The following is a 57,671-nucleotide window of genomic DNA, read 5'->3' as shown; positions in this document are numbered from 1 at the left end:
CCGGATCATGCTCTAGCTAGAACGCCGTGCCTGCACGGCGCGGCCGCGTCTCCTCGGTTTCGCCGCGCGGCACCGGTACGATGCGCAGCGCAGTGATGCGATTGCGCTCCCGGCGCAGCACGCGAAACCGGAAGCCGTGGAACGTGAAGCTCTGGCCGCGCTCGGGGATCGAACGCGCCTCGTGAATGACGAGACCGGCAACTGTCGTTGCTTCCTCATCGGGCAGCGTCCAGTCCATCGCGCGATTGAGATCGCGGATCGGCACTGAGCCATCGACGACGACGGATCCGTCCGGCTGCACGCGCACACCCGCGACCTGCACATCCTGCTCGTCGGAGATGTCGCCGACGATCTCCTCCAGAATATCCTCCAGCGTGACGATGCCTTCGACCTCGCCATACTCGTCGACCACGAGCGCGAAATGCGTCTTGCGCCGGCGGAACGCCTTCAGCTGTTCCGACACGGACCGCATCTCGGGTACGAACCACGGCGGCAGCGCCAGTGAAGCAACGTCGATGTGCGACACGTCGCCCTCGGCGGCGCGGATCGCACGCAGCAGGTCCTTCGCATGCAGCACGCCGATGATGTTCTCCGGCGTGCCGCGCCACAGCGGGATGCGTGTGTATTCGGTGGCGAGCACCTCGCGCACCAGTTCTTCCTGCGGCAGGTCCGCATTCACCATCACCATCTCGGTGCGGTGGACCATGACGTCGGACACCTGCAATTCGCGCAGATCGAGCAGGCCGCCGAGCATGTCGCGATCCTGCTTCTCGACCTTGCCTTCATGATGCAACAGATCGACGGCGCCGCGCAGGCGTTCGGTCGGCGACAGGATCGGCTGATTGGCCCCGACCTTGAAGCCGATCAGCCGCATCAGCCCGCGCACGATCGCTTCGATCACGGCAAGCACCGGACCGAGCACGATCACCGCCGCCCGCATCGGCCTGGCGACCGCGAGCGAGACGCGATCCGGCGCGTTGATCGCGATCGTCTTCGGCAGCACCTCGGCAAAGATCACGACCAGCGCGGTCATCACGCCGGTCGCGTAGAGCACGCCGACCTCACCGAACCAGGCGGTGAAAATACCGGTCGCCAGCGCGGAGGCGCCGATATTGGCGATGTTGTTGCCGAGCAGCAGCGCGCCGATCAGCCGTTCGCGCGTGTCGAACAGGCTCGACACCACGTCGGCATCGCGATTGCCCTGCTTCGACAGCCGCAGCATCGAGGCGCGAGAGGCGCCGGTCAGCGCGGTCTCGCTCAGCGCAAAGAAGGCGGAGGCGGCGAGGAGGAGAATGACGACGGAGAGTGTGAACCAGTCCATGACGCCGATGTCGCTCTGGAGGGAGGCAGCCGATGATCCGTTGGCACTGCTCAATACGGCGTAAAGCCCGGGATCAGCTTCTGCTGCGCAATTTGGCCTGGAGAAAGTCGCGGACCCGCGCCGGATCGACGTCGTTCGCGATGACGGCGCGGCCGATGGCTTCCATCAGGATGAAGGTCAACTTGCCGCGCTTGACCTTCTTGTCCTGCGCCATCAAGGCCAAGAGCCGGTCGGCGTCGCCGATCCCCTCCTGGGCAAAGCCGGCGATGTCCTGCAGGTGGGTCGGCAGACCGGCCGCGGCAAGGTGACGCTCGATGCGCACGACGTCGTCCGGCGGCAGCATCCCGAGCTCGGCCGAGAACTGCGCCGCCAGCACCATGCCGACGGCGACGCCCTCGCCGTGGAACAGGCGATCGGAGAACCCGGTGACGGCCTCCAGCGCATGGCCGAAGGTGTGGCCGAGATTGAGCAGCGCGCGGTCGCCAGTCTCGCGCTCGTCGCGGGCCACGATCGCCGCCTTGGCGCGGCACGAGGTCGCGACCGCGTGCTCGCGCGCGGCGCCGCCTCTGACGATGTCGGCGTGATTGGCCTCGAGCCAGGCGAAGAAGCTGGCATCGCCGAGCAGGCCGTATTTGGCGACCTCGGCATAGCCGGCGCGGAACTGGCGCGGCGACAGGGTATCGAGCACGGCGGTGTCGGCGATCACCAGCACCGGCTGATGGAAGGCGCCGAGCAGGTTCTTGCCTTGCGGCGAATTGATGCCGGTCTTGCCGCCGACGGAGCTGTCGACCTGCGCCAGCAGCGAGGTCGGCACCTGCACGAAATCGACGCCGCGGCGCAGGATGGCGGCCGCGAAGCCGGCGAGATCGCCGACCACGCCGCCACCGAGCGCGACGACCAGATCGTTGCGTTCGATCCTGGCAGCGATCAGCGCCTCGCTGACCTTCTCCAGGCCGGCATAGGTCTTGGAGCCCTCGCCCTCATCGACCACGATCGTGGACGCCGGGATGCCCGCCTCCGCCAGGATCGCCTCGGTCGGCTTCAGCCAATGCGCGGCCACGGTACGGTCGGTGACGATGGCCGTGCGCACGCCCGGCCGCAGCGCCGCGATGCGCTGGCCGAGCGAAGCCAGCACGCCGCGGGCGATGACGATGTCATAGGCGCGCTCGCCGAGCGCGACGTCGACGATGATCGGATCGGAATGCTTCAGAGGTGCTGTCATCGGAGCGCGCCCATCGCGTGCGGAGGATCGGGTTGAACTGGATCGGGTTGCGGTCCGGCCGGCCCCGCCTCGGTCTCCGGTGGCGAGAAGAACGCCTGCAGCGCCTCAATGCAGTCCTCGACAACGCGATCATGCGGCACATCGCGCGAGCAGATCGTGAGATCGGCAAGCTGGTAGACCGGCTCGCGCTCGACGAGCAGGCGAGCGACCGTGCCTTCGGGATCGGCGGTCTGCAGCAGCGGCCGGTCGGCCCGCCGCCGGACGCGGCGCATGATCACGTCGGCATCGGCCTTCAGCCAAACAGAGACCGCCTTCTCATGGATGCGCCGCCGCGTCTCCTCGCGCATGAAGGCGCCGCCACCGGTTGCCAGCACACCGGGCCCGTTTTCGAGCAGCCGGGCGATCACCCGGGCCTCGCCGTTGCGGAAATAGTCCTCGCCGCGCGATTCGAAGATTTCCGGTATGGTCATGCCGGCCGCGGTCTCGATCTCGGTGTCCGCATCGACGAAGGGCAGCCGCAACCGCGCCGCGAGCCGCCGGCCCACGGTCGACTTGCCGACACCCATCATGCCGACCAGCACGATCAGCCGCTTGCCGAGGCCTGCGAGAATAGCGGTCTCCGGAGCGGCTGGGCTTGCAGCGGGTTGGGACGTGTCGGTCATATGAAGGCTTCTAACCCAGCCCCTGCTGCTTTCAAAGGCATCCTGTTCCGCGACACGCAACCGGTTCTCCCCGCGGACGTCGTTCCGGGGCGCGCGCAGCGCGAGCCCGGAACCCATACCCACAGGATGCTGTGTGAGGCAGGCTGGCTGTTGGCATCTCGCCGACGACGTCGTCCCGCGGTGATGGATTCCGGGCTCGCCGCGCTGCGCGCGCCGCCCCGGAATGAGGGAGCAAGCAGAACCGACCTCCGGACGAACGGTGGAGAGCGCCGGACTTGCCAGCCGGGTGCGAACATGTTGGATGAAACTATTCCTTCCCTGGTGGCCCGCGCGACCCCGATGCCCAGCCTGTTCCGCTTCCTGACCGTGATCGCCGTCATCGTCGGCGTGGTCTATGGCGCGATCTACGCGCTGGCGAATTTCGTCAGTCCCAAATCGCGGGAGATGACGGTGACGATCCCGCCGGACAAGTTCCAGAAGAAATGATCCGGCACGCGAGCGCGAACTCAAAAGCCACACGGCATTGATTAAGCATTTTGCGCTTCTCTGAGGTGGCCGGGCGCCGCGATATCGGCCAGATTTGCAGTCACCGCTCGATGTGCCCCGGCGAATACCTCGTAGTGATTCGATCGCCTCGGACGCAGCGGATTTCACGACATGAAGGTCAAGGCCTCCGACGCCAGGCTGATGAGCCTGTTCCTCGACATGATGGCCGCCGAGCAGGGCGCCGGTCAGAACACGCTGGACGCCTATCGCCGCGACCTCACCGATCTCTCCGAATTTCTCGGCGGCAAGGCCAACAGCTTCGCCACGGCCGACACCCAGGCGTTGCGCGACTATCTCGCCGACCTCGATACCAGGGGCTTCAAGTCCTCCAGCGTGGCGCGGCGGCTGTCGGCGATGCGGCACCTGTTCCGCTTCCTGCTGAGCGAGCGCATCCGCAGCGACGATCCCGCCGCCATCCTGTCCGGCCCGAAACGCGGCCGTTCCTTGCCCAAGGTGCTGTCGATCGGCGATGTCGACCGGATGCTGACCAGGGCCAAGGAGCTCTCCGAGGTCGGCGAGGCCTCGCCGGCGCAGCGGCTGCGCGCGCTGCGGCTGTATTGCCTGCTCGAGGTGCTGTACGCGACCGGCCTGCGCGTCTCCGAGCTGGTGGCGCTGCCGCGCACCGCGGCCCGCAACGACGCCCGCATGATCGTGGTGCGCGGCAAGGGCAACAAGGAGCGGCTGGTGCCGCTGAACCAGGCCTCGCGCCAGGCGATGGCCGACTATCTCGCCGCCCTGGATGCGCTGAAGCCTGAGAAGAAGGCCAGTGCGACATTCGGCAAATGGCTGTTTCCCTCGTTCGGCGAGAGCGGCCACCTCACCCGCCAGCACTTCGCCCGCGACCTCAAGGAACTCGCGGTGGCTAGCGGCCTGCCCGCCCGGCTGGTGTCGCCGCACGTGTTGCGCCACGCCTTCGCCAGCCATCTGCTGCACAACGGTGCCGACCTGCGCATCGTGCAGACCCTGCTCGGCCACACCGACATCTCGACCACCCAGATCTACACCCACGTGGTCGAGGAGCGCCTCAAGAGCCTGGTCCGCGACCTGCACCCGCTGGCCGAGACCTGACCTCGCTTCACACCTTCCCGAAACCAAATCCGCCGGCGTGACGCCCGGCCGGCTTGACTTCGCGCCCGTCTGCCCCGAAAGAGCGCCATCCTGCCCGCGATCCCGGCGCGATGCCTGGAGGCTGGGCACCGATCGTACCCTAAGCTCCTGAAGTCGTTCGGCTTCAGGTCCGAAGGCCGAACCGATTTCGTCTCCCAGCGCTCTTCCTTCAGCTCTTCCATGCCGGATCCCATGCGCAGCTACCTCGATTTCGAAAAGCCTGTTGCCGAGCTCGATTCCAAGGTCGACGAACTCCGGGCGATGGCCGCCTCCGGCACCGATATCGGCGAGGAGGTCAGCCGGATCGAGGAGAAGGCCGGCCAGGCGCTGGCCGAGCTCTACGCCACGCTCACGCCGTGGCAGAAGACCATGGTGGCCCGCCATCCGCAGCGGCCGCACTTCACCGACTTCGTGGGCGGGCTGATCACCGAGTTCACCCCGCTCGCCGGCGACCGCAAGTTCGGCGAGGACGCCGCTCTGCTCGGCGGCTTCGGCCGCTTCCGCGGCGAGCCGATCTGCGTGATGGGCCAGGAAAAGGGCGCCACCACCGAGTCCCGGCTCAAACACAATTTCGGCATGGCCCGTCCCGAAGGCTACCGCAAGGCGGTCCGGCTGATGGAGATGGCCGAGCGCTTCGGCATCCCCGTGCTGTCGCTGGTCGATTCCGCCGGCGCCTATCCCGGCATCGGCGCCGAGGAGCGCGGCCAGGCCGAAGCGATCGCGCGCTCGACCGACGCCTGCCTGGCGCTCGGCGTCCCGAACATCGCGATCATCACCGGCGAAGGCATGTCGGGCGGCGCGATCGCGCTGACCACCGCCAACCGGGTGCTGATGCTGGAGCACGCGATCTACAGCGTGATCTCGCCGGAAGCCGCCTCCTCGATCCTCTGGCGCGACGGCACCAAGGCGCAGGAAGCCGCCAACAGCATGAAGATCACCGCCCAGGACATGCTCCGCTTCGGCGTGGTCGACACCATTCTCAAGGAGCCGGTCGGCGGCGCCCACCGCGATCCCGCAGCAATGATCGCGGCGACCGGCGAGGCGATCGCCCAGGCGCTCGACGAGCTGAAGGGCCTCGACGCCGACGCCATCCGCAAGCAGCGCCGGCAGAAGTTCATCGAGATCGGCCGCAAGCTCGGCTGACCGGGCTTGCGCCCGGGCCTCGGCGCTCGCGGTTTTGTGAGTCTTTCCAGCCGTTTGGCCGCATTTCGGCCCCGCCGACGGGGTCTGCTGTTTAGAAGTTGTTGACCAAGGCGGCCGGGGCCAGGTGGCATCGCCGGAGCGCGGGTTGCGAGGCCTGGGGTCAAAGGCTACAATTTTAATCAATGGTTTGACGGCATGACGCAGGGTCGACCCGTGATTTATCCAGCTTTCGGGCCGATCGGGTGAGATGAGACTGGGGTGTTGCGGCATGCGGGGTTTGCGGGGAGCTTTGCTTTGATCAACCGCGCTTTCGTCCGGGTTCTCCTGACCTCGGCGGCGTTGGCCGCCGGTGCGCTGCTGACCGGCTGCAACAGCGATCAGGTCGGACTCGCCACCAACGCCAAGGCCAACCAGCCGGTACCGCCGAAGCTCGTCGCGACGATGGGCGAGAAGGATATGGATCTGCAGTCGCCGATCCTGGTCCGCGTCTTCAAGCAGGAGGCCGAGCTCGAGGTCTGGAAGCAGGACCGCTCGGGCAAGTTCGCGCTGCTCAAGACCTATCCGATCTGCCGCTGGTCGGGCGATCTTGGACCCAAAGTGCGCGAGGGCGACCGCCAGGCGCCGGAGGGCTTCTACTCGATCAATCCGAGCCAGATGAACCCGCAATCGGCCTACTATCTGTCGTTCAACACCGGCTATCCGAACGCGTTCGACAAGGCGCTCGGCCGCACCGGCTCGCAGCTGATGGTGCATGGCGACTGCTCCTCGCGCGGCTGCTTCGCGATGACCGACGAGCAGATCGCCGAGATCTATGCGCTCGGGCGCGAGTCGTTCTTCGGCGGCCAGCGCGCCTTCCAGTTCCAGGCCTATCCGTTCCGGATGACGCCGGTGAACATGGCGAGGCACCGCAACAATCCGAACATGCCGTTCTGGCGCATGATCAAGGAAGGCTATGACGCCTTCGAGGTCACGCGGCAGGAGCCGAAGGTCGACTTCTGCGAGAAGAAATACGTCTTCAACGCCCAGAAGCCGCCGGGCGCGACGCATGATCCGGTGTTCGACGCCTCTGCCAAGTGCCCGGCCTATGTCGTGCCCGACGAGATCACCGCCGCCGTGCGCGACAAGCAGCAGGCCGACGAGGCGGAATATGCCAAGCTCGTCGCCAAGGGCACGCCGGTCGCCAAGCTCAACACCGGCATCGACGGCGGCATGAATCCGATCTTCGCCAGCCGCGTGCCCGGAGCCTCCACCGGCCTGTCCGACGCCGGCGAGGCGCCGGGCCTGTCGCTCGCCAACTTCCAGGCCGCGCCAGGCACGATCCCCGGTCACGTCAACCCGCCGCGCGCGCCCGGCGCCGACGAGGTCGCGATGCCGGCCAGTGCAGCGGAGGCGCCGGTGAGCGCGCCGTCGACCCGCGTGGCGGCCGTCAGCGCGCCCGAGAAGCCGAGCTTCATGTCGAGCCTCGCCCGCAAGGTCGGGATCGGCGGCAATGCGGCGGCTGAGAGCACGGCGACAGCCAAGCCCGCGCCGAGCAAGACCGCAGAGGCGAAGCCCGCCGAGACCAAGCCAGCGCCGAAGCCGGTCGCGGCCAAGCCCGCCGAGACCCGGCAGGCTGCCGCGCGGCCGCCGTTCAAGCCCGCGACCAGCGAGGCGCCGGCCACCACCGCCTCGGCTCCCGCCCAGACCCAGACCGCGCTGGTCTCCGGCGCCGTCCCGGTGCTGCAGTCGAACTCGTTCGACAGCCGGTTTTCGGGATTCAAGTAGGTAGGACGTCGGCGCCGCCGGCTCGGAAGAGCCGATCCGAACGCATGACGCCACCCTCCCCTGGAGGGGAAGCACCGCGTTCGTGGTGCCGTCGTGGTCAACGATCTCAAACTGCATCTGGGGATGCGCGTCTCTGTTCTCGCGGCGCATTCGGCGTCCGAGCGATGCATCGATCTCACCCTCTTCAAGACCGAGGGTGCAGGGAAGGCCGGACCTCGACTGAGGCCCGTGGCCCGCCTGCGAAAAAAATGCAGGCGGCAGGAACCACAGGTCCAGCCGGACGATCCGGCCCTCCCTGCGCGACGGTTTGAACGGCTGCTTCGCGATCTCCCTGGGGACCGGGCTGTCTTGCCCCCATCACCGGCGGGATGCACGAGGCATCATCAGCCGGCTTGACCTCAGCGTCGGGAGGCCAGGACCACGCGACTTGACCGTACGGACCGGTGTTGTTCGTCGGCGCGATCAAGTCACGCTGCAAACCGGCCCGCCCATCACATCCCGCACTCCACGCTTCGTGACGACCGCGCAGCGCCCCTCGTCGATGAGGCGGGATGGAATGAATAGATCACGAATTTCCGAAATTGCGAAGCGGAATATTTTTGCTCACGGGACTGGACAGCCCAAATCAGCCTGAACGCGCAGGCGAAATCCGGTTTTCCGCGCCAGAGACTTTGCGGCGGATCGGGGGAATGAACGCGCCCGCATTCGCGACGAGCCGCAGGACCGAGTCGCCCGACGGGCAGACACGACAGCATCGCCCAAGGCCGCACGAAGGCAGGCCGGTTGACGTTCCGGGCATCATGTCATATTAAAAGTTACATGAGACCCAACAGCCAGTTGTCCGGCATCCTCCATGTCCTGCTCCACATGGCGGAGCACGACGGTCCGGTCACCTCCGAGGCGCTCGCAGCGATGATGCAGACCAACCCGGTCGTGATCCGCAGAATCATGGCGGGGCTCCGGGACAGCGGCTATGTGCGCTCCGAGAAAGGCCATGGCGGCGGCTGGACGCTCGCCTGCGATCTGGCGGCCGTCACCCTGCGCGACGTCTACGATTCGCTCGGACGTCCGTCGCTGTTCGCGATCGGCCATCGGAGCGACAATCCCAACTGTCTCGTCGAGCAGGCGGTCAATGCCGCGCTCGACACCTCCATCCGGGCCGCCGAGACGTTGCTGCTGTCCCGTCTCGGTGCCATCACGCTGGCGGCGCTGAGCGCTGATTTCCACGACCGCCTCGAACGACGCAAGCGACCTCGCAAGGGAGACATTTGTCATGCCGGCTGACATTGCCGACGGCGCTCAGCAGTTCATCCGCGCGTTTTCCGATCCCGAATTCGTCGCGCGCTACACCGATGGTCCACGGCGCTTCGTGCCCGGTCTCGACGGGCTGCACCGCATGACGGCGGTTCTGCTGGCCGAGCGGGCGCCCGACCATGCGCGGGTGCTCGTGCTGGGCGCGGGCGGCGGGCTCGAGCTCGATGCGTTGGCCGAAGCGCACCCATCGTGGACCTTCGTCGGGGTCGATCCGGCGCCGCAGATGCTGCGACTCGCCGAACGCACGCTCGGCGCGCGGATCAGCCGGGTCGAACTGATCGAGGGCACCATCGACGCTGCGCCGGCCGGCCCGTTTGACGCGGCGACATGCCTGCTGACGCTGCATTTTCTGGCAACGCCGGAGCGTTTGCAGACAGTCCGCGCCGTGCACGACCGGCTCCGCCCTGGCGCGCCGTTCGTGGTCGCCCATAGCTGCCTGCCGAAGGAGCCGACTGAGCGGGCCCTGTGGCTGGATCGCTACGCGGCCTATGCCGTTGCGTCGGGCACGGACCCCGAGCAGGCAAGGACGATGCGCGCGACCGTCGATGCCAGCGTCAACATGCTGAGCCCCGAGGAGGATGAAGCGATCTTGTGCGACGGCGGCTTTCGCGATGCCCGTCGCTTCTTTGCCGCGCTGACCTGGCATGGCTGGATCGGCCACGCCTGAACCGCGGCTGAGCATCACACCGATGCCCCCCTGAACGATCGCGATCAGGGCCTGCTAATGAGTTGCCCGGCCTAAGCGGGCATCCACGTATTCCCTCCCTGCGGCCACTGAAGAGGTGGATGGCCTGGCCTTGCGGACAGGCCTCGCGCCCGAGCCCTGCCACCTCTCAGCTTGCGTGACGTCGCGCACGGAGCGCGGGGACGCGATCTGCGACAAACGGCGCGTCACCCGAGGCGAGGTGACGCAACCGAGAGGAGCAGGTCATGAGCTTTTGGGATGATATCGGAGATGCCGTCAGTTCCGCAGTCGATGACGTGAAGGACGTCGCGAAGGATGTGGCGGGTGCAGTCGGCGGCGCGGCGGGTGCCGTGGTCAACACGGTCGAGCACGTCGCCGGCGATGCCGCGCATGCCGTGGGCAGCGTGGTGCACGGGATCGGCGCGCTCGGCGGCGAGGCCATCCATACCGTGGGCGGCGTGCTCGGCGCGATCGGGCATGGCGCCGAGGCGATCGGCGGCGGCCTGCTTCACACCGTCGGCGACGTCGCGTCGACCGTGGTCCATGTCGGCGGCGACGTCCTCCATACCGGCGTCAACGTCGTGAGCGACGTCGCGTCCGGCGTCGGCCACCTGGTGCATGGCGACCTCGACGGCGTCATCAACGACGTCAAGCATATCGGTGGCGACATCGTCGATGGCGGGCTCAAGGTCGGTGGCGACGTGGCGCATGGCGCCCTGGACGTCGCCGGCGACCTGGCGCACACTGCGGTCGGCCTCGGCGAGGCCGGGCTGGAGGCGGCCGGCGCAGTCGGCCACGGCGCGCTCGGCATGGCCGGCACCATCGTCGGAACGGCCGGCGAGGTCGGCATGGACGCGCTGGACGCCGCAGGCGCGGTGGTGAAGGGCGGCTTCGACGCCGGCGTGGCGGTGGCCGACGGCGCCATCGGCGTGGTCACCGACACGGCCTCCGCGGCCGGCCACCTGATCGGCGGACCGATCGGCGAGGCGATCTCCGGCATCGCCCACGGCGCCGATGCGGTCGGCACCGGCATTGTCGATGGCGTCGGCCACTTCGTCGGCGAAGGCCTCAACGGTCTGGCACAGACCGCCGGCGATTTGAGCCACTCGCTGGGGCAGCAGCTCGACGCGATCGGCCACGACTTGGGCTCGCTGGTCAACGACCTCAGCCATGGCGATCTCGGCGCCGCGATCGGCGATATCTTCAAGCTGGCGCAGGACGGCTTGCGCAGTGACGGCATCGCGGTCGCCCATGGCGGGTCCGAGGGCGGCAGCCACGGCGGGTTCTGGGACTCGATCGCCTCGGCGATCCAGCACGCGGGCGACAACGCCCAGGGTGGCGAAGGCTCGGGGTTGGGCTCCGGATTCGGCTCCGGTCCGCTGCACGGCGAAGGCTCGTCGCACAACCCGATCATCGTCGACAATTTCGGCGACCATGGCCACGCCGGCAACACCGGCATCGTGCCGCCGAATTTCGACCACGCGCCGGTGGCCGTCCACGACGCGCCGCACGCCGACTACAGCCACATCGTCCAGATGGACGATTCGCATCACTTCGCGATGCACGGCTGAGGCAAGCAGGACATCCCGCCGTGACCGTCACGGCGGGGTGTCGCGTCAGGACCGATCGGCGCTCTGCTGGACGATGGCCGGTGGCGCGCCGGTCGCCTGCGCGCGATCCCGCGGCAGGTGATCATTCATCGCCGAGAGCGCGCACAGCGCCAGCGACCCCCAGACGGCAGCGCTGAAATACAGCGACATCCAGGCGATCTCTTCCCTCCAGTGCTCGAACTCGTGGGTCACGGTCCAGCGCGTGGCGGAGTCGCGCAGGCCGGCGAGCGGATGCAGCAGCGGCGTGCCGGCGGCGCGCTCGATTCGCCAGCGCTTCACATACATCGGCACATCGATCACGACGAGGAAGGCGAGGTAGCAGGCGATGCCGACGAGGCCCGCGATCAGCAGGCCGCGCACCACGCCATCGAACTCCGGCAGCAGCCGGCCGAGCCCGATGCCGACGAACAGGAAGGCCACCGCCCACAGCGAGTTCTCGATCGCGTTGTAGAGGAAATTCCGGGTGACGACGGCGTACCAGGAACAGATCTCGGCGATGACGATCAGCGGCACGATGATACGGGCCATGTTCACCGCGGTCTCGGCATCGGCGATCGCGCCGAGCTGCGCGAGGATGATGGCCCATTGTGCCGCGAAGGCGATCTCGGCGATGGTCGCCACGGTGCGGCCGACGAACACGCTCGACAGCCAACTGTCGACCAGGCAGATGCGCTGCACGTCGGCGCGCGGCAGCACCGAGCGGAAGGCGCAGCCGAACACATAGGCCGCCGACAGCGCCAGCATCGAACCGGTCTGGGACGCCTGCCCCGCCGAACTGCTGCCGCCGTTGAGCTGGCGGTACAGGATGAACCAGAACACGATGTTGGCGAGGCTGACGAGCGTCAGCATCGCCCACCACAGGGCGACCGGGTTCGACAGGGCTCGCGACTGCGCACGCATCCGGGCACTCCAATTTTCATGTGACTGACATGGGATCGTATTAATTCCGTCACGGAGCGGCAACCCGGTCCGGCCACGGAAGGCGCGCAAAAGGCCGTGTGCCGGGAGGGAGGTCGGCGACCGCGCGGCGGCCCCATCCCGTGCCCTGCACGGCCAGGAACTTCCGCCCTTCCTCGCCGTTCATGACGCGGCTGCGGCGTCGCGCCGCGGCCTGTCATCATCAGCCTGGAGCCGCGCAATGGCCGCAGCCCGCCATCTGCAGCGCGCGCCGCTGCTCACCTTCACCGCGATCGTTGTCGGCCTGATGGGCCTCGCGCTGCTCGCCGGCGGGGCGTGGCTCGCCGCGATCGGCGGCTCACCGTATTACCTGGTCGCAGGCCTCGCGCTGCTGGTCGTCGCGGTGCTGCTGTGGCGGCGGCATGCGGCGGCGCTGTGGATCTATGCGGCGCTGCTGCTGGGCACGATGATCTGGGCGATCTGGGAGGTCGGGCTGGATTTCTGGTCGCTGGCGCCGCGCGGCGACGTGCTGGTGCCGCTCGGCGTCTGGCTGCTGCTGCCATTCATCACGGCGCATCTGGTGGGCGACATGCGCGCGGCGCGCTGGGGGCTCGTGGCCGTGCTTGCGGTGGCCGTGGTCGTGCTCGGCGCCTCCCTGCGCGGCGATCGTTTCGGCGCCGATGGCGCGCTGCCGCAGGCCGCGGCGGCGACGGCCGGCACCGATACCGCGCCCGCCGAGGCGCAGGCGGACTGGATCGCCTATGGCGCGACCAATTTCGGCACGCGCTTCTCGAGCCTGAAGCAGATCACACCCGACAATGTGAAGACTCTCAAGCTCGCGTGGGAATTCCGCACCGGCGACCGCAAAGGGCCCGACGATCCCGACGAGTTCACCAACGAGGTCACGCCGCTGAAGATCGGCGATCTGCTCTACACCTGCTCGCCGCATCAGATCGTGTTCGCGCTCGATGCCGCCACCGGCAAGCAGCGCTGGAAGTTTGATCCACAGATCGAACATCACAAGAATTTCCAGCACATGACCTGCCGCGGCGTGGCCTATCACGAGACCAAGCCGGGCGCGGTCGACGTGTCAGGCGCGGCGGCCCCGACGGAATGCGCCAGGCGCATCTTCCTGCCGACCAATGACGGAAGGCTGTTTGCGCTCGACGCCGACAGCGGCAAGCCATGCGAGGGCTTTGGCGAGCACGGCCAGATCGATCTCAAGGCCGGCAACGAGATCACCACGCTCGGCTTCTACGAAGGCACCTCGCCGCCGGTCGTCACCGACAAGGTCGTGATCATGGCCGGCGCCGTGATCGACAACTACTCCAACAAGGTGCCGTCGGGCGCGATCCGCGGCTTCGACGTCTACACGGGCAAGCTGCTGTGGGCGTTCGATCCCGGCAATCCCGATCCCAACGAGATGCCGTCGGCCACGCATCACTTCACGCCGGGCTCGCCGAACGGCTGGAGCGTCGGCGCGGCCGACGAGGCGCTCGGCCTGGTCTACATCCCGCTCGGCTCGAGTTCGCCGGACATCTGGGGCGGCAACCGCTCGGCCGACAACGAGCGCTATGATTCGGCGCTGGTGGCGCTCGACATCGCCACGGGAAAATTGCGCTGGTCGTTCCAGAATGTGCATCATGATCTGTGGGACATGGACATGCCGTCGCAGCCGAGCCTGGTCGACATGCCCGGCAAGGACGGCGTGGTGCCGGCGATCTACGTGCCGGCCAAGACCGGCAACATCTTCGTGCTCGATCGCCGCGACGGGCATCTGCTGGTCCCCGCGCCGGAGAAGCCGGTGCCGCAGGGCGCTGCGCCCGGCGACCGGCTGTCGCCGACGCAGCCGTTCTCCGAACTGAGCTTCCGGCCGCGAAAGGAGCTCTCGGGCGCGCAGACGTGGGGCGCGACGATGTTCGATCAGTTGGCGTGCCGCATCATGTTCAAGCGGCTGCGCTACGAAGGGCCGTTCACGCCACCCTCCGAGCAGGGCACGCTGGTCTATCCCGGCGATTTCGGCATGTTCGAATGGGGCGGCATCGCCATCGATCCCGTGAAGAAGATCGCGATCGCCAATCCGCAGTCGATCCCGTTCGTGTCGCGGCTGGTGCCGCGCGGCAAGGACAATCCGGCCGAACCCAACGCCGCGCATCCGCCGGGCACCGAGCTCGGCGTGCAGCCGATGTACGGCACGCCCTACGGCGTCTCGCTCGGCATCTTCCTGTCGCCGCTCGGCATCCCCTGCATGGCGCCGCCCTGGGGCAGTCTCGCCGCCATCGACCTCAAGACCAACGCGATCGTCTGGCAGCACCGCGTCGGTACCATCCGCGACCAGGCGCCGCTGCCGCTGCCGTTCAAGCTGGGCGTACCGATGCTCGGCGGCCCGATGGTCACTGCGGGCGGCGTCGCCTTCCTGACCGGCACCATGGACGACTACATCCGCGCCTTCGACGTCAAGGACGGCCGCCTGCTGTGGCAGGACAGGCTGCCGGCCGGCGGCCAGTCGACGCCGATGACCTACGAGGCCGGCGGCAAGCAGTATGTCGTCACCGTCGATGGCGGCCACGGCTCGTTCGGCACCAAGCTCGGCGACTATGTGCGGGCCTACGCGCTGCCCGGCAACGTCGCCAGCAAATAGTCCTGCTTGTTCCAGCTCCGCAAAGAGTCGTGCATGGCGTTGGCAGTTTCGTCACGATGTCCCAGGTTCCATGGCGAAACCCAGCGCCGGCGGCCGGCGGCTTAATCATCGGCTGTCCAACCTCGTGCATGACTCAACGCGGGCAGAGGTGCTGCCCGCGTTGACGCTTCGCTAACCGCGATTCCGCGCGCGCCAAAACCCGTCCCGCCGCGGAGCGTAGCTGGCTGCGTGAGGTAAATTGCCGATGTTGACGATTCTGTCCTGCCTGCCCGCCGATCATGATCTGCGCTACGTCGCCGCCGCGCTGCTGGTCTGCGTGCTCGGCTCCCTGCTGTCGATGCGGCTGCTGGCGCGCGTCCGCCGCAACACCGGCCTGCGACGCTTCCATCTGCTGTTCCTGGCCGGGCTGGTCGCCGGCGGCACGGTCTGGACGACGCATTTTGCCGCCATCCTCGGCTATGACGCATCCGGCAACCGTTCGTTCGAGGCGGGACTCACGTTCGCTTCGCTCGGCCTCGCCGTGGTGTTTTCCTGGCTGGGCTTCTTCATCACCACGCGAACGCAGCGCGGCCCGCTGATCGAGGCCGGCGGCGCCGTGTTCGGGCTGGGCATCGCCGCGATGCATTACACCGGCATGGGCGCGCTCAATCTCGACGGCATCCGAACCTGGCACGCGCCGGCGATCTGGCTCTCGGTCGCGCTGGCGACGGGCTTCGGCGCCGTCGCCGCCAACCGCATCGCCCGTCCCGTCACGCGGTTCTGCAAATATGGCAGCTCGCTGGCGATGGTGCTCGCGATCCTGAGCCTGCATTTCACCGGCATGGCTGCGCTGACCTTGGCGCCGATGGCCGGCATCGACGCGCCCGTGCAATCGCTGTCCGACAGCGTGATGCTGATCAGCATCGTCACCGGCATCGGCCTGATCATGGCGATGGCCGCCTCGGCCTATATGATCGATCTGCAGGCGGCGCAGGAGGCTGTCGAAGGCTATCGGCAGCTCGCGTTGCAGGATCCGCTGACCGGCCTGCCCAACCGCAACGGCCTCGGCCATCGGCTGGCGCCGCTGCTGACCGACGGCGACGAGACGGCGCACCTGGTGGTGCTCGCGATCGACCTCGACCGCTTCAAGGACATCAACGACGCGCACGGCCATGCCGCGGGCGATGCCGTGCTGACGATGATCGCTCAGCGTATTGCATCGACGCTGCAGCCCGGCGAGTTCCTGGCGCGGATCGGCGGCGACGAGTTCGTCGCGGTCAAGAGCGAGATCTTCGCGCGCACCGAGGCGGCGAAGTTCGCCGAGCGGATGCGCACGCTGGTGCTGGCGCCTGTCGAGTGGGAGGAACGCAGCCTCTCGGTCGGCTGCAGCATCGGCATCGCGCTGCATCCCGACCACGGCCTCACCGCCGACGAGCTTCTCACCCGCGCCGACCTCGCGATGTACCGCGCCAAGAGTCTCGGCCAGGGCAAGATCTGCACCTATGAGCCGTCGATGGACGAGGCCAGCCGGCGCCGCGCCGAGCTCGCCATCGACCTCAAGCGCGCGCTGGTGCGCAACGAGTTCGAGCTGCACTACCAGGTGCAGAACGACACGCAGAGCGGCGGCATCATCGGCTTCGAGGCGCTGCTGCGCTGGAATCACCCGGTGAAGGGCCGCGTGCCGCCGAACGATTTCATTCCGATGGCCGAACAAACCGGGCTGATCGTCGACATCGGCGACTGGGTGCTGCGCACCGCCTGCGCCACCGCCGCGAGCTGGAGCCAGCCGTTCAAGGTCGCCGTCAACGTCGCGCCGATGCAGCTCAACCACGACCTGCCGAAGCGCGTCGCCGAGGTGCTGCGCGAGACCGGATTGGCGCCGGAGCGGCTGGAGATCGAGCTGACAGAAACGGGCATCATCGCCGACCGCCAGCACGCGCTACAGGTAATGCAGGCGCTGAAGGCTATCGGCGTCACGGTGGCGATGGACGATTTCGGCACCGGCTACTCGTCGCTGTCGACCTTGCAGGTGTTTCCGTTCGACAAGATCAAGGTCGACAAGAGCTTCATCCAGTCGGTCGAGACCAGCGTGCACGCCGCGGCGATCGTCAAGGCGACCCTGCTGCTCGGGCGCAGCCTCAACATCCCCGTGCTGGCCGAGGGCGTCGAGACCGAGCAGCACCTCGCCTTCCTGCGCGAGGAGGGCTGCAGCAGCGTGCAGGGCTTCCTGTTCGGCAAGCCGATGCCGCAGGAGGCGATCAGCCGGATGATCCGCGACGTGCCGACAGCGCCGGCGCGCGCGCCCGCCAAGAGCGCTGCGGCTGCCTGAGCAGGCGGACGTCTCAGAACGTTCGGATGATCTTGAAATCGAGCCCGTCGGCCGCGGCGAGATGCATCGCCATGCCGGCGCGGCCCTGCCGGATCGTCACCTCGCCGCGCGCGCCGGAATAGACGATGTTGCGGCCGGCGGCAGCGAGCGGTCGCAGGGACAGCGAGCCGGCGCGCTCGGCGGCGGCCTTCAGGAAGCGCAGGCCCTCGTAGTTCGACTGGCCGACCGATCCGACCGGCGGCGCTTGGGCGCCAAACATGGCGGTGTAGCGGCTCATGAACGCGTCATTGGCCTTGGAGCCGATGCAGCTGAAATAGCCGGAAGAGGTATACAGGTTCTCGGTGTTGTCGGCGCCGATGCCGAGCAGCACCGTTTCGTCCACCGCGCCGGCGAGACGCAGGGTGGTCGCGGCGAGGCCCGACTCGCCGAAGGCGCGATTGAAGGTGATGCTGTCGGTGCCGATCAGCGAGACCAGCACGACGTCCGGCTTGGCAGCCCGGATACGCGCCAGATGCGCCTCGTGATCATCCTCGCCGACCGGCACGAACTCCTCGCCGACGACATGCCCGCCGGCCTCGGCAATGTAGGTCTTGGTGGAACGGTGCGACTGCCACGGCCAGACATAGTCGCTGCCGATCAGGTACCAGCGCCTGGCGCCCTTGTTCTCCGCCAGCCAGTGAATGGCGGGACGCGTCTGGCTGTGCGGCGTCTCGCCGATCGCCATCACGCCGGGCGTGCGCTCGCCGCCTTCATAGACCGGCGTATACACATACGGGATGCGGCCGCGGGTGAGCCGGCGCAGCGCCAGCCTCACGGCGCTGATATGCGAGCCCATGACGACGTCGATGCCGTCGAATTCGAGCGCGTCCCTGGCGCGCTCGGCCACCTCGTCCGCCGGCCCGCCGGAATCGTAGAACGACAACTCGATCTCGCGGCCGAGAATGCCGCCGCGGCGGTTGATCTCGGACACCGCGAGCAGCGCGCTGTTGGTCGCAGCCGGCCCCCAGATGCCGGGCGAGCCGGAGAAGGTGAGGAAGTTGCCGATGCGCAGCCTGCTCCGGGAGCCGCGCCGCTGCAGACGGTCGGGATCGAAGGGGGCCAGTGCGGGAAGGCCGGCCCGCCGCGGCGGGCTCCTGAACAGCAGGGACGGCGGCAGACCGAGACGCCCGGCCGTGACAGATCCTGTCGAGAGCACACCCACTCCTTGGCCGCAACCGTGTCTGGTCCATTGTGGACCGGCGGTCATACGCCGTCAAAATCAGCACGCGTTCGGCAAATATCCTATTCGAAAATGTTGAATGTTCAAGAATTGGGATGCATATAGATCGGGCAGCAACTGCCGGACATTCATTCAAGTCGGGACCGCAAGCGAAGTTCATCGTGGCCAAACCGCCCCATCCCAACACCCCCCTCACCGAACACCTCGCCTACCTGCTCGCGCAGGCCAACCGCGAGATCAACCGGCAGCTGGAGACGCGCCTGAGCACCGAGGGCGTGCCCGTCGAGCAGTGGCGCATCCTCAAGGTGCTCTCCGACGGCGAGGGGCACTCGATGGGCGATCTCGCCGATGCCGTGCTGCTGAACCACCCGACCCTGACCAAGATGATCGACCGCATGGTGTCGGACTCGCTGGTCTACCGTCGCCAAGACGCCCACGACCGCCGCAAGGTCCTGATGTTCATCAGCGACCATGGCAAGGCGCTGTGCAAGCGGCTGAACTCGCTGGCGGCCAGCCAGGAAGCGCACATCCTGGAGAATTACGGCGACAAGGCCACCGGCGAGCTGAAGCGGCTGCTCGAGAATTTGATCGACGCGGCGAGCTGAGGAGGCGCTGCTTGAACGATCGATTCGCGGTGCGCGTTAATGCGCCACCTCCCCTTGTGGGAGAGGGCGCTGTATCGCACAGCGCATGGCGGGGCTCGATCCGGGTGAGCGACAGCGCGCTTCTCCCCAACTAACGCTGCAGCGCAGCGTTGCTGCGACAATTCTCCCGGAGTCCCCATCATACCGGGATAGACGCAAGACGAATCCTCGCTCATCCTGTCCTCTCGCGATCGCGACGAACGGGCCGCAGAGCCCGCGCGCGATCACCGGCCGCATCGGCCGGACGAGGACACGACACCGGGAGGACAGGCCATGGGCATTCATCTGCTCGATCGCGCCATCGGCAGCGACTATCCGACATTCGCCAGCACCGCTGACATCCGCGCCTTCGAGCAGACGCCTTATGATGAACGCATCGCCGCGCGGAGCACCTATGAGGCGCTGAAATGCGGCGCGTCTGCCAATCCGGACGCGCCGGCGATCCAGTTTCTGCAGAATGCCGATCCCGCCGATACGCCGGTCGTGATCTCCTATCGCGACTTCGTCGCCAGGGTGACGCAGGCCGCGAACATGTTTCATGCGCTCGGCGTCGGCCCTGACGACGTCGTCAGCTTCATGCTGCCTCTGGTGCCGGACGCGTTCGTCACGCTGTTCGGCGCCGAGGCGGCCGGCATCGCCAACCCGGTCAATCCGCTGCTCGAGCCGCACCAGATCGCCGAGATTCTCGATGCCGCCAAGACCAAGGTGCTGGTGGCGCTCGGTCCCCTGCCCGGCACCGACATCTGGCAGAAGGTGGAGAAGGTGCGCGGCAGCCTCAAGCACCTCAAGGCGATCGTGCAGGTGCATGGCGGCGGCGGTGATCCTGCCAACGGCATTCATGCCTTCAACGATTTGATCGGGCCGCAGCCGAGCGATCATCTGGTCAGCGGCCGGCAGATCAAGGCGAGCGACACCGCCGCCTATTTCCACACCGGCGGCACCACCGGCACGCCGAAGCTGGTGCGCCACAGCCATGGCAATCAGGTCTATCAGGCCTGGGGCGTCAACCTGATCCTGAAGGCCAGGCCCGGCGGCACGCTGCTGTTCGGCATGCCGCTGTTTCATGTCGGGGGATCGCTGACCCAGGCGCTGCAGACGCTGTCGGCGGGCGGCTGCCTCGTCGTGCTCTCTGGCGCCGGCTGGCGCAATCCGAACGCGGTGCGCAACATCTGGGGCCTGGTCGAGCGCTTCAAGCCGGAGACGCTGTCGAGCGTGCCGACCGTGCTGGCGGCGACGCTCGCGGTGCCGCAGGGCGATGCCGACATCTCCAGCCTGCGCTACGCCGCAGGCGGCGGCTCGGCGATTCCGGTCGCGGTCGGACAGGCGATCATGGACAAGCTCAAGCTGCCGGTGATCGAAGTCTACGGCATGACCGAGACCGCGAGCGTGCACACCATGGCCTATCCGGACCAGCCGATCCGGCTCGGCTCGGTCGGCCTGCCCCTGCCTTACGCCAAGGTGCGGATCGTCAAGCTCGACGCCGATGGCCGTTACGAGCGCGATTGCGCACCGGATGAGATCGGAGTCGTCATCATGGCCGGGCCCGGCGTGTTCTCCGGCTATCTCGACGACGTCCACAACAAGGGCGCCTTCGTCCAGGGACATTGGGTGAACTCCGGCGATCTCGGCCGGCTCGATGCCGACGGCTTCCTGTGGATCACCGGCCGCGCCAAGGATCTCGTGATCCGCGGCGGCCACAACATCGATCCGGCGCCGATCGAGGAGATCCTGTTCCAGCATCCCGCCGTCGGCTTCGCCGCGGTGGTCGGCCAGCCCGACGCTTACGCGGGTGAACTGCCGATCGGCTATGTCCAGCTCAAGCCGGGCGCGAGCGTGCAGCCGGGCGAGCTGGAGGACTGGGTGCGCGCCCGCACGCCGGAGCGTGCCGCGGTGCCGGTGCAGATCATCCCGATCGATCCGATGCCGGTCACGGGTGTGGGCAAGGTGTTCAAGCCGCAGCTGCGCTGGGACGCCGCGACGCGGGTGTTCACAGGCGTACTGAAGCAGCTCACGGATCGCGGCGTCGATTGCAGCGTGAAGGTCGGCCCGCATGGCAGCCACGGCAGCATCGCGATGGTGACCTTGCGCAACGTGCCGGCGGAGAGCCGCGAGGCGATCGCGAACGAGGTGCACACGCTGCTGGCGCCGTTCGTGATCCGGCATGAGGTGGTGATGGGTTGAGCTGAGCGGCTCAATCTCGCCGACCGCCCGCAGTCGCGCCGAATCCGGAATGACGAGATGGTCTTCGCGTTCTCAGCTCACGATTCCGGATTCGAGTCCTCCCGGCAAAGCGCTCCGCGATTGCCAAGAGGACTTGCCGCGGAATGCCCCTGCAAGGTCGTTGGCCACGATCACTTGGCTGGCGGCTTCGGTTCGGAGGAGTGCAGATGCAGCATACCACGCAGCTTCACCAGACCTTTTTGCATGGCGACGGAACGCAACAGATCCGGACGATCTGAAATGATGCCGTCGACACCGCCATCGATGAGCCGCGCCATGTCCTCGGGCTTGTTAACGGTCCACACCACGACGCTCAGCCCAAGCGCATGCGCTTCGCCGATCAGCTCCGGCGTGATGTCGGCGAAGTAGGGCGACCACACCTTGCCACCCGCCGCGTGAATCGTCCGCGGCAGCGAGCCGCCGTGATCGGCGGGGTCAAAGCCTGCGGTCCAGCGCGTCGCCTGGGTCAGCGACACGTTCGGCGCCTTGCCGTGCTGTATCGTCAGATACACGGTTGGAATGGCGGGCGCGCGCTGCTGCACCAGCTGCAGGGTGCGCCAGTCGAACGACTGGATCATGACCCGGCCCGAGAACTGCTCTGCATCGATCAGATCGAGCAGCAAAGTCACGAACCGCTGCGGGTCCGGCGCCTCCGCAGGAAAAGCAGGATCGAGCTTGGTCTCGATGTTGAGACGCACATGCTCGTTGCCTGCTCGCCGCACGAGGTCGATGACCTCCTTCAACGTCGGAATTCGCCGTACCGAAGGATTCGTGCCGGACGGGGCCTGCTGCTCCGGAAACTGCTTGGCGTAGTCGCTGCCGGGACGGATCTGACTGACATCGTAGGACTGCACATCGGCCAACGGCAACTCGATCAAGAGCGGTCCGGGCGGCGCGACGTAGTTGCCGGCCGCGTCACGCGCGAGGTCGGGATGGAGCCGCCGCTCGTGCGACACCACGAGGACGCCGTCGCGGGTGACGCCGACGTCGAGCTCGAGCGTATCGACACGCCAGAGCAGTGATGCTGCAAAGGCCTGCAGCGTGTTCTCCGGAAAAAGGCCGCGCCCGCCGCGGTGAGCCTCGATATCGAAGGCCAGCGCCGGGCTCGCGACGCCGGCCAGCAGGAGAGCCGCCCAAAGGCAGAAAAAAAATGAGTGTCGCATGGCACCAGCCTACCACGGCGGCGCGGATTGCCCATTCCCCTTGTCTCCGCCGGCCTTCTGAACTAGGCCTTTTCCCTTCAGACCGGCAGACAATGCCGGCCGTGGATCGAGGGGAGGCGATCCGCGCGCGCTGCAGTGCCGCGCCCGCGTCCCCTTGGCCGTTCTTCGAACCTTGTTTCCCGAGTTCACGCGCGACGGACCATGCCCAGGACCATGCCCATGACCGATCTTCCTGTCATCATCGCCGGCGGCGGCATCGGCGGCCTGGCGACGGCGCTGACCCTGCAGCAGATCGGCGTGCCCTGCATCGTCTATGAGAGCGTGCGCGAGATGCGGCCGCTCGGCGTCGGCATCAATTTGCAGCCCAACGCGGTGCGCGAGCTGTATGATCTGGGCATCGGCGCTGACGATCTCGATCAGGTCGGCGTGCCCGCGCAAGAATGGGCGCTGGTCGGGCTGAACGGCAACGACATCTACTCCGAGCCGCGCGGGCTGCTCGCCGGGTACAACTGGCCGCAATATGCGGTGCATCGCGGCAAGCTGCACATGTTGCTGTACAGCCGGCTGGTGCAGCGGGCTGGCGCTGATTGCGTACGGCTCGGCAGCCGCGTCAGCGGCTATGAGAAGCATGCGGACGGCTCCGTGACCGCACGCATCGAGTATGCCGATGGGTCGCGCTCAGAGCAGCACGGGCGGCTCCTGATCGGCGCCGACGGCATTCATTCGGCGGTGCGCGCGCAGATGCACCCCACGCAGCCACCGATCCATTGGGGCGGCGCGGTAATGTGGCGTGGCGTCACCTGGGCGAAGCCGATGCGCACCGGCTCGTCCTTCGTCGGGCTGGGTACTCACCGCCATCGCGTCGTGGTCTATCCGATCTCGCATCCCGATCCGAAGACCGGACTGGCGCTGATCAACTGGATCGCGGAAGTGACGATGGACAACACCGAGGGCTGGAAGCAGACCGGCTGGTTCCGGCAGGTGCCGGTAGCTGAGTTCGCGCATCATTTCGCCGGCTGGACCTATGACTGGCTCGACGTGCCCGCGCTGATCGCCGGCGCCGATGGCGCCTATGAGAACCCGATGATCGACCGCGATCCGGTCTCGACCTGGGTCGACGGCCCCGTGGCGCTGATGGGCGACGCCGCGCATGCGATGTATCCGACCGGCTCCAATGGCGCGAGCCAGGCGATCGTGGACGCGCGCGTGCTCGGCGCCTGCCTGCTGCTGCATGGCGTGACGCCCGCCGCGCTCGCGGCCTATGACGAGAAACTGTGCGGCCCGATTTCGCAGGTCATCCTGCGCAACCGCGGCGCCGGACCGTTCGGCCTGCTCAATCTGGTGGACGAGCGTTGTGGCGGGACGTTCACCGATATCGATGACGTGATCCCGCCGGCCGAACGCGACGCGTTCATGGCCGGCTACAAGAAGGCGGCCGGCTTTGCGATCGAGCAGCTGAACGCGGCGCCGCGGACGATTGCGGAAGGGGCAAGGGTCGGCGGTCTGGCGACGATCTGAGTCCTGCGGTCAGCGACGTGATCTGAACCGGTGAACCTGAGTCGCCGAAACAGCCGCCAAGCGGGGATCGCCATGCTCCGACGATTTGGTCGACGGTCCCTGGCGGCCGCATTCCTGACGCTGACGGGTCAGACCGGCCTTGCTGCCGACTGCAGCAAGAGACCGGCAACCGCGCAACTGGTCGGCCCGATGATCATGGCCGGTTTCTTCGGGACCAAGACATCGGATCCGGGATTTCAGCAAGTCCTGTCCGATCTCGAGGAGGGGCTGATCGGCGGCGTCGTCATCCTCGGCCGCAACGTCGGAACATCGGACGATCTCACCGCGATGATCGACCGGATCCGATCATGCAAATGCGCGTCTCCTCCGTTCATCGCCATCGACGATGAAGGAGGTACGGTCGAGCGGCTCGGATCGAATGTCGGCCTTGCGGAAACACCGTCGGCCGCAGAGGTCGCTCGCGGCTCCATCACGGCGGCGCGAAGCGCTTACACCGCGCTCGCCGAGAAGCTCGCGACGCTGCACATCAACATAAATCTCGCGCCGGTGGTGGACCTCAACACCAACCCGTCGAACCCGGTCATCGGGCAGCGGCAACGCAGCTATGGCGCCGACTCCGACGCCGTCGTGCGCTATGCGGCGGCGTTCATCCAGGCGCACCGAAAAAAAGGCATCCTGACGGTGCTCAAGCATTTTCCCGGGCATGGATCATCGACCGCCGACAGCCACGCCGGCATTGCCGACGTCACAACCACCTGGTCACCGGCAGAGTTGAAGCCGTACCGGCGGCTGATGAGGCGAGGGCTCGCCGGGGCGATCATGGTCGGACATCTGGCGAATTCCCGGCGATGGGGCGGCGTTGCCACCCAGAGCGACGGACATGCGATCGATCGCCTGCTGCGCCGCGACCTCGGCTACGACGGCGTGGTGATGACGGACGATCTCGCCATGAAAGCCATCCTCGATGCCAAGCCGCCGGCCGCCGCCGCCATCGACGCGGTCAAGGCGGGCGCGGATATCATCATGTTCACCAAATTGAGCGACGCGGATCAGACCTCCGACGTCGGCCGCGAGATCAATCGCGCGCTGACCGCCGCCGTCTGCTCCGGCGAGCTCAAGGCCGGCAACCTGCAACGCTCCGCCGCGCGCATCCGAAAGTGGACGTCGGGCTGGACGCAGCACGGCCGCTCGTAAGCACAGCATCACGCGCGCGTCGCCGTGCGCTGATCTCAGTCCCATGCTGCCAGCAGGTGTGAGGCGGCATGCTGGAGCAAGCAGTGTGCCCAAGCACGCCGGCCTGCGGTTATGGATCCCGGCGTTCGCCGGGATGACGGCGGTGGGTTCGGCGCACAGCTCGATCGACAGCGTCATTGCGAGCGCTGCGAAGCAATCCAGAGTCGCGGACGGGACTCTGGATTGCTTCGCTTCGCTCGCAACGACAATGGAGAGACTGCCGCGCGCAGACCCGCGCCTACGCGTACTTTCCGTGGCAGTGCTTGTACTTCTTGCCCGAGCCGCACGGGCAATCCTCGTTGCGGCCGATCTTGCCCCAGGTGGCGGGGTCGTTCGGGTTGCGCGCTTCGGCCGGGACCGGGGCTGCACCTGACGACGGCACGAGCGACACGTTGGCGAAGGCCATCTCGTCCTCGCCGGTGTTGGGATCCGCGTGGTGCGCCTGCATCGGCGGCAGCACCTGCTGCTGCTCCTCCGGCGGCACGATCTCGACCCGCATCAGCTGCGCGGTGACGGCCTCGCGCAGATGCGCGATCATGGCCTCGAACAGCGTGAAGGCTTCCGACTTGTACTCCTGCAACGGATCGCGCTGGCCGTAGCCGCGCAAGCCGATGACCTGGCGCAGATGATCGAGCATCACCAGGTGCTCGCGCCAGAGATGGTCCAGCGTCTGCAAGAGGATCGTCTTCTCGACGTAGCGCATCACGTCGGGGCCCCATTGCGCAACCTTGGCGGCCATGCGCTCGTCGGCGTGGGTCTCGATGCGCTTGAGCAGCTCCTCGTCGGCGATGCCCTCTTCCTTCGCCCATTCGTCGACCGGCAGGTCGAGGTCGAGCACGCGCGTCAGCTCCTCCTTCAGGCCGGCCACGTCCCACTGCTCTGCATAGGCATGCTCGGGCACGTGCTTGCTGACGAGATCGTCGATGAAGGCATGGCGCATGTCGGTGATCGTTTCGACGACGCTCTCGTCCTGCATCAGCTCGACGCGCTGGTCGAAGATCACCTTGCGCTGGTCGTTCTGGACGTTGTCGAACTTCAGGAGGTTCTTGCGGATGTCGAAGTTGCGCGCCTCGACCTTCTGCTGCGCCTTCTCCAGCGCCTTGTTGATCCAGGGATGGATGATGGCTTCGCCTTCCTTCAGGCCGAGCCGGGTCAGCATGCTGTCGAGCCGGTCGGACCCGAAGATCCGCATCAAATCGTCTTCCAGCGACAGGAAGAACTTGGAGCGGCCGGGGTCGCCCTGGCGGCCTGAACGGCCGCGCAACTGGTTGTCGATGCGGCGGGATTCGTGCCGCTCGGAACCGATGATGTAGAGGCCGCCCGGCTTGGTCACGGTCTTGGCAGGCTTCGAGCCCTTGGCCGGCTCGATCTCGACCGTCTCCTCGGCCTTCAACACGATCTCGCGGAAGCGGGCGATGTCGGCCTTGATCTGCTCGATCTTGGCGGCCTTCTCGGCCTCATCAGTAATGCCACCGGTCTCCTGCTGGATGCGCATCTCCAAGGAGCCACCGAGCTTGATGTCGGTGCCGCGGCCGGCCATGTTGGTCGCGATCGTGATCGCGCCGGGCACGCCGGCTTCCGCCACGATATAGGCTTCCTGCTCGTGGAAGCGCGCGTTCAGCACTGCGAACAGCTTGGCCGGCTTGCCGGCGCGGGCCGCCGCATAGAGCTTGTCGAGCGCGCGCTCGCTGCCGAAATCGATCTGCTTGTAGCCGTGCTGCTTGAGATAGGCGGCCAGCACCTCGGACTTCTCGATCGAGGCGGTGCCGACCAGCACCGGCTGCAGGCGCGAATTCGCGCGCTCGATCTCGGCGAGGATCGCGGCGTATTTCTCCTGCTGGGTGCGATAGACCTCGTCATCCTCGTCGAGACGCGCGACCGGCAGGTTGGTCGGGATCTCCAGCACCTCGAGCTTGTAGATGTCGAACAGCTCGTCGGCCTCGGTGGCGGCCGTGCCGGTCATGCCGGCGAGCTTGGCGTACATGCGGAAGTAGTTCTGGAAGGTGATCGAGGCCAGCGTCTGGTTCTCGGGCTGTACCGGCTGGTGCTCCTTGGCCTCGAGCGCCTGGTGCAGGCCCTCCGAATAGCGCCGGCCCGGCATCATGCGGCCGGTGAATTCGTCGATGATCACGACCTCGCCGTCGCGGACGATGTAGTCCTTGTCGCGGGTGAACAGCGTGTGTGCGCGCAGCGCCTGGTTGATGTGATGGACGACGGAGACGTTCTCGACGTCGTAGAGCGAGTCGCCCTTGAGCTGGCCGGCGTCACGCAGCAGGGTCTCGATCTTCTCCATGCCGGCTTCGGTGAGCGTCACCGTGCGCTGCTTCTCGTCGACCTCGTAGTCGGTCTTGTCGAGCTTCGGCACGAAGGTGTCGATGGTGTTGTAGAACTCCGAGCGATCGTCGAGCGGGCCGGAGATGATCAGCGGCGTGCGCGCCTCGTCGATCAGGATCGAGTCGACCTCGTCGACGATGGCGAAGAAGTGCCCGCGCTGGACCATGTCCTCCAGCCGGTACTTCATGTTGTCGCGCAGGTAGTCGAAGCCGTATTCGTTGTTGGTGCCGTAGGTGATGTCGCAGGCATAGGCCGCCTTGCGCTCGGCATCGTCGAGGCCGTGCACGATGACGCCGGTGGTCAGGCCGAGGAAGCCGTAGATCTGGCTCATCCAGCCGGCGTCGCGGCGGGCGAGGTAGTCGTTCACCGTCACGACGTGGACGCCCTTGCCGGCCAGCGCGTTGAGGTAGACGGCCAGTGTCGCCACCAGCGTCTTGCCTTCGCCGGTCTTCATCTCGGCGATGTCGCCCTCGTGCAGCACCATGCCGCCGATCAGCTGGACGTCGAAATGGCGCTGGCCGAGGGTGCGCTTGGAGGCCTCGCGGACGGTGGCGAAGGCCGGGACCAGGATATCGTCGAGGGTCTTGCCGTCGGCGATCTGCGTCTTGAACTCCTCGGTGCGCGCCTTGAGCTGCTCGTCGGTCAGCTTGGCGAGCTCCGGCTCCAGCGCGTTGATGGCGTTGACACGGGACTGGTAGCCCTTGACGCGACGGTCGTTGGCGGAGCCGAATAGCTTGCGGGCGAGCGCGCCGATCATTGCTGAAATCCTGCCTCTATGGGGTCTGCGTAGCAGCCGTAACTCGTGGTTTGGGTTTGCTGTTCCCGACGTGATGCACCGCAGCACCCGCGCCAGCCTCGACCTTCGGCGCCGGGCGGCGTCCGCCAGATGAGTGGGAGACAGGCAAACCAGGGTTCAACGGCCAAAAACGCAGCAAAATAAGCGCTATCGCCCTTGAAGCGACCGGGGAGAGATATGGCTGGGGGGGAACGTTGTCAACGGCGCCCGACGGCGGGCCGTCGCCGCCAACATGTCGCCGATTTCACGAAATTGACAGACTTTTCGCGTTGCCAAGGCCCGGCGATTGGGCGAGTGTCCCGGCCGCCCTGAGGCCTCCCCCTCGAGCCCCCTCTTCTCAACAAGGATTTTCCATGACCACGTCGTTCCCGGTTACGAAAACCGGCCTGCGCCTCGGCCTTGCCACCGCTCTCGCCGGAAGTCTCGCGTTGTCCCTGCTTGCCGCGCCCGCACGCGCCGCCGACGATGCCAACCCGGTGCTGGCCAAGGTGAACGGCGCCGAGATCCGCAAGAGCGACGTGACGCTCGCCGAGGAGGAGCTCGGACAGAGCCTCGCGCAGATGGATCCGGCGACCAAGGACGAGAACGTGCTGTCGTTCCTGATCGACATGAAGCTGGTCGCCAAGGCGGCCGAGGACAAGAAGGTCGCCGACACCGAGGAGTTCAAGAAGCGCCTCGCCTTCACCCGCAACCGGCTGCTGATGGACAGCCTGCTCGCCACCGAGGGCAAGGCCGCGACCACGCCGGACGCGATGAAGAAGGTCTATGAGGAAGCCGCCAAGCAGATCGGCGGCGAACAGGAGGTCCACGCCCGCCACATTCTGGTGGAGACCGAGGACGAGGCCAAGGCCGTCAAGGCCGAGCTCGCCAAGGGTGCCGATTTCGCCGAGCTCGCCAAGAAGAAGTCCAAGGATCCCGGCGCCTCGGACGGCGGCGACCTCGGCTTCTTCACCAAGGAGCAGATGGTGCCGGAATTCGCCAACGTCGCCTTCTCGCTGGAGCCGGGCAAGATCTCCGATCCGGTGAAGACCCAGTTCGGCTGGCACGTCATCAAGGTCGAGGAAAAGCGCAGCCGCAAGCCGCCGGAGTTCGACCAGGTCAAGGGCCAGATCGAGACCTACGTCACCCGCAAGGCGCAGGCCGACTACGTCGGCAAGCTGCGCGAGGCCGCCAAGATCGAGCGTCTGGACAAGCCGGCCGCCGACGCCGCCAAGCCGGCGGACGCGAAGCCGGCAGATGCAAAGCCGGCCGAGCCTGCGAAGAAGTAAGCGGCATCGTCGCTTGGCTTGAGACGCGACGGCGCCATCTCAAAAGAGAGCCGTCACCGTCGCGTCACAAAAGGTGTCGTCCCGGCGAACGCCGGGACCCCTACCGCGTGATCTGTGGAACAGGCACGTGGCCAGTACCGAGCCTTACAACAACGCCCTGTGGTTATGGATCCCCGCGTTCGCGGGGATGACAGCGGAGTATTGGGAGCGCATCTACTCCCACAACGCCGACTGAGATGATACAGAGCGCTTCCCGCTCATCCCTGCCGGAAGCCTCTCCGATGTCCTCAGCCGTCTCCCCGCTCGCCCCCACCGATGTCCCCGACATGCCGGCGCTCGCCGGCGTCAAGCTCGCGACTGCGGCGGCCGGCATCCGCTACAAGAACCGCACCGACGTGCTGCTGGCGCTGCTCGATCCCGGCACCACGGTGGCGGGCGTGTTCACGCTGTCGAAATGCCCGTCCGCTCCGGTCGAATGGTGCCGCGCCAAGCTGAAGGGCGGCAAGGCGCGCGCGCTGGTGGTCAACTCCGGCAACGCCAACGCCTTCACCGGCAAGACCGGCAAGCAGTCGACGGCGCTGACGGCGGCAATCGCCGCCAAGGCGGTCGGCTGCAAGCAGGACGAGATCTTCCTGGCCTCGACCGGCGTGATCGGCGAGCCGCTGGATGCGACCAAATTCGACGGCGTGCTCGAAGGGTTGGCCGGCACCGCGGCGCCTGAGGACTGGATGGGCGCGGCGCGCGCCATCATGACCACCGACACCTTCCCGAAGGTGGCGACCGCCACCGTGAAGCTCGGCAAGGCCAGGGTGACGATCAACGGCATGGCCAAGGGCGCCGGCATGATCGCGCCAGACATGGCGACAATGCTGTCGTTCATCTTCACCGATGCGCCGATCACGGCCCCTGCACTGCAGGCGCTGCTCAAGGCGGGCGTCGAGGACACCTTCAACGCGGTGACGATCGACGGCGATACCTCGACCTCCGACACCTTGCTCGCCTTCGCCACCGGCGCCGCCGCGGCGAAGGGCGCGCCGAAGATCAGCCGCGCCAGCGACCCGCGCGCCAAGGCGTTCGTCAAGGCGTTCAACGCCGTGCTGGCCGACCTCGCCGAGCAGGTCGCGCGCGACGGCGAGGGCGCCCGCAAGCTGGTCGAGATCATCGTCGAGGGCGCCAAGAGCAAGCCGTCGGCGCGCAAGATCGCCATGTCGATCGCCAACTCGCCGCTGGTGAAGACCGCGATCGCCGGCGAGGACGCCAATTGGGGCCGCGTCGTGATGGCGGTCGGCAAGGCCGGCGAGCCGGCCGACCGCGACAAGCTCACGATCTCGTTCAACGGCATCCGCGTCGCATCGAAGGGCGCGCGCGATCCGTCCTATGACGAGGCGGAAGTCTCCGAGGCCATGAAGGCGCAGAAGGTGCAGATCAAGGTCGCGCTCGGCCTCGGCAAGGGCCGCGACCGCGTGCTGACCTGCGACCTGACCAAGGAGTATGTCGCGATCAACGGCGACTACCGGTCCTGATTCCGCAACCGACCGCAATGGAGAAGCGCGCCGGGCCGGCGCGCTTCCGGGACAAGGCCGATCAGCTCGCGATCCGCGCGTCGGCGACCGCCTTCTGGAACAGCGCCTTCATCGCCTCCGCGATGCCCTGCGTCGGCGACACCTCGAAATAGAATCCGTCCGAGGCGCAGGCCTGCATCTTCTGCGCGATCTCGCTGTTCGGCGACGGACCGAACGGTCCCTTGTTGAAGGGATCGATCCAGCTCATGTACCAGCTGTTGGTCGGCAGCTGCAGATAGGTCGTGTAGAGCACCGCGATCTTGATGCCGCGGTTCTTGAGCGTGGTGCAGAGCGCCGGATTGATCGGCGACTGGCAGCGATTGCCGCTGGCCTTGGGCTTCAGGCAGGACGCGTTGCTTTCGTCCGCGACGCCGTCGGAGACGAAGAACAGGTATTTCAGCGGCGAGCCGGTGGTGCCGTCGCCGGGCGTGGCGATCTCGTTGTTGATGGCCGGGAATACCGCGGTGAACGGCGTATCCTTGTCGGCGGTGTAGGCGTCATTGTTGCCGTAGACGCCCATCAGGTCGATGTTGCCCGCGGCGCTCTTGGCGCTGGACAGGCTCGACGACAGCGAAAACAGCGCCCGCAATCCGATCGTCTTCGACGCCGCGCCGAAATCGTAGATCGCCATGCGGAACTGGTTCGTATAGGTCTGCGTCTGCTGCGCCGTATCCATCAGCTGCTGGGTGGCGTTGCGCAGCACGTCGATCCGGGTGGTGACGTTGAGCGTCTTGGCGAGATTATAGTAGTTGTTGGCGTCGTTGTAGTCGTGGCAGGCGAAGGCGCATTTGTCGGAGGTCGCATTGACCATCTTGGTCACGTCCGCCGGCGTCGCCGCCACGCCCATCGACGGCGAATTGTCGAGCAGCAGATAAAAATCGATGTATCGCGGCATCGAGGCCTTGGCCGTCGACGAGCCCTGCAGGGTCATGGTCTTGAACCCGACGATGTTCATGAACATCATCGGCACGGTGGCCGAGAACGACACGGTGGCGGTCAGCACCGAGCCGGCCTTCTTCACGTCCGGGGTCAGGCTGGTCAGCGTGTAGCCTGATGTGCCGGACATGTTGCCGTTGAAGATCTTCGCCGCGTCGTCGTTGCCGGCGGCAATCACGCCGTCGGAGGTCATCGTGCCCGCGGCGATGAAGGCCGGCGCGGTCCGCGACACTGCGCCGACCGAGGCAGCGTCGACCGCCGCCTGCAGCTTGGCGCGCATCTGGTTGGCGCGGCTGTAGTCGACGCCGCAGCCGACCGCGGTGATCAGCGGAACGCAGACGATCGCGAACGTCACCGCGACGTTGCCGCTGACGTCGCCGCGCAAGCGGCCGAGCAGGCTGGATAAAATTCGCATGAATGATGCCTAACAAACCATGAGGAGGCCACGGCGTTCACCCGTGAAAATACGCGGCCGGCCATTAAGGTTGGCTTATTTCAACCGTGGAAACGGGGCGCGAAACGGCCTAGGTTAAAAATCCCTCAACAGACGCGCGCTGGTCCTCGGACCGGCGCATCCCTCTCGCAACCGATCGGATCATGCCCGACCTGAAACTCACGCTCGTGGTCGCCTGCGCGCTCGTCGACACCGACAATCGTGTGCTGCTGGCGCAGCGGCCGCCCGGCAAGACGCTCGCGGGACTCTGGGAGTTTCCCGGCGGCAAGCTCGAGCCGGGTGAGCGCCCCGAAGCGAGCCTGATCCGCGAGCTCGACGAGGAGCTCGGCATCACCGTGCGCGAGGCCTGCCTCGCGCCGCTGACCTTTGCCAGCCACGCCTATGAGACGTTCCATCTGTTGATGCCGCTCTACATCTGCCGGCGCTGGGAAGGCCTGGTGACCGCGCGCGAGGGCCAGCAGCTGGCCTGGGTGCGGCCGAACAAGCTGCGCGACTACCCGATGCCGCCCGCGGACATTCCGCTGCTGCCGCATCTGATTGATTTATTGATGTAGCTGGGACGGCGCCCAACCTCACTCGTCATGCGCGGACTTGATCCGCGCATCCATCCTCTTCCGAAGACTCTCGAAGAGGATGGATCGCCGGGTCAAGCCCGGCGATGACGAGTCTGCTTACTCGCGATCACCGGCTCCCTGGCTCCGCTTCACCGCGGCCTCCAGGCTCGCTGTCGCCGAGCCCGGCTTCAGCGGCTTCTGCTGGCTTTCGTGCGGCGCCCAGCCGGAGATCCAGATGATGTCGAAAGTGGCGCGGATGCGGCCGTCGGGATCGGCGAAGCGCTCGGCATAGATTTCGGCCATTCGCAGCAAGGTCGCACGACGCAGCGGCGTGCGGCGGCGCTCGACCAGACTGTTGGTCGCGCCCATGCGGCGGAGATCCTGCATCAGGCCGAACGCACTGGCATAGCGCACCACGACCCGGTCGACGTCGGTGACCGGCAGCGCGAAGCCGGCACGCTGCAACAGCCCGCCGACATCGCGCAGATCGGCGAACGGGACGACACGCGGCGACACACCGCCCTCGCATTCGGCCTCGGCGGCCGCGAAGGATTGCCGGAGCTCGGTCAGCGTATCGCCGCCGATCATCGCCGCAAGCAGCAGACCATCTGGGCGCAAGGCCCGGCGAACCTGCACCAGCAGGCCGGGCAGGTCATTGACGAATTGGAACGCCAGCGCCGACAGCGCCAGATCGAGCGATTGCGGCGCCAGCGGCAGCGTCTCATCCGCCGTGGCGGGCGCCGCCAGATGGGCCAGTTGCGCAACACCGCCTGTGAGATGTGGCGCCAAACCGGCGCCGGGCGTCCAGATATCGGCGGCCGCATCGAACGACCGGTTCACCGCGGCGAGGCGGTCCGCGATGTCCTCGGCGACGCGCTCCAGCAGGAACGTCTCGGGCGCGCCCGCAGCCCGCCGCTGCCGCTGCGCAAGCAGGGGACGGTCGAACAGAATGGGAGCTGTCGCGGGCTGGGTCATCGGGGCTGGTTACGCCGATCCTGGTGGCCGGGCAATGCGCCGCTTGAGCGGCGCGGGTTGCGACGCTAGCCTCAACACATGGGCGTGACGTTTGCTCCAATCAGCGTCGGACGACTTCGTGCAGCCGTAGGCGCGCTGCACGGCGGTCTCGCGCATGTCGCGAAGCTCGCACTCGACGTCGCGCTCCCCACACTGTGCATCGCCTGCCGCGCGCCGGTCGACGGCGAGGGCGTGTGCGCCGCCTGCTGGGGCAAATTATCGTTCATCGAGCGGCCGTATTGCCCGAAGCTCGGCATCCCCTTCGTCTACGATCCCGGCCCCGAGCTGCTGTCGATGGAAGCGATCGCGGCGCCGCCGGCTTACGCCCGCGCCCGCGCGGCGGTGCGCTATGACGAGGTCGCACGCACCCTGGTGCATCAGCTGAAATATCAGGATCGCACCGATCTGGCGCCGATCATGGGACGCTGGATGGCCCGCGCCGGCCGTGAGCTGCTGGCCGAAGCCGACCTCGTGGTCCCCGTGCCCCTGCATTGGCGGCGCGGCTTTTCCCGCCGCTATAACCAGTCCGGCGCCCTTGCCCGGGTGGTCGCCCGCTGTAGCCGCGTCCGAATGAGCGGCGATACGCTGCGCCGTGTCCGCGCCACCGAGCAGCAGGTCGGCTTGTCGCGCGCCCAGCGCGCCAGCAATGTGCAGGGCGCATTCCAGGTATCTTCAGACCGCCTGCATGAGGTGCAGGGGCGCCGCATCGTGATCGTCGACGACGTGCTGACCACCGGCGCGACGGTGGATGCCTGCGCCCGCGCTCTGCTGCGCGCCAAGGCGGCCGAGGTCAGCGTGCTGGTCTTCGCCCGGGTTGTCGATGCCCCCCGCGCCCCCATATAATCTGTCGTTCCGAAACAGCTGAGCGCGACATGACCGCTGCGATCGAAATCTATACCCGTCCGGGGTGCGGCTACTGCACGGCCGCCAAATCGCTCCTGACCCGCAAGAACGTTGCCTTTACCGAACACGACGCGGGCAAGGATCCGACGGTTCGGCAGAAGATGTATGATCGTGTCGGCCCGGGCTCGACCTTTCCGCAGATCTTCATCGGCCAGACCCATGTCGGCGGCTGCGACGATCTCTATGCGCTCGATCGCGAGGGCAGGCTCGACGCCATGCTGGCGGGAGACAAGGCGACATCATGAGCAACGACCGCAGCTTTACCGCCGCCATGGTGCAGATGCGCACCTCGCTCCTGCCCGAGCCGAGCCTCGAGCAGGGCACAAGGCTGATCCGGGAAGCGGTGGCGCAGGGCGCGGAGTACGTCCAGACGCCGGAAGTGAGCAACATGATGCAGCTCAACCGGACGGCGCTGTTCGAGCAGCTCAAGAGCGAGGCGGACGATCCCTCTCTCAAGGCCTATCAGGCGCTCGCGAAGGAGCTGGGCATCCATCTGCACATCGGATCGCTGGCGCTGCGTTTCTCGGCAGACAAGGCCGTGAACCGCTCGTTCCTGATCGGGCCCGACGGCAACGTGCTGGCGAGCTACGACAAGATCCACATGTTCGACATCGACCTGCCGGGCGGCGAGAGCTATCGCGAGTCCGCCAATTATCAGCCGGGCGAGACGGCCGTGATCTCGGATCTGCCCTGGGGCCGTCTGGGGCTGACGATCTGCTACGACGTGCGCTTCCCGGCGCTGTATCGCGCGCTGGCCGAGAGCGGCGCCTCGTTCATCAGCGTGCCCTCAGCGTTCACCCGCAAGACCGGCGAGGCGCACTGGCACACGCTGCTGCGCGCCCGGGCCATCGAGACCGGCTGCTTCGTGTTCGCCGCCGCCCAATGCGGCGTGCACGAGAACAAGCGCGAGACCTTCGGGCATTCGCTGATCATCGATCCCTGGGGCGAGATCCTCGCGGAGGGCGGCGTCGAGCCCGGCGTCATCATGGCGCGGATCGATCCCGCGCGGGTCGAGAGCGTGCGCCAGACCATTCCTTCGCTGCAGCACGGCCGCCGGTTCGGCATCGCCGACCCCAACGCGGGTCCGGACTATCTGCACCTGGTGCGGGGCTCGGCATGATTCGCTACGCGCTGCGCTGCGAGCGTGACCACACGTTCGAAAGCTGGTTCCAGAGTTCCTCGGCCTACGATTCGCAGGTGAAGCGCAAGCTGGTGGAATGCCCGGCCTGCGGCTCGACCAAGATCGAGAAGGCGATCATGGCGCCGCGCATCGTCAGCAAGAAGGGCCGCGACGCGGCGCCCGTGCCTGCCGCGCCTGCTCCGGTACCGACGCCCGCCCAGGAGGTCATTCCGCCCGGATCGACGTCGCTGATGATGGCGCAGGAGCGCGAGCTGCGCGCCAAGCTCAAGGAGCTGCGCGACCACATCGTCAAGAACGCCGACGATGTCGGCGAGCGTTTCCCGACGGAGGCGCGCAAGATGCATTACGGCGAGACCGAGCACCGGCCGATCTATGGCGAGGCTTCGCTCGACGAGGCCCGCGAGCTGATCGAGGAAGGCATCGAGGTCGCGCCGATCCCGGTGCTGCCGGACGATCGGAATTGACGGGCGGGGCTCGTCACTCGGCGGCAGCCGGCAGTGATGCGCGCACGATCTCGGCAATCTTTCCGGCATTGCGAGCGCCGCGAAGCAATGACGGTTGAAATGTCTCGACCTCAACTGCGACCTTCCTCCGAGAGATGAGATGTTCCCCCTCTCCTCCTCCTGGCAGCTCTGGGCCCTCCTCTCGGCTCTGTTCGCGGCCCTCACCGCCATCTTCGCCAAGGTTGGCGTCGAGGGTCTCAACTCCGATCTCGCCACGCTGATCCGCACCGCGATCGTGCTGGTGACGCTGGCGCTGATCCTGTTCACGACCGGCCAGCTGACGAGCCCCGGCCCGATCTCGATGAAGAGCTGGCTCTTCCTGACGCTGTCGGCGCTCGGCACCGGCGCCTCGTGGCTGTGCTATTTCCGCGCCCTGAAGCTCGGGCCGGCGACGCTGGTCGCGCCGATCGACAAGCTCAGCGTCGTGCTGGTCGCCTTGTTCGGGGCCGTGTTTCTCGGCGAGCGACCGAGTCCCCAGGGCTGGATCGGCATCGCGCTGATCGCGGCCGGTGCCGTGCTGATCGCGCTCAAGGGTTGACTACACCGCGATCAGCAGCGCCACCCCGGCGACGATCAGCGCGATGCCGCCGATCTCGCGCAGCGAAACCGGCTGCTTGAACGAGTAGTACGACACGCCTTGCGCGAACAGCACCTCGATCAGCGCCAGCGTGCGGACATTGGCGGCCGCGGTCAGCGCAAACGCCAGGAACCAGAATTGCGACGCGAAGGCGCCGACGAAGCCGGCCATCATCGACGGCCGCCACAGCGACAGGATCCCGCGCAGGATGCCGGGGGCGCGCGCCAGCAGATAGACGGTGAGGAGCGCCGTCTGCACGAACAGGCCCCAGACCAGCGTGTAGGACGCCGCCGTGACGAAGGAGACGCCGTCGACGGTGATGATGGCACCGCGGAAGCCGACGGCCGACAAGGCGAACGCGGCGGCTGCGACCAGTCCGGTCACCGTCGGCTTCAACTCTGCGAAGCCCTTCTCGCCACCGGGACGCAGCGCGGTGATAACGACGCCGATGGTGGCGATCAGGATGGCGACCAGCTTCGGCAGCGAGAGCGGATCACCGAGGAAGATGAAGCCGAAGATCGCGGTCTGGATCGCCTCGGTCTTCAGATAGGCGGTGGTGACGACGAACGAGCGATCGGTCATCGCCAGCAGCATCAGCCCGGTGGCGATGATCTGGCTGAGCGCGCCGAGCAGCAGCCACGGCCAGAACACAGCAGGCGGCCATGGCAGATGGTCGCCGGTGGCCAGCAGCACCACGGTCAGGAACACCAGCGAGAACGGAAAGCCGAACAGGAAGCGGATATTGGTCGCACCCCAGGTGCCGAGCTTCGCCGTCAGCGACCGCTGCATCGCGTTGCGCGCGACCTGGCCGGCGGCGGCGACCAGGGTGAAGGGAATCCAGAGGGAGGCGATGGAGAGCATGGGGCACGGAGCGGCTATGAGGGCCGGCCACCGTGACCAGCGCGGAGCGCCCGGTCAACAGCGCACGTGGCGATTCAGCCGCATGTCAGGCTTGCAGCTCTCGCTGGATGGGCGGGCATTTTCGGCGCTTTGTGGTACGCTCGCGCCACAACAACGGTGTCGTCCCTGCGTTCGCAGGGACGACACCGGAATTTGGAGCGGCTACCTGTTGTTCTTCGCGCGCCATGCCGCGAAGTCGGCGGGCGTCTGCGGGTCGGTTGCCGGATAGAGGCCGAGGATCGAGCGGCCCTTGGCAACTTCCTCGGCAACGAAATCCTCGAACGCGGTCATCTCGAACGTCTCGTCCGCGATCTCGTCGGCGAGATGGGCTGGGATGACGATGACGCCGTCGGAATCGCCGAGGATGACGTCGCCGGGAAACACCGGGGCGTCGCCGCAGGCGATCGGGCCATTGATCTCGATGGCATGATGCAAGGTGAGATTGGTCGGCGCGCTCGGGCGCTGGTGGAAGGCGGGGATGCCGAGTCTCGCGATGTCGGCGGCATCACGGAAGCCGCCGTCGGTGACGACGCCGGCGACGCCGCGCTGCTGCAGCCGGCTGACCAGGATCGCGCCGGCCGAAGCAGCGCGCGCGTCCTTGCGGCTGTCCATCACCAGCACGGCGCCGGGCGGACAATCCTCGACGGCCTTGCGCTGCGGATGGCCGCGGTCGCGAAACACCTCGATCGTGTTGAGATCCTCGCGCGCCGGGATGTAGCGCAGCGTGAAGGCCTCGCCGACCATGGTCGGCTGCGCCGAGCTGAGCGGATGGACGTTCTGGATGCACTGGATGCGCAGGCCGCGCTTGAACAGCGCGGTGGCGACGGTCGCGGTCGAGACGGTCTTGAGCTTGTTGCGGGTGGCGGTGCTGAGTCTGGTCATGTCTTGGTCTTGCTCGCTGCGCTCCCTCCCCCTTACGGGGAGGGGTTGGGGGTGGGGGTCCACATCAATGGTGTCGCTTGGGGCTACCCCCTCCCCAGCCCTCCTCCACAAGGGGGGAGGGAGCGCGCCTTTGTTGCGGTGATAGCTCGAATCCCAATCTCGAAGTTCCAGACTCAGGCTTCGCCTGCCTAGGAACGACAATCGCTAACTAATAAATAGCCGGCTCGCCCACCGGCGCGCCGAAGCCGGTTTCCAGGAAGTCGAAGTCGCAGCCATCATTGGCCTGCCTGATGTGGCGGGCGAACATCCAGCCATAGCCGCGCTCGAAGCGCGGCGTGGGCGGCTGCCATTCGGCACGGCGGCGGGCCAGCTCGTCCTCGGGAACGTCGAGATTGATGGTGCGGGCGGCGACGTCGAGCGTGATGAGATCGCCGTTGCGCACCAGCGCCAGGGGACCGCCGATATAGGACTCTGGCGATACGTGCAGGATGCAGGCGCCGTAGCTGGTGCCGCTCATGCGAGCGTCCGACAGGCGCACCATGTCGCGGACGCCCTGCTTCACCAGCTTGGTCGGGATCGGCAGCATGCCCCATTCCGGCATGCCCGGGCCGCCCTGCGGCCCGGCATTGCGCAGGATCAGCACATGATCAGCGGTAACATCGAGATCGGGATCGTCGATCGCCTTCTTCATCGACGGATAGTCGTCGAACACCAGCGCCGGGCCGGTATGCTTGAGGAAGCGTGGCTCGCAAGCCGAAGGCTTGATGACGCAGCCGTCCGGCGCAAGATTGCCCTTGAGCACGGCGAGTGCGCCCTCGCGGTAGATCGGGTTGGACTGCGAACGGATGACATCGTCGTTGTAGACGCCGGCACCAGCGATGTTGTCACCGAGCGTACGGCCGTTGACGGTGAGGCAGTCGAGATGGAGGTGCTCCGTCATCCGGTTCATCAGCCCCGGCAAGCCGCCGGCGTAGTAGAAGTCCTCCATCAGATAGGTGTCGCCGCTCGGCCGCACATTGGCGAGCACCGGCACCTTGCGGCTCGCGGCCTCGAAATCATCGAGGCCAATGTCTGCACCCGCGCGGCGCGCCTGCGCGATCACATGGATGATGGCGTTGGTCGAGCAACCCATTGCCATCGCCACCGCGATCGCGTTCTCGAACGCGGCCTTGGTCTGGATCTTCGACGGCGTCAGGTCCTCCCACACCATCTCGACGATGCGGCGGCCGCATTCCGAGCTCATCCGGATGTGCTCGGCATCGGCGGCGGGGATCGACGAGGCGCCTGGGAGGGTCATGCCGATCGCTTCCGCGATCGCAGTCATGGTCGACGCCGTGCCCATGGTCATGCAGGTGCCGTGGCTGCGGGCGATACCCGCCTCCATCGCATTCCAGTCGGCGTCCGACAGCTTGCCGGCGCGGCGCTCGTCCCAGTATTTCCAGGCGTCGGAGCCGGAGCCGAGCGTCTTGCCTTTCCAATTGCCGCGCAGCATCGGCCCCGCGGGAAGATAGATCGCCGGCAGGTTCATGCTGGTGGCGCCGAGCAGCAACGCCGGCGTGGTCTTGTCGCAGCCGCCCATCAGTACCACGCCATCGACGGGATGGCTGCGCAAGAGCTCCTCGACATCCATCGCCAGCATGTTGCGATAGAGCATCGTGGTCGGCTTCAACAGCGACTCCGACAGCGACAGCGCCGGCAGCTCGATCGGGAAGCCGCCGGCCATCAGCACGCCGCGCTTGACGTCGTCGACGCGGCTCTTGAAGTGCATGTGACAGGGCTGCGCGTCGGACCAGGTGTTGACGATGGCGATGACCGGACGGCCCTTCCATTCCTCCTGGGCGTAGCCCATCTGCATCACGCGCGAGCGATGGCCGAAGGAGCGGAGATCGTCGGGCGCGAACCAGCGCGCGCTGCGCAGCTGATCGGGTTGCTTGCGGTCGGTCATGATTGGGTGCCCCAGGTCAGCACGGTCTTGCGCTCGATGGTCCGGAAGATCAGGTTCTCGACCACGAGACCGATCAGGATCACGGTCAGGAGGCCGGCGAACACCGCCGGGATTTCGAGCAGGTTGCGGTTCTCGAAGATGAACCAGCCGAGACCGCCCTGGCCAGAGGAGACACCGAAGACCAGCTCCGCGGCAATCAGGGTGCGCCAGGCAAAGGCCCAGCCGATCTTCAGGCCGGTGAGGATGGCCCCGAACGCCGCCGGGATCAGGATGCGGATCACGTAGGAGAAGCCGGTGAGGCCATAGTTGCGGCCGACCATGCGCAGCGTGTTCGACACGCTCTTGAAGCCCGAATGGGTGTTGAGCGCGACCGGCCACAGCACCGAATGGATCAGCACGAACACGAGACTGCCGCTGCCGAGCCCGAACCAGATCAGGGCCAGCGGCAACAGCGCGATCGCCGGCAAGGGATTGAACATCGCCGTGATCGTCTCGAGGAAATCGGTGCCGATGCGGGTCGAGATCGCGAGCACAGTCAGGATCGCCGCGAGAACGATGCCGGCGGCATAGCCCATGAACAGCACCTTCAGCGAGGTCCAGACACGCATCGGAATGGTGCCGTCGCGGACCTTCTCCCACAGCGCCGCGATGGTGTCGGAGAAGGTCGGGAACAGCAGGGGATTGTCGAGATAGCTGCCATAGGCCTGCCAGATCGCGGCGAGCAGGACAATGATCAGGGTCTTGCGCACGAAGCCGTCGTTCCACAGCAGCTCGAGCACGCCGAGCTTGCGCGCGACATCTGCAGGCGCGGCGCTCGCGGCCGACGTATCACGCAGGATGATCTTGGCTTCAGCCATGGGCGCCGTCCTCAATGCGTCGTTGCGGGTTCGGAGAACAAGAGATCATGGATCTGCTTCTCCAGGCGTGCCGCGCTGCCGTCCTCGGCCGAGACCTTGTCGACATCGATCACCTCGGCCTTGACCCGGCCGGGATGCGGCGACAGCAGCAGGATGCGGTTGCCGATCTTGATCGCCTCCGCGATCGAATGCGTCACGAACAGCACCGTGAACTTGGTCTCATTCCAGAGCTGCAGCAGCTCGTCCTGGCAGGTCCGCCGCGTCAGCGCATCGAGCGCCGCGAACGGCTCGTCCATCAGCAGGATGTCCGGCTCCATCGCCATGCCCCTGGCAATTGCGACGCGCTGCTTCATGCCGCCCGACAGCGTGTGCGGATAGGCATCGACGACGCGCGTCAGCCCGACCTTTTCGATGTAGGCGCGGGCGCGGCTCTCGGCCTCCTTGCGCGGCATGCGTCGCGCCGTCAGCAGTGGAAACATGACGTTGGCGAGCACGGTCTTCCAGGGCAGCAGCTGGTCGAACTCCTGGAAGATCATCATGCGGTCGGCGCCGGGCCCGGTGATCTCGCGGCCGTTGATGCGCATCCGGCCTTCGCTCGGCTTGATGTAGCCGCCGACCGCCTTCAGCAAGGTCGACTTGCCGCATCCCGACGGCCCCAGCAGCACGAAGCGGTCGGAGCGGTCGACGGAGAAGCCGACCCGCTCCGTCGCGGTGATCACCGCGCTGGAGGTCTTGTAGCGGAGGGTGACGCCATCGACGTCGAGCAGCGCGGACATCAGTTGCCCTTCAGATCATGCGCGACCGGCAGATAATAGTCGGTCCAGGCCTTTGGCTGGGTCTTGATGGTGCCGATCTTGGCGAGATGGGCGGCGAACTTCATCGTGCCCTGCGGCTCCAGATTCCATTCCATCATGCCGGGCTCCTTGAGCCAGGCAAGCAGGTCCTCGACCGAGGTCTTGTCGCCGGTGATCTCCTTGTAGATCTCGACCGCGGTCCGGGTGTCGCTGCGGATCAGGTCCTGCGCTTCCTTGGTGGCGTCGCGCACCGCCTGGATGATCTTCGGATTGGCGTCGGCGAACTTCGTCGTGGTGAAGAACTGCGCCTGGCTGAGCGGCCCGCCCATCACGTCGGGCGAATTCAGCACGACATGCGCGCCGGGCACGTTCTTCAATTCGAGGAACGTGTAGGGCGGGATCGAGAAATGATTGTGCACCTCGTGCTGCGGATTCGATAGCGCCGTATAGGCGTCGGGGTGACCGAGCTGCACGGTGTTGGCGTCGAGCTTGTTCCACTGATCGGCGCCGAACGCCTCGGCGGCCGCGATCTGCAGCACGATGGCTTGGGTCGAGACCTTCACGGTCGGCACCGCGATCTTGTCGCTGGGGCCAAAATCCTTGATCGACTTGATGTTGGGATCGCGGCTGATCAGGGTCATCGGCTGCGCCGAGGTCGCGACGATGCCCTTCACGCCACCGCGGGTGCGATCCCACAGCAGCAGCAGATTGCCGGTGCCGGTGTTGAGGATGTCGACGCTGCCGGACAGCAGCGCATCGGTCTGCGCGCCGCCGCCGGAGAAGGTCAGCCATTTGGTGGTGACGCCGGGCACGCCGAGCGCGGCGGCATGCTTCTCGATCAGCTTGTTCTTCTCGATGATGTGGCTCGGCATGTAGAAGATGCCGGGCTGGCGCGACAGCGAGATTTCGGTCTTCTGCTGGGCCTGCGCGGCGTCATTCCAGGCCGGCGCGACCAGCAGCGCGGCCAGCAGGCCGGCGGCTCGTGCGGCCGAGCGCGCGAACTTCTCGAACATGGGACATCCCTCCTCGCGTGCCGACTCCTTCTTGACGGCCGGCGGAGAGATGCACTAATGCATTAGTGCATCTCTGACAAGGACTGTTCTCCCCCTGCGACATTCGAGCCGGACGTCCGACCCCATGGCGTTGCCTGTGACGCCTGCTGCGGTTCTCCCGCCCGAACGGCTCGATCCGAGCCGGCGCGCGGCACCGCAGGTCTTCGAGCGGTTGCGCGACCAGATCATCGCCCTGGCGCTGCCACCGGGAGCACCATTGTCGCGGCCGGCGCTGCAGGCCGAGTTCGGCCTCAGCTCGACGCCGATCCGCGACGCGCTGATGCGCCTCGCCGAGGAAGGCCTCGTCGACGTGTTCCCGCAGCACGCGACCCTGGTCAGCCGCATCGATGTTGGTCGGGCGCAGCAGGCGCAGTTCCTGCGCCAGGCGCTGGAGCTCGAGATCGTGCGCCTGCTCGCGCTGCGGCCTGCGACGGCCCCGATCGACGAGCTGAACGCGCTGATCGCCCAGCAGCGGCGCTTCGCCAGGGACGGCGACTTCGCGTCATTCACGGTGGTCGACAACGCATTCCACGAGAGGCTCTACACCGCCGCGGACAAGCACGAGCTGTGGACCCTGGTGCGGAGCCGCAGCGGTCACATCGACCGGCTGCGCCGGCTGCATCTGCCGTCCCCCGGCAAGGCGCAGACGATCCTGCGCCACCACAAGCAGATCGTCGACGCGATCGCCGCGGGCCGCCCGGACGACGCGCAGACGCATCTGCGCGAGCACCTGACCGGCACGCTGAGCGACCTCGCGACCATTCGGGGCCGCTGGCCGGACTATCTCAGCGGCTAGTGGCACGCCCATACGAGCAAAACAGGAGCCCTGGCAAATCGTCCATCACCCAGATTAATCGAATGTGAAGCGTTCAGCCCTACAACCACGGCGCGAATGCCTCAAATGCAGGCAAGAACGCCGTTCGAGCACACGCCTCGCTCCCGCAACGCAAGGCGCCCGGATTGTCTCCCGATTGGCGCGTCCGGAACAGCGGTGTCTGCCCGCGTCCCATCCTGCATGTGACTTGCCCGGCGAAACGCTTGCGGCGCGGCGCGAATTGGGCAAAACCTTACAACTGACCGTTGGTCTTGCTGCCAGCCAATCGGGAGATGCGGAGCGTGGCGAAGATTCTGGTCGTGGACGACGATCCGCTCATGCAGCTGACAATTCAGCGCGTGCTCGAACGGGCCGGTCACGCCGTCGGCATCGCCGGCGACGGCCAGAAGGCGCTCGTCCGCTTCAAGAGCGAGAGCTTTGACCTGGTGATCCTGGACATCTTCATGCCGGGCATGGACGGGCTGGAGGCGATGCGCATGATCCTCAGGCACACGCCGGGTGTTCCGATCATCATGACCTCGGGACGTTCCCACACCCCGGCCTCGATGTCTGAGCCCGACTATCTTACCATGGCCACCAAGCTCGGAGCAGTTTCCGCGTTGCCCAAGCCGTTCAAACCGGCAGCCCTCCTGACGATGGTTTCCGAATGCCTGGCATCGGCAGGCGATCGGGCTACTCGACCCCGGCCAGGCCAAGATGCTGTTCCGAAATCCTGACGGCCGAACCGAAGGGCTGCTGCTCAGCAGCGCGCAGCGCGCGAGCGAGGCTCCGCAGTTCGGCGGGCGCCTCACGCTGACGACGCGGCTGGCGATCGCGATGATCCTGCTGGTCGCGATCGCGGTGTTCGCCGTCGGCTGGCTCGGCTATCGCAGCCTCGAGCGGGCGCTGTTGCCGCGCGCGCTCGATCGAATCGAGTCGCATTCGCGCCTGATGGCGACCGAGCTCGAAAACTATGTCGCCAGCGCCCGCAACGACATCAACGGCTATCGCGCCTCGCCGAATCTGGCGACGTTGATACGCACGCTGAAGACGGGGGCTCCCGATCCCCGCGAAGGGCTGCCGGCGCAGTCGTGGCGCGAGCGCGTCGCAACGCGCTACTTCGCCGAGCTGCAGGCCAAGCCGACCTACGCGATGATCCGCCTGGTCGGGATCGAGAACGATTATCGCGAGCTGATCCGGGTCGACCGGCTCGGGCCGGGCAACACGGTGCGGATCGTTCCGGAGAACGAGCTGATCACGCGCGGCGAGCGCAACTACATCAAGGAGACGCTGAGCCTGCCGCCCGGCGGCATCCGGCTGTCGCCGATCATTCTCGACGGCAACACGACCGACCCCAAGACAGGCGTGCCGATGCTGTGCGTCGGCACGCCTGTCTTGGGGGCGGACGGCAAGCCGTTCGCGATCCTGATGATCGATGTCGACATGCGCCCGGTGTTCGCGCATCTGCGCACGGCGGCCCGCCCGGGCGCACAGCTCTATGTCGTGAACGCCCGCGGCGACTATCTCTTCCATCCCGAATCAGACCGGGAATTCGCCTCGAAACGCGGCCGATCGACGCGATGGCAGGACGATTTTCCGACGCTCGCAGGCGCAACCGGCAGCGCCGAGGGTTTCGCGCAGATCCTGCACGACGAGGCCGATCGTCCCGGCGGCGTCGCCTTCGCGCCGGCGCTGCTCGCGGGACAGGAATGGGTGGCGGTGATCGAGACGATCCCGAACACCGCCTTCATGGCGCCCGCCCTCGCCATCCGCAAGACGGCGATCGAGGTCGGCCTGATCGCGATGCTGTGCGCGGCCGCGCTCGCCTTCGTGGTCGCGCGCTCGCTGACGCGGCCGATCAACCAGCTGACCCAGGCCGTCGAGGGTGTGGGGCGCGGCGAGGCGGTGAACATCCCGCTCGAGGCGGTCGGCGAGACCGGCGTGCTGGCGCGCGCTTTCGCCCGCGTGCTGGACGAGGTTCGCACCAAGACCGCCGAGCTCGAGCGCGAGGTCCAGGAGCATTACCTGACCGAAGCGGCGCGCGACCATTTCGCCGCCCGCGAACGGCTCTACAGTGCCGCGGTGGAATCGTCGAACGACGCGATCGTGACGCTGTCGCTGGACGGCACCATCACCGCCTGGAATCCGGCAGCCGAGGCCATGCTGGGCTACTCCGCCGAGGAGGCCGTGGGCCGCCTTGCCGATTTCCTCGTGCCGCCCGAGCGCATGCCCGAGGCCCAGGACTTCCTCGTGCGCGTGGCGCGCGGCGAGCGGATCCAGCATTTCGAGACGGTGCGGATCCGCAAGGACGGTGAGCTGGTCCAGGTCTCGCTCAGCGTCTCGCCGATCAAATCACCGACGGGCCAGATCATCGGCGCCTCCAAGATCGCACGCGACGTCACCGAGAGCCGTCGGACCGAGCTGGCGCTGCGCCAGCAGACCGAGGAGCGGCGGCGCATCTTCGAGACGTCGCAGGACCTGATCCTCATCACCGACCGCAATGGCATCCTGGTTCAGGTCTCACCGAGCGTGGAGGCGATTCTCGGCTATGCGCCGGCCGAGATGATCGGCCGCAGCGGTGCGGATTTCATCCACTCGGACGATCTGCTCAAAGCACGCGAGGAGCTCCGCGCCTCGCGCCTCGGCCTTCGGGCGCGCACCTCCGACTGCCGCTACGTCCACAAGGACGGCCGCGTGGTGACGCTGTCCTGGACCTCGAACTGGTCGGAGCCGGTGCAGCGCCACTTCTTCATTGGCCGCGACATGACCGAGAGCCGGCTGGCGCAGGAGACGCTGCGGGAGAGCGAGCAGCTCGCCCGCAACATCGTCGAGACCGCGCTCGATGCCTTCGTCCAGGTCGACGACAACGGCGCCATTCTCAACTGGAACTCCCAGGCCGAGAAGATCTTCGGCTGGTCGCGCGCCGAGATCATCGGCAAGGACGTCTTCGACGTGATCACGGTCGGGGATGTCGGCGAGGAGCTGCGCGCCGCGCTCGGCCGTATCCTGATGACCGGACAAGCGAGCGCACTCGGGGGCGGCCGCCGACGCGAGGTCATGGTGAAGCGGCGCGACGGCCGCGAGTTCAAGGCCGAGCTCAGCGTGACCGCGCTGAGGACCCGCAACGGTGTCGTGCTGAACGGCTTCTTCCGCGACCTCACCGACAAGATCGCGACCGAGGAGCGGATCCGCCAGTCCGAGAAGATGGAGGCGATCGGCCAGCTCACCGGCGGCATCGCACACGACTTCAACAACATCCTCACCGTGATCACCGGCACGATCGAGATTCTCGCCGCGGCCGTGGCCAAGGAGCCGCAGCTCGCCGCGATCACCAGGATGATCGACGAGGCCGCCGCGCGCGGGGCCGATCTCACCCAGCATCTGCTCGCCTTTGCGCGCCGGCAGCCGCTGCAGCCGCGCGAGGTCGACGTCAACACGCTGATGATCGACACAGCCAAGCTGCTGCGGCCGACGCTCGGAGAGCAGATCGAGATCGAGTCCGTCTTCCAGGATGAGACCTGCGTGGCGCATGTCGATCCGAACCAGCTCGCCACGGCGGTCATCAACCTCGCGCTCAATGCCCGCGACGCGATGCTGAATGGCGGCAAGCTCATCCTGGAGACCGGCTGGGCCGACCTCGACGAGAACTACGCAAGTCTTTACGACGACGTGCGGCCCGGTCGCTACGCGATGATCGCGGTGAGCGACAGTGGCAGCGGCATTCCCGCCGCCATCATCGACAAGGTGTTCAATCCGTTCTTCACCTCGAAGGGGCCGGGCAAGGGGACGGGGCTCGGATTGTCGATGGTGTACGGCTTCGTGAAGCAATCGGCCGGCCACATCAGGATCTACAGCGAAGAGGGCCACGGCACCACGATCCGGATGTACCTGCCGCCGGGCAGCGAAGAAGCGATCACGCAGCCATCGGGCGCCGCGCCGGCGATCCAGGGCGGCCAGGAGACAATCCTGGTGGTGGAGGACGACCGGCTGGTGCGCGGCTACGTTCTCGCCCAGCTCCATGCGCTGGGCTACGCGACGCTGGAGGCGGCCAATGCCGCCGAAGCGCTGGCTATCACCAATGCCGGAGAGCCGTTCGATCTACTCTTCACCGACATCATCATGCCGGGGACGATGAACGGCCGCCAGCTCGCATCCGAGATCCAGCGGCTTCGTCCCACGCAGCGGGTCCTGTTCACCTCCGGCTATACCGAGAATGCCGTGGTGCATCACGGCCGGCTCGACGAAGGAATTCTTCTGTTGCCGAAACCGTACCGCAAATCCGAGCTGGCCAGGATGATCCGCAAGGCGCTCGCCGCGACCGAGGCTTGAAAAGCGAGGCTTGACCAATGCGGCCTGACCGACGCGGCCTGCGCCTGCGATTGCCGCTGCTCCAGAGCGCGGCCACGTGCGGGCGGCCCGGCCATCGGCTCAATTGGCGCGCGACGCCGTCATCACGATGCGGATCAGATCGGCCGCGTTGCGCGCGCCGAGCTTCTTCATGATGTTGGCGCGGTGATCCTCGATCGTGCGCGGGCTGATGCCCAGCGTGCGCCCCGCCTCCTTGTTCGAGGCCCCCGCCGTGAACTGTTCCAGGACCTCGCGCTCGCGCCGCGTCAGCGGCTCGCGGCCGGGGAAATGCAGCGAGCCGATCTTCGGCGAGGCATTCTCCTTCTGCCGCCGCGCGAACGCGCCAATCGCCTCGTTCAGACGGGCCACGATCTCACTGCCGCGGAACGGCTTCTCGATGAAGTCGAGCGCCCCGTTCTTGATCGCATTCACGGCCATCGGGATGTCGCCCTGGCCTGAGATCATGAAGATCGGAGCCGGATAGTCCTCGCCGTGCAATTCCCTGAGAATGTCGAGACCGGACTTTCCGGGGATGTGCACATCGAGCAGGATGCAGGCCGGTGTCCTGCTCCGCGCCACCGCCAGGAGCGCGGCGCCGTCCGCAAAACAGATCACTTCATACCCACCTGCCGACAAGACCATCGAGAGGGTGTCGCGCACGGCTGGGTCGTCATCGACGACAAAAATCTCACCGCGGGAAGTTGTTTGTTCGGCCATGGGCGATTGCTCTTGCAAAGGAGAAGAAACAATGAAAGCGCGTCTTATGATACCATACTCGTCGGGTGCTTTGGGCACCCGTATTTGTACGGTTTATGATCCTAACCCACAAGTAGTAGCTGCAGATCGGTGATCGCCTTCACGAGACCACGATCTGGACACGATCTCAAGGCAGTCGTCTCGAGCAGCATGCTGCCTTGCAAAACACATCAACGCCGACAGCATCATGATCGACATCAAACTCTGATCGCATCAGCGTTGCCGACGTGCACCACGCCGAACAGACATGCTCGGCGCCAGACGCGTGCACGGCTCTCTGTCCACGAAAATCTGCACGGCATTTGACACAAGACGTACAGGCGTCAGCCGGCCTTGCCCTCGTTTTGATCAGAGATCGGCGGGATTTGGACGTTGCACAGGATTGTGCACTCCGGACGGCGGCTTGCGCCGATGCGGCTCTCTCAGGACCGATGCTTCGCGGCAACACTTTCGGCTGCGACGCCGCCCCAGGTGTGAACCACGGGCAGGCCGAGCGCAGTCTTGCCGAGATTGGCCAGGCAGATGCGCAGCGCCGCCAGATCGACTGGCTTCGGCAGGCTCTGCAGGTCGATTCCGAGCGAGCGCGCGAACAGCCGGGCCTCAATTCGCTTGGCCGCGTCCATGCCGCTGATCACGATCACGGAACCGGCGAAGCGGGTATCTGCGATGACCTTGAGGACCTCGGTCCCGTCGCCATCCTCGAGCATGAGATCGAGCGTCACGCAGTCAAAGCGCTTGTTGCGCACCTCGCGGATCGCATCGCTGCACGTGGCCGCGACCGTCACGGCGTGGCCGGCCTGCTTGGCCGCCAGCGCGATCAGCGTCCGCTGCGCGGCGTCGTCGTCGACGACCAAGAGCTGCAGCGCGCGCCGCTCGCCATCATCGGCGCGCTCCGACCGGCTGGATGCAAGTTCCGAACTCATGACCGGCATTGGCCGTCCCTGGAAATTTGACCGACGTCATTGTCATACACGTCCGACCCTGCGGCGACGTAAAGCGGCTCTCCGAAAAGCCGCCACCCGTCCTAGGACTTGCGCAGGACCCGGGCTGGCGCGTCTCCTCGTCGCTCCGCGCGCGGAAGCTTCTCAAGCCGCGGGCGAGCAATGCGCCGTGCCGCCGGAAGGCGAACTAGTTGACGGTCGCTTCCTGGCCGGCGGAGGCGTTGCCGCGCTTCTTCTTGTTCTTTCCCTTGATGAACTGGATGTCCATCTCGGAGCCGTTGACCCGGACCAGCTCGCAGCGGCGGTAGGCGAGCCCCGTCGAGGACAGCAGCAGAAAGAACTCCTTCAGGTTCAATCCCTGGATCGATCCTTCGACCGTCAGCACCGCGTCGTTGTCCGAGATGGCGTTGAGCTGGCAGTCCCTGCGCCAGGTCCCGTCGATGCCCATAATGCAGACATCGTAGCCGCGGCTGAAGGTGACGCGCTCCGTACCTTTGTTGTCGTCAGACATCTTCGCGTCCTGCTCTATTGGGCTGCCGAAACATCTAGTTGCCCGCGGCCGCGATCCTGGGCATTCCCGGAGCCGGCGCCTTCGCCGCGGAAACGATCCCGCTCGGGCGATACAGGCCACGCCGGTCCGTAAGGGGCTTGAACACGTCGGTGAGGCCGACGACGGTCTCCGCGGCGCCGAGAACGAGGAAGCCGTCCGGCTCCATCAACTTGGCGAGCCGGCCGAAAATGTTGATCTTGGTGTCCTGGTCGAAATAGATCAGCACGTTGCGGCAGAACACGACGTCGAACGTGCCGAGCTGGGAGAAGTCGTGCAGCAGATTGAGCTGGCGATGCTGGACCATGCCGCGCACGTCGGAATTGATCTGCCAGAGTTCGCCCGCCTGCTTGAAATATTTGACCAGAAGCTGGATCGGCAGCCCGCGCTGCACCTCGAACTGGCTGTAGAGACCCGCCTTGGACTTCTCGAGCACCTCCTGGGAGAGATCGGTGGCGATGATCTCGATGCGCCATCCACTGAGCGCAGATCCCATCTCCTTGAGCGACATCGCCAGCGAATACGGCTCCTGGCCGGTCGAGCAAGCGGCGCACCAGATCCGGATCGACTTGCGGTTGGCGCGCGCCTTGAGGAGCTCCGGCATGATCACGTCGCGAAAATGATCGAACGGGACCTTGTCGCGGAAGAAGAACGTCTCGTTGGTCGTCATCGCTTCGACGACCTGGCTGATCAAGGCGCTCGACCCGTCCTTCAGCTTCTGGACGAGATCGCTGATGCTGGCCAGGCCGGCCTTGCGCGCGAGCGGAAGCAGGCGGCTCTCGATCAGATATTGCTTGTCGGCAGACAGATCGAGACCCGATTTGTCTCGAAGCAGTTTGCGCAGGAACTCATAATCGGGCTGGTTCACGGGCGGCCTCTTCTGGGCAGACGAAGGGATCAGGCGGATTCGGCTGACAGCGCCTGGATGAGACCGACTTCCTGGAATTTGGCGGCGACGATTTCCTTGTCGAACGGCTTCATGATGTATTCGTTGGCGCCGGCGTTGAGCGCGCGCGAGATGTGATCGATGTCATTCTCGGTGGTGCAGAACACCACCTTCGGGCCTTCGCCGCCCGGCAGCCGGCGCAGGCGCCCGAGGAAATCATAACCGTCCATGACGGGCATGTTCCAGTCGAGCAGAATGGCGTCCGGCAGGCTCTTGGTGCAGATCTCGAGCGCCCGCTCGCCATCCTCCGCCTCGACGACGGAAAAGCCCAGCTCCTCCAGGATACGGCGTGCGATCTTGCGCACGACGCTGGAGTCATCCACGACCAGACAGCTCTTCATTGTTGTCTCCCCTATGGGACGGTTGACGGGCTAGGCGGCGATTGCTGCCTTCGGCAGGAGTTCGAGCACGCGATCGACGTCGAGAATGACCATCAGCTGGCCGTCGAGGCGGTGCACGCCGCCGGCGAATTTCGCCATGCGCGGGTCGAGGTTGACGGGATTCTCCTCCCGGCCCTCCTCGGGCAGCCGCAGCACCTCGCCGATCTGGTCGATCAGGAGACCATAGGACTCGCCGCGCAGATCGACGCCGACCGCCATCGGCGGCTTGCCGTCCTCGGCGCGGGCAAGGCCGAGCCGCGCCCGCATGTCGACGACGGTCACGATGCGGCCGCGCAGGTTCAGGACGCCTGCGATCTCCGCCGATGACAGCGGCACCCGCGTCACCCGCTCCGGCATGAACACGTCCTGGACCCGGGAGATCGGCAGGCCGAACAGCTGGCCGCCGATCATCGCGGTGACGTATTCGACGGCGGCGCCCTCGGTGGTTTCGATCTTGCTGCTCATCGCACGCTACTCCTGTCCGCTTGCTGTCACGCGGCCCGCCGGTTGGCTTCGGCGCGGGCCCGTTCCTCGATCTGTTCCTTCAGCGCCGCGATCAGGCCGGGCCGGTCGAACTTGGCGATGTAGTCGTAGAGCCCCGCCTGGCGGCCGCGCTCGATCGCCGCCGGCGACACCAGCGACGACACCGCGATGACCGGCATCTGGTTCAGGTTCTGGTCGGCGCGGATCGCCTCGGTGAACTCGAAGCCGTTCATCTCCGGCATCTCGATGTCGGTGACGACGATGTCGAAGCTGTGCCCGGAGCGCAGCGTGGCGAGGCCCTCGAGCGCCGAGGCCGCGGTGCGCACCTTGTAGCCGGCCGACTTCAACACCGGCGCCAGCATGTTGCGGAAGAACGGCGAGTCGTCGACCAGCAGCACCGACTGCGTCTGCGACTCGGTGGCCATCTCCTTGCGGATGAACCAGTCGGCGAACGCCATCGGCAGGAAGTGGCCGACGTCGATCACCTCGGTCGCCTGGCCCTTGATCACCGCCGAGCCGAGGATGCCGTCCTTGGCGCCGGAGACCTGGATGTTGAGCCGCTCCTCGACGATGTCGATGATCTCGTCGACCACGAGGCCCATCGCGCGGGTCTCGTCGGCGAACACCAGGATCGGCTGCGAGCCTGACGTCTGCACCGACACGCCTTCCATCTGCACCAAGGGCATCAGCTGGTCGCGGTACTGCACCATGTAGCGGCCGTTGGAGATCTCGATCTTGTCGGCCGCGATCTCCTCGAGCCGCGTGACCAGCGCCAGCGGCACCGCCTTGGGCTGCGCCGTCCCGGCCCGGAACACCAAGAGCGAGGTGAGCTGCTCGCCGCCGATGGCGTGATGCGCGGCGTGCTCGTCGGACACCGCCTGCGAGGCCGAGCCGGCGGCGCCGAGCGCTTTCGCAATGCCGTTCGGATCGATGATCATGATCACGGCGCCGTCGCCCAGGATCGTGTTGCCCGAGAACATGTCGATGTGACGCAGCTTGGTCGACATCGGCTTGACCACGATTTCCTCGGTGTGGAACACGCAGTCCACCACGATGCCGAAGGTCTGGTTGCCGACCTGCGTCACCACGATGAAGCCGTTCTCCGGATCGGTCGACGAGCCGTCGTCGATCTTCAGGAGCTTCTTCAGATGCATCAGCGGCAAGAGCTTGTTGCGCAGGCGCAAGACCGCAGTGTCCTTGATGCGCTCGATGCGGTGCTCGGAGTTGGCGCGCGCGCGCACCAGCTCGACGACCGACAGCTGCGGGATCGCGAAGCGGTCGCCGCCGGCTTCGACGATCAGCGCCGAGACGATCGCGAGCGTCAGCGGGATCTTGATGGTGACCGAGGTGCCCTCGCCGACCACCGACTTGATGTCGATGGTGCCGCCGATCTGGTCGATGTTGGTGCGCACCACGTCCATGCCGACGCCGCGGCCCGAGACCGAGGTGACGGCGGCCGCGGTCGAGAAGCCCGGCTCGAAGATGAACTTGTGGATCTGCGCTTCCGTCATCTTCTCGAGCTCGGCCTCGGTGACGAGGCCGTTCGCCAAGGCCTTGGCCTTGATGCGCTCGGTGTTGAGGCCGCGGCCGTTGTCGGCGATGCAGATGATGATATGGCCGCCTTCATGATAGGCGGAGAGCCGGATGGTGCCCTGCTCGGCCTTGCCGGCCGCGGCGCGCTCGGCCATCGTCTCCAGGCCGTGATCGGCGGAGTTGCGCACCATGTGGGTGAGCGGGTCCTTGATCAGGTCGAGCACCTGGCGGTCGAGCTCGGTGTCGGCGCCGTGCATCTCGAGCTCGATCTGCTTGCCGAGTTCGGTCGCGAGATCGCGGACGATGCGCGGCAGCTTCTGCCAGGCATTGCCGATCGGCTGCATGCGCGTCTTCATGACGCCCTCCTGCAGCTCGGCGGTGACGTTGGACAGCCGCTGCAGTGGCACCTTGAACTCGGTATCCTCGTTGCGGCGGGCGATCTCGAGCAGCTGGTTGCGCGTCAGCACCAGCTCGGAGACCATCGTCATCAGATGTTCGAGCGTGTCGACGTTGACGCGGATCGACTGGTTGGCGACCTTGTCGTTCTCGTGCACCTCGCCGTCGGCATTGGCCTTCGGCCGCGCCGCCTTCTTCGGCTCGGCCTTGGCCTCTGCTTCCGCCTTGGCAGGCCCGGCCTTGGCGACCGGCGCCGGGGCAGCGGGTTTGGGCTCAGGCGCCTTCTCATGCGCGGGCGGCATCTCGATCGCGGTCTCGCGGAAGGCGCGCTCCAGCTCGTCGAGCGACACCTCGCCCGGACGCAGCGGACGCTCCAGCGTCTGGTCGATCAGCGAGCCGTGCGTTACCGCGGGGGCTGGCGGCGGTGCGGGCGGCGCGGGCGCGAGCGGTGGCGCGGCCTCGCCGGCGGCCATGGCCGCCATGCCGCGCTCGACCATGGCTTCGAGCTCGCTGATGAGGTCGCGGTCCTCGCCCTCGGGCTCGGCCTCGTTGGCCTCGAGCTGTCCCAGGATGTCCTTGATGCGGTCGATGGTGGTGAGGATCAGCGTCACGGCCTCGCCGGTGACCGGCATGCCGTCGCGGAATTTGCCCATCAGGGTTTCGGCGGCATGCGCCAGCGCCTCGAGCCGCGGCAGGCCGAGGAAACCGCAGGTCCCCTTGATCGTGTGCACCAGCCGGAAGATGTTATCGAGGATCTTGGCGTTGTTCGGCTCCTGCTCGAACCGCACCAATTGATTGTCGACGGTATCCAGGCTCTCGCTGGTCTCCGTCAGGAACTCACGCAACAGATCGTCCATGAAACTGGCCTTCCAAGAATTGGCGCCGCGGTCACGGGGCGACCGCTGATCCTGTCAGAGCGACGGTCGGTCCCGGCCTTCACCAGCAGCGCGGATCGATACCCGGCCCTCGCCGACTCGGCTGAACAGACTTTCGTCCAAGCCATCGTTAGGTGGGGCTTTTATCCGTCCCGTTAATTTTATCGTCCGTGCTAATACGGACGTAGCACCGACCTCTCAGGCTGAGGTGAGCCCGGCCCCTTTCCGCGGCCGGAATGTCAAGGCATCGCTTCTGCCGGCGCGACTGCGCGATCCTCTCGCTCGATCAGCGCCCTGATCTCCTTCAGCGCCTTGTACAGCGCTCCTTCCGTGACATGGCGATCCACCATCTCGGCTTGGCCGGCGGCTTCCGGAATCGCCCTGCGCAACTCGTTCATACAGGCGAGATAGGACGCGCGATAACGGATCGCGTCGTTCTTCAGATACATCGTCTGGACGCAGAGGTAGAGGCGCTTGGCCGGCGTATCGGCGGTCTCGGCGGTGACGGTGTCACGCTCGCGGAGGATAGGCGCGTCGCCTTCGACGATGAAGCGGGCGCGCGTGTTCGAATTCACGATGACACTGTCGCCGATCACGATGCGCTCGAAAGGCTTCAGCTCGACCCGCAGGGGCATGGCCCAGTCTCCTCTCAGAAGGCTCCTCTCGGGAGTCTCCTCTCGGGAGCGGCGTCGTCGGCAGGCTGCACTCGCGTCGACACGACGTTGCTCTCGTGCTCGCTGTCCGGCTGATCCGGCGCCGCAGCCGAGCGGCGTCAATTTGCGAATAGTCTAGAGCCGAAAACGGCGGGGCAAGCCCCGCCGCCTCCGATATTCGTGGGTGCCGTCCGCGCCTTAGCGCAGCAGCTGCAGCACGCTCGCCTGCGACTGGTTGGCGAGCGACAGCGCGGACACCGCGATCGACTGGCGGGTCGACAGCGCCTGGCTGTTGGCCGCTTCCTCGTTGGTGTCGGCCAGCGTCAGGTTCGACGAACCGGTCTGCAGCACGTTGATCAGGTTCTTGTTGAAGTCCTGACGAACCTGCACGACCGAGAGGTTCGAACCCAGCGTGGAGGCCTCGTTGCGCAGCGTCGAGCTCGCCGAGTTGAGCACGCCGATGACCTTGTTCGCCGAGTTGTTGTCGAGGAAGTCGGTGCCCGAGGTCAACGTCGAGAGGCCGAGGCCCGCCGAGTTGAACGTGACACCGGTGATCGACAGCGTCGACTTGCCGGTTTCGTTGAAGGTCAGCTTCAGCGTGTCGCCGTTCAGCAGGTTGATGCCGTTGAACGAGGCGTCAGCCGCGGTCGTGTTGATCTGCGCCAGCACGTTGTTGTACTGGGAGACCAGGCTCGCGCGCTGCGTCTGAGCAGTCGCGTCCGCCACCGGAGCCGCCGCCGTCAGGCCGTTGAAGGCCTGGCTGGAAGCAGCCGCCGTACCACCGATCGCGCCGATCGTGGCCGAAGCCGCGTCGTTGGTCGTGGTGATCGAGATCTTGCCGGTGGACGAGTCAACGGTGGCCTGCAGGTTGTTGGCTGCGAGCTTGGCGTTGAGATCGTTCAGCGACTTGACCTGCCCTGTCCCGAGGCCGAACGTGATGCTGGTCGCCGTGCCACCTCCTGTGGCGCCGACAGTCAGCGTCTGTCCGGATAGGCCATCGCCGACGGCAGTCAGTCCGAGCTTGGCCAAGGTGCCGGTGCTGCCCGAGAGCGTCAATCCGGACGCCGGCGGCGTCAGGGTGATCGCACCTGCGGTGATCGACGCGGTGACGCCGGTCTGGGTCTGGATCGCCGAGAGCAGATTGCTGACGCTGTCGCCAATGCCGATGTTGGTGCCCGTCGAGGACGTGCCGGTGACGAAGGTGAAGGTGGTGCCGTTGACGACCAGCGTCTCGCCCGAGGTGATGCCGGTGGACAGATCGTTCGACGAGCTGCCCGACGTACCCGACAGCTTGGTCGAGCCGGTGATCGC

Annotated in this window: 48 protein-coding genes; 24 read left to right on the top strand and 24 right to left on the bottom strand. The window is 66.6% G+C overall.

Annotated features, from left to right (window positions below; translation table 11 throughout):
• Nucleotides 1-16 precede the first annotated feature (16 nt).
• From QX010_RS27135 to QX010_RS27125, 3 genes are all read right to left on the bottom strand, one after another.
• Nucleotides 17-1,321: an HlyC/CorC family transporter gene (locus QX010_RS27135; RefSeq protein ID WP_315800593.1), complete on the bottom strand. Its 1,305-nt coding sequence runs from the start codon at nt 1,319-1,321 to the stop codon at nt 17-19.
• A 73-nt stretch (nt 1,322-1,394) separates the two neighbouring features.
• Nucleotides 1,395-2,543 (bottom strand): 3-dehydroquinate synthase, encoded by a 1,149-nt coding sequence (aroB, locus tag QX010_RS27130; RefSeq protein WP_316182908.1) that lies wholly within the window; start codon nt 2,541-2,543, stop codon nt 1,395-1,397.
• Entirely contained in the window at nt 2,540-3,205 is a 666-nt protein-coding gene (locus tag QX010_RS27125; protein WP_315800595.1) for a shikimate kinase, read from the bottom strand. Before QX010_RS27125 ends, aroB begins: the two co-directional genes overlap by 4 nt.
• A 339-nt stretch (nt 3,206-3,544) precedes the next feature.
• Here QX010_RS27125 and QX010_RS27120 point away from each other — a divergent pair, with 339 nt between their 5' ends.
• The 7 genes from QX010_RS27120 (at nt 3,545) to QX010_RS27090 (ending at nt 11,335) form a co-directional block, all read left to right on the top strand.
• A complete protein-coding gene (locus QX010_RS27120; protein WP_315800919.1) occupies nt 3,545-3,691 on the top strand; it encodes a histidine kinase in 147 nt (48 codons plus the stop codon).
• Nucleotides 3,692-3,862: 171 nt separating this feature from the next.
• Nucleotides 3,863-4,819, top strand: a complete 957-nt coding sequence (xerD, locus tag QX010_RS27115) for a site-specific tyrosine recombinase XerD (RefSeq protein ID WP_315800596.1) — start codon at nt 3,863-3,865, stop codon at nt 4,817-4,819.
• 219 nt (nt 4,820-5,038) lie between these two features.
• Nucleotides 5,039-6,001, top strand: a complete 963-nt coding sequence (locus tag QX010_RS27110; RefSeq protein WP_315800597.1) for an acetyl-CoA carboxylase carboxyltransferase subunit alpha — start codon at nt 5,039-5,041, stop codon at nt 5,999-6,001.
• 294 nt (nt 6,002-6,295) lie between these two features.
• Nucleotides 6,296-7,765 (top strand): L,D-transpeptidase family protein, encoded by a 1,470-nt coding sequence (locus QX010_RS27105; protein WP_316182907.1) that lies wholly within the window; start codon nt 6,296-6,298, stop codon nt 7,763-7,765.
• 819 nt (nt 7,766-8,584) lie between these two features.
• A complete protein-coding gene (locus QX010_RS27100; protein WP_316182906.1) occupies nt 8,585-9,049 on the top strand; it encodes an Rrf2 family transcriptional regulator in 465 nt (154 codons plus the stop codon).
• A complete protein-coding gene (locus QX010_RS27095) occupies nt 9,039-9,746 on the top strand; it encodes a class I SAM-dependent methyltransferase (RefSeq protein ID WP_316182905.1) in 708 nt (235 codons plus the stop codon). Before QX010_RS27100 ends, QX010_RS27095 begins: the two co-directional genes overlap by 11 nt.
• Before the next feature lie 263 nt (nt 9,747-10,009).
• Complete coding sequence (locus QX010_RS27090) at nt 10,010-11,335, top strand: hypothetical protein (protein ID WP_316182904.1); 1,326 nt, start codon at nt 10,010-10,012, stop codon at nt 11,333-11,335.
• Nucleotides 11,336-11,380: 45 nt separating this feature from the next.
• Here QX010_RS27090 and QX010_RS27085 read toward each other — a convergent pair whose 3' ends face one another.
• Nucleotides 11,381-12,274 (bottom strand): hypothetical protein, encoded by an 894-nt coding sequence (locus tag QX010_RS27085; protein ID WP_316182903.1) that lies wholly within the window; start codon nt 12,272-12,274, stop codon nt 11,381-11,383.
• 238 nt (nt 12,275-12,512) lie between these two features.
• On the opposite strand from QX010_RS27085, the gene QX010_RS27080 reads away from it, so the two are divergent.
• Nucleotides 12,513-14,912, top strand: coding sequence for a membrane-bound PQQ-dependent dehydrogenase, glucose/quinate/shikimate family (locus QX010_RS27080; RefSeq protein WP_316182902.1), 2,400 nt, complete (start codon nt 12,513-12,515; stop codon nt 14,910-14,912).
• Nucleotides 14,913-15,156: 244 nt separating this feature from the next.
• Nucleotides 15,157-17,220, top strand: a complete 2,064-nt coding sequence (locus tag QX010_RS27075) for a putative bifunctional diguanylate cyclase/phosphodiesterase (protein WP_315800604.1) — start codon at nt 15,157-15,159, stop codon at nt 17,218-17,220.
• 13 nt (nt 17,221-17,233) lie between these two features.
• Here the strand turns inward: QX010_RS27075 and QX010_RS27070 are convergent, their stop codons facing one another.
• The gene (locus QX010_RS27070) at nt 17,234-18,415 is read right to left on the bottom strand and encodes a substrate-binding domain-containing protein (protein ID WP_316182901.1); all 1,182 of its coding nucleotides are present in this window, start codon (nt 18,413-18,415) and stop codon (nt 17,234-17,236) included.
• Nucleotides 18,416-18,600: 185 nt separating this feature from the next.
• On the opposite strand from QX010_RS27070, the gene QX010_RS27065 reads away from it, so the two are divergent.
• Together QX010_RS27065 and QX010_RS27060 are read left to right on the top strand one after the other, a co-directional pair.
• Nucleotides 18,601-19,044 carry a MarR family winged helix-turn-helix transcriptional regulator gene (locus QX010_RS27065; protein ID WP_284422802.1) on the top strand — a complete coding sequence of 148 codons (444 nt, stop codon included), beginning with the start codon at nt 18,601-18,603 and terminating at the stop codon, nt 19,042-19,044.
• 312 nt (nt 19,045-19,356) lie between these two features.
• Nucleotides 19,357-21,264, top strand: coding sequence for an acyl-CoA synthetase (locus tag QX010_RS27060; RefSeq protein ID WP_316182900.1), 1,908 nt, complete (start codon nt 19,357-19,359; stop codon nt 21,262-21,264).
• Between the two features lie 170 nt (nt 21,265-21,434).
• Here QX010_RS27060 and QX010_RS27055 read toward each other — a convergent pair whose 3' ends face one another.
• Nucleotides 21,435-22,466 (bottom strand): glycerophosphodiester phosphodiesterase, encoded by a 1,032-nt coding sequence (locus tag QX010_RS27055; RefSeq protein ID WP_316182899.1) that lies wholly within the window; start codon nt 22,464-22,466, stop codon nt 21,435-21,437.
• A gap of 219 nt (nt 22,467-22,685) precedes the next feature.
• On the opposite strand from QX010_RS27055, the gene QX010_RS27050 reads away from it, so the two are divergent.
• Both QX010_RS27050 and QX010_RS27045 read left to right on the top strand, forming a co-directional pair.
• Nucleotides 22,686-23,984: a flavin-dependent oxidoreductase gene (locus QX010_RS27050; protein WP_316182898.1), complete on the top strand. Its 1,299-nt coding sequence runs from the start codon at nt 22,686-22,688 to the stop codon at nt 23,982-23,984.
• A 72-nt stretch (nt 23,985-24,056) separates the two neighbouring features.
• Nucleotides 24,057-25,178, top strand: coding sequence for a glycoside hydrolase family 3 N-terminal domain-containing protein (locus tag QX010_RS27045; RefSeq protein ID WP_316182897.1), 1,122 nt, complete (start codon nt 24,057-24,059; stop codon nt 25,176-25,178).
• Between the two features lie 277 nt (nt 25,179-25,455).
• Here the strand turns inward: QX010_RS27045 and secA are convergent, their stop codons facing one another.
• A complete protein-coding gene (gene secA, locus QX010_RS27040) occupies nt 25,456-28,308 on the bottom strand; it encodes a preprotein translocase subunit SecA (protein ID WP_316182896.1) in 2,853 nt (950 codons plus the stop codon).
• A 392-nt stretch (nt 28,309-28,700) separates the two neighbouring features.
• Between secA and QX010_RS27035 the strand changes: the two genes are divergently transcribed.
• Both QX010_RS27035 and argJ read left to right on the top strand, forming a co-directional pair.
• Entirely contained in the window at nt 28,701-29,615 is a 915-nt protein-coding gene (locus QX010_RS27035) for a peptidylprolyl isomerase (RefSeq protein WP_316182895.1), read from the top strand.
• A gap of 281 nt (nt 29,616-29,896) precedes the next feature.
• Nucleotides 29,897-31,138, top strand: coding sequence for a bifunctional glutamate N-acetyltransferase/amino-acid acetyltransferase ArgJ (argJ, locus tag QX010_RS27030; protein ID WP_316182894.1), 1,242 nt, complete (start codon nt 29,897-29,899; stop codon nt 31,136-31,138).
• A 61-nt stretch (nt 31,139-31,199) separates the two neighbouring features.
• Here argJ and QX010_RS27025 read toward each other — a convergent pair whose 3' ends face one another.
• Nucleotides 31,200-32,528, bottom strand: a complete 1,329-nt coding sequence (locus QX010_RS27025) for a TadE/TadG family type IV pilus assembly protein (RefSeq protein WP_316182893.1) — start codon at nt 32,526-32,528, stop codon at nt 31,200-31,202.
• 182 nt (nt 32,529-32,710) lie between these two features.
• Here QX010_RS27025 and QX010_RS27020 point away from each other — a divergent pair, with 182 nt between their 5' ends.
• Complete coding sequence (locus tag QX010_RS27020; RefSeq protein WP_316182892.1) at nt 32,711-33,121, top strand: (deoxy)nucleoside triphosphate pyrophosphohydrolase; 411 nt, start codon at nt 32,711-32,713, stop codon at nt 33,119-33,121.
• 117 nt (nt 33,122-33,238) lie between these two features.
• Here QX010_RS27020 and QX010_RS27015 read toward each other — a convergent pair whose 3' ends face one another.
• On the bottom strand, nt 33,239-34,096 hold the full coding sequence (locus QX010_RS27015) for a methyltransferase domain-containing protein (RefSeq protein ID WP_316182891.1): 858 nt from the start codon (nt 34,094-34,096) through the stop codon (nt 33,239-33,241).
• A 78-nt stretch (nt 34,097-34,174) separates the two neighbouring features.
• Between QX010_RS27015 and QX010_RS27010 the strand changes: the two genes are divergently transcribed.
• The 5 genes from QX010_RS27010 (at nt 34,175) to QX010_RS26990 (ending at nt 37,220) form a co-directional block, all read left to right on the top strand.
• Nucleotides 34,175-34,978 carry a ComF family protein gene (locus QX010_RS27010; RefSeq protein WP_316182890.1) on the top strand — a complete coding sequence of 268 codons (804 nt, stop codon included), beginning with the start codon at nt 34,175-34,177 and terminating at the stop codon, nt 34,976-34,978.
• 29 nt (nt 34,979-35,007) lie between these two features.
• Complete coding sequence (grxC, locus tag QX010_RS27005) at nt 35,008-35,283, top strand: glutaredoxin 3 (RefSeq protein WP_316182889.1); 276 nt, start codon at nt 35,008-35,010, stop codon at nt 35,281-35,283.
• Nucleotides 35,280-36,158 (top strand): carbon-nitrogen hydrolase family protein, encoded by an 879-nt coding sequence (locus QX010_RS27000; protein ID WP_316182888.1) that lies wholly within the window; start codon nt 35,280-35,282, stop codon nt 36,156-36,158. The genes grxC and QX010_RS27000 overlap by 4 nt, the downstream gene beginning before the upstream one ends.
• Nucleotides 36,155-36,643: a DUF1178 family protein gene (locus QX010_RS26995; RefSeq protein ID WP_316182887.1), complete on the top strand. Its 489-nt coding sequence runs from the start codon at nt 36,155-36,157 to the stop codon at nt 36,641-36,643. The genes QX010_RS27000 and QX010_RS26995 overlap by 4 nt, the downstream gene beginning before the upstream one ends.
• Before the next feature lie 139 nt (nt 36,644-36,782).
• Nucleotides 36,783-37,220 carry an EamA family transporter gene (locus QX010_RS26990; RefSeq protein ID WP_316182886.1) on the top strand — a complete coding sequence of 146 codons (438 nt, stop codon included), beginning with the start codon at nt 36,783-36,785 and terminating at the stop codon, nt 37,218-37,220.
• Here QX010_RS26990 and QX010_RS26985 read toward each other — a convergent pair whose 3' ends face one another.
• The 6 genes from QX010_RS26985 to QX010_RS26960 form a co-directional block, all read right to left on the bottom strand.
• Nucleotides 37,221-38,120, bottom strand: a complete 900-nt coding sequence (locus tag QX010_RS26985; protein WP_315800622.1) for an EamA family transporter — start codon at nt 38,118-38,120, stop codon at nt 37,221-37,223.
• A 201-nt stretch (nt 38,121-38,321) separates the two neighbouring features.
• Nucleotides 38,322-39,041: a ribonuclease activity regulator RraA gene (locus QX010_RS26980; RefSeq protein ID WP_316182885.1), complete on the bottom strand. Its 720-nt coding sequence runs from the start codon at nt 39,039-39,041 to the stop codon at nt 38,322-38,324.
• A gap of 208 nt (nt 39,042-39,249) precedes the next feature.
• Complete coding sequence (gene araD, locus QX010_RS26975; protein WP_316182884.1) at nt 39,250-40,986, bottom strand: L-arabinonate dehydratase; 1,737 nt, start codon at nt 40,984-40,986, stop codon at nt 39,250-39,252.
• Nucleotides 40,983-41,843: an ABC transporter permease gene (locus tag QX010_RS26970; RefSeq protein WP_315800625.1), complete on the bottom strand. Its 861-nt coding sequence runs from the start codon at nt 41,841-41,843 to the stop codon at nt 40,983-40,985. The genes araD and QX010_RS26970 overlap by 4 nt, the downstream gene beginning before the upstream one ends.
• Before the next feature lie 11 nt (nt 41,844-41,854).
• Complete coding sequence (locus QX010_RS26965) at nt 41,855-42,619, bottom strand: ABC transporter ATP-binding protein (protein ID WP_315800626.1); 765 nt, start codon at nt 42,617-42,619, stop codon at nt 41,855-41,857.
• Entirely contained in the window at nt 42,619-43,650 is a 1,032-nt protein-coding gene (locus QX010_RS26960) for an ABC transporter substrate-binding protein (RefSeq protein WP_316182883.1), read from the bottom strand. Before QX010_RS26960 ends, QX010_RS26965 begins: the two co-directional genes overlap by 1 nt.
• Before the next feature lie 124 nt (nt 43,651-43,774).
• On the opposite strand from QX010_RS26960, the gene QX010_RS26955 reads away from it, so the two are divergent.
• From QX010_RS26955 to QX010_RS26945, 3 genes are all read left to right on the top strand, one after another.
• The gene (locus QX010_RS26955; RefSeq protein WP_316182882.1) at nt 43,775-44,485 is read left to right on the top strand and encodes a GntR family transcriptional regulator; all 711 of its coding nucleotides are present in this window, start codon (nt 43,775-43,777) and stop codon (nt 44,483-44,485) included.
• Nucleotides 44,486-44,805: 320 nt separating this feature from the next.
• The gene (locus QX010_RS26950) at nt 44,806-45,240 is read left to right on the top strand and encodes a response regulator (RefSeq protein ID WP_316182881.1); all 435 of its coding nucleotides are present in this window, start codon (nt 44,806-44,808) and stop codon (nt 45,238-45,240) included.
• The gene (locus QX010_RS26945; RefSeq protein ID WP_316182880.1) at nt 45,221-48,832 is read left to right on the top strand and encodes a PAS domain S-box protein; all 3,612 of its coding nucleotides are present in this window, start codon (nt 45,221-45,223) and stop codon (nt 48,830-48,832) included. The genes QX010_RS26950 and QX010_RS26945 overlap by 20 nt, the downstream gene beginning before the upstream one ends.
• A 99-nt stretch (nt 48,833-48,931) precedes the next feature.
• Here the strand turns inward: QX010_RS26945 and QX010_RS26940 are convergent, their stop codons facing one another.
• The 9 genes from QX010_RS26940 to QX010_RS26900 form a co-directional block, all read right to left on the bottom strand.
• On the bottom strand, nt 48,932-49,567 hold the full coding sequence (locus QX010_RS26940) for a response regulator transcription factor (protein WP_315717165.1): 636 nt from the start codon (nt 49,565-49,567) through the stop codon (nt 48,932-48,934).
• A 461-nt stretch (nt 49,568-50,028) separates the two neighbouring features.
• Nucleotides 50,029-50,538: a response regulator gene (locus QX010_RS26935; protein ID WP_315800631.1), complete on the bottom strand. Its 510-nt coding sequence runs from the start codon at nt 50,536-50,538 to the stop codon at nt 50,029-50,031.
• 196 nt (nt 50,539-50,734) lie between these two features.
• The gene (locus tag QX010_RS26930; RefSeq protein ID WP_315800632.1) at nt 50,735-51,058 is read right to left on the bottom strand and encodes a PilZ domain-containing protein; all 324 of its coding nucleotides are present in this window, start codon (nt 51,056-51,058) and stop codon (nt 50,735-50,737) included.
• 34 nt (nt 51,059-51,092) lie between these two features.
• Nucleotides 51,093-51,962 (bottom strand): protein-glutamate O-methyltransferase CheR, encoded by an 870-nt coding sequence (locus QX010_RS26925; RefSeq protein ID WP_315800633.1) that lies wholly within the window; start codon nt 51,960-51,962, stop codon nt 51,093-51,095.
• 29 nt (nt 51,963-51,991) lie between these two features.
• The gene (locus tag QX010_RS26920) at nt 51,992-52,381 is read right to left on the bottom strand and encodes a response regulator (protein WP_315716971.1); all 390 of its coding nucleotides are present in this window, start codon (nt 52,379-52,381) and stop codon (nt 51,992-51,994) included.
• Nucleotides 52,382-52,411: 30 nt separating this feature from the next.
• A complete protein-coding gene (locus tag QX010_RS26915; RefSeq protein WP_315800634.1) occupies nt 52,412-52,885 on the bottom strand; it encodes a chemotaxis protein CheW in 474 nt (157 codons plus the stop codon).
• 26 nt (nt 52,886-52,911) lie between these two features.
• Nucleotides 52,912-55,689, bottom strand: coding sequence for a hybrid sensor histidine kinase/response regulator (locus QX010_RS26910; RefSeq protein WP_316177474.1), 2,778 nt, complete (start codon nt 55,687-55,689; stop codon nt 52,912-52,914).
• Nucleotides 55,690-55,946: 257 nt separating this feature from the next.
• Nucleotides 55,947-56,342 (bottom strand): flagellar biosynthesis repressor FlbT, encoded by a 396-nt coding sequence (gene flbT, locus QX010_RS26905; RefSeq protein ID WP_315716969.1) that lies wholly within the window; start codon nt 56,340-56,342, stop codon nt 55,947-55,949.
• Between the two features lie 216 nt (nt 56,343-56,558).
• Nucleotides 56,559-57,671: flagellin (locus QX010_RS26900; RefSeq protein ID WP_316182879.1), on the bottom strand; the 1,113-nt coding region annotated here is incomplete at its 5' end.

Source organism: Bradyrhizobium sp. SZCCHNRI1009 (assembly GCF_032487575.1).
Lineage (GTDB): Bacteria > Pseudomonadota > Alphaproteobacteria > Rhizobiales > Xanthobacteraceae > Bradyrhizobium.
Note: the sequence above shows the minus strand (reverse complement) of the source record. Positions and strands in the feature narration are given on the sequence as shown.

Bases quoted from the DNA above. Each gene is read 5' to 3' on its own strand.
- QX010_RS26985 (WP_315800622.1), bottom strand. From the start codon at position 38,120: ATGCTCTCCATCGCCTCCCTCTGGATTCCCTTCACCCTGGTCGCCGCC.
- araD (WP_316182884.1), bottom strand. From the start codon at position 40,986: ATGACCGACCGCAAGCAACCCGATCAGCTGCGCAGCGCGCGCTGGTTC.
- QX010_RS27050 (WP_316182898.1), top strand. From the start codon at position 22,686: ATGACCGATCTTCCTGTCATCATCGCCGGCGGCGGCATCGGCGGCCTG.
- QX010_RS26935 (WP_315800631.1), bottom strand. From the start codon at position 50,538: ATGCCGGTCATGAGTTCGGAACTTGCATCCAGCCGGTCGGAGCGCGCC.
- QX010_RS27045 (WP_316182897.1), top strand. From the start codon at position 24,057: ATGCTCCGACGATTTGGTCGACGGTCCCTGGCGGCCGCATTCCTGACG.
- QX010_RS27135 (WP_315800593.1), bottom strand. From the start codon at position 1,321: ATGGACTGGTTCACACTCTCCGTCGTCATTCTCCTCCTCGCCGCCTCC.
- QX010_RS27060 (WP_316182900.1), top strand. From the start codon at position 19,357: ATGGGCATTCATCTGCTCGATCGCGCCATCGGCAGCGACTATCCGACA.
- QX010_RS26955 (WP_316182882.1), top strand. From the start codon at position 43,775: ATGGCGTTGCCTGTGACGCCTGCTGCGGTTCTCCCGCCCGAACGGCTC.
- QX010_RS27025 (WP_316182893.1), bottom strand. From the start codon at position 32,528: ATGCGAATTTTATCCAGCCTGCTCGGCCGCTTGCGCGGCGACGTCAGC.
- QX010_RS26910 (WP_316177474.1), bottom strand. From the start codon at position 55,689: ATGGACGATCTGTTGCGTGAGTTCCTGACGGAGACCAGCGAGAGCCTG.
- QX010_RS26940 (WP_315717165.1), bottom strand. From the start codon at position 49,567: ATGGCCGAACAAACAACTTCCCGCGGTGAGATTTTTGTCGTCGATGAC.
- QX010_RS26930 (WP_315800632.1), bottom strand. From the start codon at position 51,058: ATGTCTGACGACAACAAAGGTACGGAGCGCGTCACCTTCAGCCGCGGC.
- QX010_RS27035 (WP_316182895.1), top strand. From the start codon at position 28,701: ATGACCACGTCGTTCCCGGTTACGAAAACCGGCCTGCGCCTCGGCCTT.
- QX010_RS27110 (WP_315800597.1), top strand. From the start codon at position 5,039: ATGCCGGATCCCATGCGCAGCTACCTCGATTTCGAAAAGCCTGTTGCC.
- QX010_RS26990 (WP_316182886.1), top strand. From the start codon at position 36,783: ATGTTCCCCCTCTCCTCCTCCTGGCAGCTCTGGGCCCTCCTCTCGGCT.
- QX010_RS26970 (WP_315800625.1), bottom strand. From the start codon at position 41,843: ATGGCTGAAGCCAAGATCATCCTGCGTGATACGTCGGCCGCGAGCGCC.
- xerD (WP_315800596.1), top strand. From the start codon at position 3,863: ATGAAGGTCAAGGCCTCCGACGCCAGGCTGATGAGCCTGTTCCTCGAC.
- flbT (WP_315716969.1), bottom strand. From the start codon at position 56,342: ATGCCCCTGCGGGTCGAGCTGAAGCCTTTCGAGCGCATCGTGATCGGC.
- aroB (WP_316182908.1), bottom strand. From the start codon at position 2,543: ATGACAGCACCTCTGAAGCATTCCGATCCGATCATCGTCGACGTCGCG.
- QX010_RS26965 (WP_315800626.1), bottom strand. From the start codon at position 42,619: ATGTCCGCGCTGCTCGACGTCGATGGCGTCACCCTCCGCTACAAGACC.
- QX010_RS27120 (WP_315800919.1), top strand. From the start codon at position 3,545: ATGCCCAGCCTGTTCCGCTTCCTGACCGTGATCGCCGTCATCGTCGGC.
- QX010_RS27000 (WP_316182888.1), top strand. From the start codon at position 35,280: ATGAGCAACGACCGCAGCTTTACCGCCGCCATGGTGCAGATGCGCACC.
- QX010_RS26980 (WP_316182885.1), bottom strand. From the start codon at position 39,041: ATGACCAGACTCAGCACCGCCACCCGCAACAAGCTCAAGACCGTCTCG.
- QX010_RS26915 (WP_315800634.1), bottom strand. From the start codon at position 52,885: ATGAGCAGCAAGATCGAAACCACCGAGGGCGCCGCCGTCGAATACGTC.
- QX010_RS27020 (WP_316182892.1), top strand. From the start codon at position 32,711: ATGCCCGACCTGAAACTCACGCTCGTGGTCGCCTGCGCGCTCGTCGAC.
- argJ (WP_316182894.1), top strand. From the start codon at position 29,897: ATGTCCTCAGCCGTCTCCCCGCTCGCCCCCACCGATGTCCCCGACATG.
- QX010_RS27080 (WP_316182902.1), top strand. From the start codon at position 12,513: ATGGCCGCAGCCCGCCATCTGCAGCGCGCGCCGCTGCTCACCTTCACC.
- QX010_RS27095 (WP_316182905.1), top strand. From the start codon at position 9,039: ATGCCGGCTGACATTGCCGACGGCGCTCAGCAGTTCATCCGCGCGTTT.
- QX010_RS27125 (WP_315800595.1), bottom strand. From the start codon at position 3,205: ATGACCGACACGTCCCAACCCGCTGCAAGCCCAGCCGCTCCGGAGACC.
- QX010_RS26960 (WP_316182883.1), bottom strand. From the start codon at position 43,650: ATGTTCGAGAAGTTCGCGCGCTCGGCCGCACGAGCCGCCGGCCTGCTG.
- QX010_RS27090 (WP_316182904.1), top strand. From the start codon at position 10,010: ATGAGCTTTTGGGATGATATCGGAGATGCCGTCAGTTCCGCAGTCGAT.
- QX010_RS26995 (WP_316182887.1), top strand. From the start codon at position 36,155: ATGATTCGCTACGCGCTGCGCTGCGAGCGTGACCACACGTTCGAAAGC.
- grxC (WP_316182889.1), top strand. From the start codon at position 35,008: ATGACCGCTGCGATCGAAATCTATACCCGTCCGGGGTGCGGCTACTGC.
- QX010_RS27010 (WP_316182890.1), top strand. From the start codon at position 34,175: ATGGGCGTGACGTTTGCTCCAATCAGCGTCGGACGACTTCGTGCAGCC.
- secA (WP_316182896.1), bottom strand. From the start codon at position 28,308: ATGATCGGCGCGCTCGCCCGCAAGCTATTCGGCTCCGCCAACGACCGT.
- QX010_RS27055 (WP_316182899.1), bottom strand. From the start codon at position 22,466: ATGCGACACTCATTTTTTTTCTGCCTTTGGGCGGCTCTCCTGCTGGCC.
- QX010_RS27085 (WP_316182903.1), bottom strand. From the start codon at position 12,274: ATGCGTGCGCAGTCGCGAGCCCTGTCGAACCCGGTCGCCCTGTGGTGG.
- QX010_RS26920 (WP_315716971.1), bottom strand. From the start codon at position 52,381: ATGAAGAGCTGTCTGGTCGTGGATGACTCCAGCGTCGTGCGCAAGATC.
- QX010_RS27075 (WP_315800604.1), top strand. From the start codon at position 15,157: ATGTTGACGATTCTGTCCTGCCTGCCCGCCGATCATGATCTGCGCTAC.
- QX010_RS26945 (WP_316182880.1), top strand. From the start codon at position 45,221: ATGCTGTTCCGAAATCCTGACGGCCGAACCGAAGGGCTGCTGCTCAGC.
- QX010_RS27100 (WP_316182906.1), top strand. From the start codon at position 8,585: ATGAGACCCAACAGCCAGTTGTCCGGCATCCTCCATGTCCTGCTCCAC.
- QX010_RS27015 (WP_316182891.1), bottom strand. From the start codon at position 34,096: ATGACCCAGCCCGCGACAGCTCCCATTCTGTTCGACCGTCCCCTGCTT.